The sequence below is a fragment of the Marinifilum caeruleilacunae genome, from assembly GCF_013141825.1.
GTDB lineage: Bacteria > Bacteroidota > Bacteroidia > Bacteroidales > Marinifilaceae > Marinifilum > Marinifilum caeruleilacunae.
Genome location: NZ_RZNH01000013.1, coordinates 1 through 57,671 on the forward strand (window position 1 = coordinate 1; position 57,671 = coordinate 57,671).

Genomic DNA, 57,671 nt, shown 5'->3' on the forward strand with positions numbered 1-57,671 from the left:
GGTCATTTCCCCTTCTTCAACTTGACGTACAACTGACAATTTAAAGGATAAATTATAATTTCGTTGGGTACGCCTTGCTACAGTCTTTCTCAATATTTTCATAAATAAGTCGATTTACTGTCAACTTATTTCAGGACGGGACAAAGCAAAAAATCTAGGGCGTGTAAGTTCAAATCACTTATTCTTGAAAACTATAAGTGCGGTGGGGTGATTTTCGAAGCAAGTTCGAAACTTCCCCTCCTTACTAATAGTTTACTGCGCCTAATTGCTCTGAACTTCCAATGCCCGAAGGGATACCAGAATTTTGTAATTTTAATTGTATCAATAATCTATTAAGCATACTATATATTTGTATTTCGCCACAAATTTTAATAATTTCGATCAACGAAAATCAACTACAAGAAATATGAAATTGATAAAGTTTCTTCTGATCATGTCTGCCTTTTTAATTATGGTGGCAGCTATTTTTAATCTTTTATATTCCGGTGCCGAAACGCCTGACAGAACAGGTGTATACATCGAACTGGTGGTAATGTTCATTTTAATGATTTCGATGGTGCTTTTGAGCAATGTCGAAAAGAAGATGAAACAGTTGGAAGACAAAAAGGATCAGGAGCTTGAGTAGCTCCTTTTTTTATGCACTAATGTGAAAACATGTTTAAGAAAACTAAAACTTTTTTGAAAGTGAATTCGTAAATAATGTTAACTCTTGTTAATATTCGAACCAGCTATTAAAGTTTTTGGTAAATTCGAAACACAAGCTCTAAAAAATAAAAACACAAGAACATATGCTTGAACAAACAAAAATCGTCTTAGCTAATGTTAGTTTCGACTTAGGTCTATTCAGAAAAGAATTGATCAAAGCAATAAAGTGGCTCAAACCGTCGGAAATCGCATCACTAAAACAGTGGTGTAAAGAGAATTTTTCAGGAAAGTACGACGAAATCGTATCGGAGGTAATACAACCTCAACTGTCTTTTTAATTGGTAAGTAAATTTTAAATAGAAGAGGACCCATTTAGGGTCCTCTTTTTTTTAGTTTACATCCCAGAACAATTTAGTAGCCAATTCATCACCACCTATTGCAGATGCAGCAGCATTGTAATTTGCAGCATTCACCAATGACTCATCGGTTGGATATAATAATCTGTTAGGATTAGGAACCTTATTTGAAGCAGCAACAGCTAAAGTTGGGAAATCCAATCTTTTTGCTTCTGTCCATCCTTCGTGCCCCTGGTTAAACGAAGCGATATACTTTTGCATACCAATCTTCTCTTTCCAATTTGCAGCATCATAAACAACACTTGGCTGAGCCAAATAAGTAGCTAAATCAGCAGCACCAACTCCCCAAAATTCGAAAGATGATGTAATTGCATTCACGTAGTGCGTATTGGCATCACCAGAAATAATTCCTCTTTGTACAGCTTCTGCAAGGAAGAATTCCACAGCTGTATAATCCATTAAAATACCTGGATAATCAGGCGTGTAGATTTTTGGGTTGGCATGACTAAAGTTGGCATAAGCATTACCTGCACCACCATAAACACCACCTACATAACCTGCAGCGATATTATCATCATAGTAGAAAGCAATTCTTGGATCTGCATATGATTTTAATACATTAATGAAGAAATCAGAAGCGATAAAATCCGAATTACGTGAATCGGTTACAAAGTAGTTGTACATTGGATTTACGTATGGCTCTGAACTTGAGAATGCAAAGGCTGCATTGTCTGCATTCGATTCAAAAACACCAGTTGCAACTGCACCTGTAACCAATGTAGATGCCAATGAAGCATTAACGTCGGCCAAACGCATACCCAATTTCAACTGCAATGAAGCACCAAACTTTTTCCAGGCTGCAATGTCGTCACCAAATAAGATGTCTGCATCAGCTCCAAAACCACTGGCACCAGCATCTAAACCTGAAATAGCAGATGTTAAACTATCCGCAATTGCAGAATAGATCGTTGCTGCATCCTCATAAGCAGGATTGGTTTTATGAATATCCAATGCATCACCGTAAGGAACATTACCAAAGTTGTCTACCAAATACTGCCATGAATAAACTTCCAGTATTTTTATCATTCCCAATTGATTCGCTTTCTCAGCTTCAGTAGCTTTAATAGCATCTAAAGCTCTAACACCTGCTTTAGCATCTTTCAATTCCATCAGAATTTCAGTATAAATGTTATCCCAAATACTCCCACCAACATCGCGGTTGGTTGGATCATATGACGACTCCTGTATATAAGTTGTTTGGGTAAAGTAGTTTGCCCAGAATCGATCCAGGTTTTGGTTGTAATCAGCGTCTGCCATTTGTCTGGCCAGGTTTTCCATAGCATATGAGAACAGATACTGTGGATCTACCTCAGAGGCATTCTTATTGTCGATGTTTCTTTTATGAATATCGTCTTCACACGATACTGCGATCATTGAAACAATTAGAACTATAAATAAATATATCTTTTTCATGTCTTGCTTGCTTTAAAATTTAACTTTTACATTAAATCCATATTCCTTCGTACTAGGTAGTGTGGCCATCTGTATCCCTTGTAAGTTCCCCGAACTTGAAGTGTATTCAGGATCTCCATATGGTAAATTCTTGTCGATAATCCATAAGTTTCTACCAAATAAACCTACTGTTGCATCAATAAGGCCAATCTTGCTAATTAAAGATTTAGGAAGTTGATAATTCACTGTAATCTCTCTTAATTTTACATATGATGCATCGTAAACCAATGCTTTATCAGGTAAATAACCATCAGTTTCACTTGAGCCACCATAGTAACCGTAAGGTGCCTGGTAATTATGAGCTTCTGCTCTGGTTGTGTTTTGTTGACCATCTTTAGTAACTCCATCTAATAAGATACCACCACCGTCTTTTACTCTATCACGTTTAGGATTTCCTAATTCGTTCAAACCCGCAGTTTCAGCATATATACCAGTAGCTCGACCAAATCCCATATCGTAAGAAACAATATCTCCACCTTTCTGGAAATCAATTAAGAAACCGAAGGAGAAATTCTTATAACGGAAATTGTTACTAACACCACCATTCCAATCTGGCTGGATATTACCAATTACTTTCTGGGTACTTTCGGTTCTTAGATATTTACCATCGGAACCAACAACTTTCTTACCGTTCTTATATTGAAAGTCTGTACCTGTAATTGTACCGTAAGCTTCACCAACACGTGCATTAATCGCCGTGCTCCACTGGTTATACATCAATAAGTTTTTAATGTCATCGTTCAAGCTAACGACCTTATTCTTGTTCTTAGCCCAGTTTACATTCACCTTCCATTCAAAATCTTTGTTTTTAACAGGCGAACCAAATAGGGCTAATTCAACCCCTTTATTGGTCATTTCACCTGCATTTACATACTTGTTGTTGTAACCTGTAGCAGTTGAAACCTGGGCTGCCATAATTTGATCGGTAGTACTCTTATCGTAGTACGATAAATCTAAACCAACTCTATTGTTGAGCATGTTCAATTCCAAGCCAATTTCGAATTCTTTGGTTGTTTCATTTTTAAGCTCAGGATTATTATAAGTATCCGGAATATAGAACATTGGAGCACTACCAAATGCAGTTGCCCCTGAATAGGTACTCAATATACTTAGAGGGGGAGCATCAAGAGCAACTTCTGCATAACCTACTCTAAACTTAGCATAGTTTAACCATGATAAATCCAAGAGTTCATTGAAAATGAAACTTGATGAAATGGCCCAGTAGTTGTACTTGTTATCATCTTCTGGAAGAGTTGAAGAATAGTCCCTTCTGAAAGATCCTTCGGTATACCACTTGTCCCACAAACCAATGGTTGCCTGGGCATAGTAGCCGTACTTAATCTGATCAATATCCGCTTCATAAGCCGGTTCCAATGCACTTGCCGAGTTGCTTAAAGAGTATAACCTTGGAACTACCAGTCCTCCGGTAGTAGACGAACGAGTACTTCTAATTTTCTTGTTCTTGATGTTAATACCTAGAAGTCCTCTTAAGGTCACATCCTCAGAAAAACGCTTGTCTCCGTTTAACATGAAATCGGTATTGTACTCTTCGAATGTACGCTCATATTTTCTGTACCTAGGCAAATACAAAGAACCAACAGCAATACGTTCTTCTTGCAGGTCTGTATAGGTATCAATCCCAAATCTTGCCAAAGCATTAAGGTGCTCATTAATTTCATAACTCAACTGGAATTTACCAAAGAATCTGTTTCTAACATCAGTTTCGTAGTTCTCATAAATCACCCAGTAAGGGTTATCGAAATAATGGGGAGATAGATTGCTAGAAGAGTTAGAATTCCAGGTGATATTTTCCTTGGTTGCCAGGTACGCTTTCTTTTGATCTTGTACATCAACGTTGGTTTGGAACCATTGCCTAAAAGATTGCATTACGTTACCTGCATTATAACCTGTACCGTAGCGACCTTTACCAGATACCCTTGTGTATGTTGCTTTTGCATCAACCTTGAATTTCTCAGTTAATTTATATGAAGCAGCAAAATCAATAATGTCTTTTTTGATTTTTGAGTTTTCAATGATACCTGAACGATCATCATTGGTATAAGCCAAACGGAAAGTTCCATATTCATTACCTCCGTCCAGGGCAAGGTTGGTAGTTGACACAACTCCTGTTTGGAAGAAAGAACCAGGTCCATTCTTAGGTGCTACCCAAGCAGTTTTTTTCTTATAAGTATCCAATTGAGGATAAATGGAATTCCATTGGTAGACCATCAAACCCGGATCATAAGCTCCACCAAAAGAAGCATCTTCTCCAAATGGCACAACCAAATCAAGCGTACCATCTCCATCAAAATCTTCATCGTAGAAAGCACCGGTCGAACCATAATATGCACCGTACCCAGCTCCATACTCTTTCTGATATTTAGGGAATGTATCTTTATCGTACTTGCTAATGGTTACACCCTGGCTAATGGTTACGCCAATGCCTTTTTTCTTAGAACCTTTTTTCGTGGTAATCAGAATTACTCCATTGGCAGCGTCAGATCCATAAAGAGCCGAGGCTGTTGCACCTTTCAATACAGAAATCGACTCGATTGATTCAGGATCAATATCAGAAGCAGCATTACCATAGTCATAACCACCTCCACCACTCTGTGTAGAATAGGTATTTGTATTGCTGTTACTAATAGGTACGCCATCTACAACGAATAGTGCCTGGTTGTTATTCATGAAAGAGTTCGATCCACGAATAAGGATGTTTACAGATCCACCAATTTGACCCGATTTTTTAATGTTAACGCCACTAACCTTACCAGATAGGGAACTGATAAAACTCGCATCTTTTGCCGTACTTACAGCGTCACCGCCTACTTCTTGTACGGCGTAACCAAGAGACTTTTTCTCCTTGGTAATACCAAGAGCGGTAACAACAACCTCATCTACACCTATAGATTCCGTTTCCATAACCACATTAATCACAGTTTGGTGACCAACTGAAATTTCCTTTGTAAGCATTCCCACACTGCTAAATACCAGTACATCCGATGGCGATGCTTGCAGGGTATAAGCTCCATCGATATCTGTACTTGCTCCAGTGGTGGTTCCTTTAATCACCACCGAAACTCCAGGCAATCCCATGCCATCTTCGGCGCTGCTTACTTTTCCCGAAATGTGCCGATTTTGGGCAATAGCACATTGTAATCCTATGAGCACAAGAATTACATTCATACAAATTAGTTTTTTCATACATTAAGATTTATGGTTAATAATAATGGCCATATGAGAATGAGTTTTCCCGTACAGCCATTCGCTTTTATGAGATCAAAAAAGGAGGAGAGGAAAATACCATTAACCACAATGCTTTACCTCTCCATCACTAACTAAAAAAATGAATTTACACTCTGCATGCAGATATAGGGGTACCTAACATGAAACAGTTGTTTTAAATTCCCTATGAGCTTGTTATCATTTTTTTTCTTTCTCAAAAAAATGATTACAATCCCCAATAAGCCCACCAAAGCCATGTATATCAGCGAGCTTATTTTGATGTATTAATTGTTTTTATGTGTATCGAATGTCAAGAAAATATCTCTCAAAAACACCTGCTATCGACATAAAGGGTGTCACAATCGACAAAACCAGTCATTTTATCGACTTGTATAAATTATGATATATATAAAAGTTGGAATTTAGACTAAAAATATCGTGTAGATCAAATCTTAGAGTGTAGTTTTCAACGAATACAAGCTCAACTGTCTTTTTAGCCAATCAGTAATTTTAAATAGCCTTGTTTCAAATAAAAATCATGTTCTTTATTGTTATTGGATTGTCCATTATTCACAAAACGGACGTGAGATCTCATGACCCGATGGCAATTCCATCAAAATTCCAATTAAAAATTAATATGTTTTAATATTTGGGATTAATTGCTAGTTTTATTGAACACTTATGTTACTTAACCAAAAATGCTTATCCCTAAATCAATATCGATGAATCTGAAATTTGTATTGCTTAGCTTGTTATTAGTCTTAGCACTTACTTCGTATGGAGAAAAAAAGAAGGATAGTCTTACCATAAAATCCCTAAGACTTTCAAATACTAGTCTGATTGATAATTTCTATTCGGATGAATATCTTATTAAAGGAATCGGAAAAATCCAAAACGATAGTCTGTATTCAGGAGTGAAAGACCTCTTAAAAGGCGTACAGTTAAAAGAGAAAAGCGAAAATTTCGATAGAATCTATGATTATCAGATGTTGGAATTTGTAGTTTACATGAACTTGTTTGTCTATTCGAAGTGTGAGAAGTCGGTAAGTGATCAATTGGCAATAATTATTAAATCAGCATTTCCTTCCAATTTATCAGCTCACACAAATCAGTTAAATCTTGATTTTTCTGATGTGAAAGACAAGGATATGATGCTTAGGCTTCATCTCTATCAATCAGTGATTAATCGAAACCAGAAGAAGACCGAAAAATACCTTCAGAAACTTGTAAAACGAATGCCCGATTCTAAAGCATTGCTGCTTTTGCAAATTCAAAGTTTGTATGATAGCGGAGAATTTGAGAAATGTGAAGCCTTATTAGACAAACTATTGATCAAGTATCCCAAATACGCTTATGGATACTTGATTCGGGGATCCATAAAATTGCAACAAAATAATGCAATGGAAGCAAGTGGCAATTACTATAAGGCATTAGAGCTGTATTCATCCATACCATTTGCCTGGAACGAATTGGGAAGAATTTATTTGACCCAGAAAAAATTTACAGAAAGCAAAAAGGCCTTTCGAAAAGCAATTAAATTGAATCCTGCTTATAAATGGGCTCATATTAATTTAGGAATGTGCCACTCCATGACCTATAAAGTAGATAGTGCGATTTATTATTATAATAACGCACTTGAATTAGATCCGACTGATGCCGAATGCTATTCCTTAAAAGGAGGTGTTTATTCTTTAAGATTTAATAATACCGAAGCAATTTACAATTACACCAAAGCAATACAATATAATCCTAAAAATGAATACTATCTGAAGGATAGAGGGAATGTGTATTTTAAAATGGATAGTTTTCAGTTGGCCATAAAGGATTTTGAAAAGGCAGCCAAAATCAATGACAAATACGATTATGTGTTTAGAAGGTTAGGCGATTGTTACAGAGAAACAGAGCAGTTGGATAAAGCGATTGAAAATTATAAAAAGGCAGTTTCTTTAAGTCCGAATAACGAAGATTTAATGAGTGAGTTGGGCGAAATTTTATATTGGAACAACCAATACAAAGAAGCAATAAAATATTTGGATAAAGCCATTGCAATTAATCCAAAGAATGCGATTTATTATGCTTCTCGTGGAAATGCATATGTAGGAATGGATAGTATCGATACTGCCATAAAAGATTTCTCAAGTGCAATAAAAATAAGTCCGGGTTATGCATTCGCTTATTCGAGAATTGGAGATTGCCACTCTATGCGGGAAAATTGGAAAGAAGCAATTATACAATACGACTTAGCCATTTCTTTAAGTCCAGAATATGAGTACTCCATTAGAAGTAAAGGAAGATGTCATCAGGAGTTAAATGAAAATGATAAAGCCATTGCAGAGTATAACAAGGCATTAAAACTAGATGCCAAAAATGTTTATAATTGGTTGGCCCGGGCACATTACTACATACAAATGGAAGAGTTCGAAGCTGCCAAAGATGATTTATTGGAGGCAATAAAATCCGATCCGGAAAACAGCAGTGCCTACGGAAATTTAGGATGGGCCTACTACTGCCTCGATCAGTTCGAAGAATGTGTAAAATGGTCGAAAGAGGCAATTGCTATGGATGATGATGCCTATTACGCCAAGTTCAATCATGCATTAGCATTACTTCGATTGGGAAAAACAGATGAGGCTTACGATTTGTACAGAAAGTATCATGATGAGGCAAAGAAAAAGAAGATGGAACATGATGGAGCCGTACAGGATTTAAAAGATTTAATTGAAAAGGAAATATTGGTGAAAGAGAGCACCTACATTATTCAGGAGATTCTTGGCAAGGCTATTTAATGGCTCAGGCTCTTTCAGCCCGATGCCTTTAAGCACCAGGTAGCCAACCAACCAATTGTGGAAAAGCAGGCCATTCATGAAATGTTTGTTGATCAATTTGCTGCATAAAATAAGAGGCTGCTCATTTTGTGAGTAGCCTCTTGTTTAAGAGATGTTTGTTGTGTTCTTTAACTATTAACCTTTGTCGGAGTATAAATGTCTTTTATTTCAGGTGTATTAGGATTTGAATTTATTTCAGATTGAGGATAAATGAATCGCTCGGGAAATTTACTGCCGGATTTAATAGGAACTCCAATATGATTATCGGTTCTTCTTAAATCGTTAAAAACTTCAATTTGCCCATGAAGTGAAATGTATTTTTCCTCTAGTATTTCACTTAATAAGTCTGCATCACTAGCAAAATCTGTATCTACATATTCACTATACTTCCCTGCAAATTTTTTATTCCAGTAAGCTCTCACTTCATTTAAGGCATCTAAGGCATTTGCTTTTGAACCACCTCGCCATTCGGATTCAGCCTCAATCAGTTTATTCTCGACCCAGGAGAAAACAGGAAAAGGACTGCTGTTTGACCATATTTTTCCAGTATTGGGGTCCCAACTGCCACTACTTCCTGCATAATAATACGCCAATCTTCCGGCTTCATCTGTTTTGGTGTCGCCTCTGTACTCAGTAGCAGAAGCATCCAAGAGTTTTGGTAAATAAGCATCACTAGCACCTAAATAACCGCCTCGATACCATGCGCAAAATGAAAAGTAGATATTAAATTTACCATCTATCCAATTACCTCCATCATCATGATTAATTAACCATTCAGCATCAGAAGAGGGTATCCCTAGCTTTGCATTTGCCAATGCATTTGGATAATCTTTTACATGGAGGTAAAATCTTGATTTTAGAGAATATGCTATTTCTTTCCAACGCATATTGGCACGTACAGTTTGGTCGACAGTTTCAGAACCATGAACAGCCTCTGTTACTGTTGCATTGCCAACATTCGCTATAGCTTCATCCAACAGGCTTTGCAATCCAGCATAAACCGCCAATTGATCATCAAAGCTTGGTTCTGGAAATTTGTCAACATTTCCAGCCTGAGTAAAGGGTACATCTCCCCAAAGTGATGTTGCCAAACCAATTAAATTTGCCTCTACAATTTGCGAAATACCTTTAAGATGAGGGTCATTGGCAAGTGTTGCTTTTTCTTGAATTAGTTTACATTGAGCAACACCATCGGCATAAAGCGTACTCCAAATATTAGAAAAGTCACCTGCTGTAATCAAATACTTCTCAAAAGAAAGGTATTGCCTATCAGCTCCTGTAAATTGATCACTAAATATATTTGAAATTCGCGCTAACTCACCTTCCGCAACCAGAGCATTAGCAAGCAATGGAGTGTTAATAATTAAATCCGCTGGTGCATCCTTAAAATTGTTAGGATCGTTCTCTTCTAAATCAGCAATCTTATCGCATGAACTGATTGCAAAAATGAATAGAAAGAAGAGTAATATTTTATAATTTTTCATACTGTCTAAATTTTACTAAAATCCAACTTTGATTGAGAATAGATAAGATTTTGTGCCAGGATTTGTAAAGTAATCCAAGCCACGACCATTGGAGGCTCCTGTTAGGTTTGTTTCAGGATCTACTCCTTTGAAATCCGACCATAATTTTAAATTACGGCCTGTAAGGGCTAGTTCAACCCTGTCAATTTTCAATTTGTTTAGTATCGATTTAGGAAGCTCATATGCCAATGTAACTTCTCTTAATCTGGTCCAAGATGCATCCTTTACAAATTGTTCTCCAACCGGACCAAAACCACCTCCAAGTGATTTATACCAACTCTCATCAAGAGCAACATTTCCTCCACCAAAGTTGTGAATGTTACCTCTGAATGCTGTTCCTTTCGTGATGGTTCCATTGGCATAGTTTTTAAGATCTGCCGAGGCTATTGATTCATTTGCGGTAATAGGTGATATCCCGAAATGTCTGAGCACTCCTTGAGTACCTGCCCACATATCTCCTCCTTGCGAAGTTTCGAATAGTACCTTTAAATTAAGTCCCTTATAGCTAAAGGTAGAACCGATGGCTCCTTTCCAATCCGGATTTGGATCACCCAGAATCCCTTCTTCTAACGCTTGTTTTGGAAATCCATTGGCATCTAGTTGTAAAGAACCGTCTTCATTTCGGGCAAATTTTCCACCCCAAAGAGTTCCTAATGCATGTCCTTCAACAGCTCTGGATGATGTTCCGGTAAAACCATTTAGAAATATTGAAGTAACACCCTGAAGATCTTCTACTTCGTTTTTGTTTTTTGTGAAGTTGACCAATACATCCCATTTGAATTTAGAATCCCTAAATACTTGTCCTGTTAAGTCAAACTCTAACCCCTTATTAGAAATTACCGCAGCATTTTCCAATTTGGATGAATAACCAGTTGAAGCAGGAACATCAACAGCAAATATTACATCTTTAGTTTTATTTGTGTAATAGGTTGTATTCAGACTTAAACGATCTTCGAAAAATCTCAAATCTGCACCTACCTCAAACTCTGTTTTTCTCTCCGGATTCAAATTAGGATTTCCTTGCATGGTACTTCTCTTCAGTCCACCGCCAAAATAAGAAGGATCCATATTTGGTCCCCAGCCACTCTCGACTTTACCTCCTACAAAATCAGTTACAGTTACATACAATGGAGGTGCCAAACCTACAGTACCATAAGCAGCCCTTAATTTACCAAACGAAAGAATACCACTATCGTTCATCACTTTTGTAAACTGCCATCCAACAGAGGCTGAAGGATAGAAAATTGCATCTTTAAAAGAATTTGATTTTTCCGCTCTTCCTGTTAATTCAACCAATATTTGGTCGTACAGTTCAAAATTAACAACAGCATATCCACCCAAAGTTTTTTGCTTTTTCTTATAGTTGTCTGGAGATTTATTATCTGTTGTAGCATTACTGAAGTCAAATATCTGATCATTAACGTTAATGAAATTACTCATGCTCCCATCTAAATAGCTCTGGTAATTTTCATTATACTGCAAACCAAGGATATATGACATTGAAATGTCATCATTCAGCTTATGTAATGAGCGTACAAAAAGATCTAAATTGTTTTCTTTTTGCCAGTCATCTTCTTCTTTATAATAGCCAGTTGCAACACTTGCTGCCGAATTTACAGGAAAGAATGTGATTCTTTTATCGAAAGCAAGATCCAATCCATATCGGAAAGTAAATTTTGTTTGAGGTGTAATATCCCATGTCAATTCAGGATTGATCATTACGCGGTCAACATCTGAGGTATTAACCTGTTCGTTAATGGTCCAGCCTGGATTGTTATACGTAGGAGGTGCATCACCCAAATATCTGCGATAAGATCTGTGTGAATTAAAAGTTGGAACACCATTGGCATCGTAGTATGTGCCTTTATATACGGTATTATCAAAATCGGGAGAGGTTCTTAGATATCCTAAATACAATCCATTTAAATTCGATCCATGCTGAATACGATTACTCTTTATACGAGAATAAAAGGTGTTGATTCTAAATTTAACTTTATCATTAATCATGGAAGAATAATTAACCCTCAAAGAAGTTCTTCTGTAGTCCGATTTACCTTTAATAATCCCATCCTGATCCCAATCTGCCAAACTTATATACAGGTTACTTTTTTCTCCTGCAACAGAAATACTTGCTCCTAAGTCTCTCGCAAAACCAGTTTGAAAAACCTGCTTTTTGTTGGTGTCATTGAATACATCTTTCGATTTTTTTTCTTTTATCGGATATATTTTTGTGCCATCAATACCTTCAAAATAGGCTCCGGTTTTATCGAGTAAATCTGCTCCACCAAGTCGAGACGAAATCTTGTCACCCCAACTTTCACCTCGGTTGGCTTCCCACTTGCCATTTCGGCCTTGTCCATATATGCTTTGCTTGGCATGCTCGCGGTTGATTTTATCCCAAGAGAAACTTGCTCTTAGGTCAACATGAACATGCTTGCCTCCTTTGACTTTACCTTTTTTTGTAGTTATTACCAAGACTCCATTAGCAGCCCTGGTTCCCCAAACCGCTGCGGCTGAAGCTCCTTTCATAACATCTACTGATGCAATATCATCTGGGTTAATATCATTCAAGCGTGATTGTTGAACAACGCCATCGGTGCTTCCTCTGTCGGGATTAGAAGAATTAATTGGCACACCATCTAAAATAATTAAAGGTTGAATATTGCCTGTAATGGTTCCCTGTCCTCTAATTTGTAAATAAGCTCCTGCTCCTGGATCTCCTGAGTTTCTGACAACAGTAAGGCCTGATGTTTTACCAGACAAACTCTGAATCACTCCTGATTCTCCTGTAGACTCCAAATTATCAGCATTAACCGAAGTAATTGCACCTGTTATTTTGTCTTTACTTTTAGTGATACCTAAAGCAGTCACTACCACTTCATCCATCCCAATAGATTCCGTTTCCATAACCACATTAATCACAGTTTGGTCACCAACTGTAATTTCTTGTGTAAGCATTCCCACACTGCTAAATACCAGTACATCCGATGGCGATGCTTGCAGGGAATAAGCTCCATCGATATCTGTGCTTGCTCCAATAGTGGTTCCTTTAATTACCACCGAAACTCCGGGCAATCCCAAGCCATCTTCGGCGCTGCTTACCTTTCCCGAAATGTGCCGATTTTGGGCAATTGCAAACTGTAATCCTAGTGATACAAGAATTACAGCAAGACAAATTAATTTTTTCATACAATAAGATTTATGGTTAATAATAATGGCCATATGAGAACGAGTTTTCCGATACAGCCATTCGTTTTTGTGAGATAAAAAAGGAGGAGAGGAAAATACCATTAACCACAATGCTTTACCTCTCCATCACTAACTAAAAAAGAATTTGCATTTAAGTATTTGGCTTAGGGATGATCCCTAACAGCTTGTTATCATCTGTTACTTCCCACTACAAAAATGACACAATACACCAAATCAACTTTTCATGCTTTTGAGTATCAACAAGCTTGTTGTAAGCCTGCCAAATGTTCTCCTGTGCATCGAATGTCAATAAAATATCTTGCAATAACACCTGCTATCGACATAAAGGCCTTGTGAATCGACAAAGCCTTATGTTTTATCGACTTAGTTTTGTTATGATCAATTATAAAATCAGGTTTTTAGCCGAAACATTGTAATTTCGAGAACAGGAAATCTGGAAGTTTGAACTAGAATGGACAGGCTTACAAGAATTAAATCTGCCAGTTGAATTTTCGGATCGCATAATCCATCAAGCACTTATATGCAGATTCTTGCAGCTTTTAATCTTGTAAACGAAAAAAATAAATTAACTTCGCAGCTGTAAAAATTAAGAAAGATGATAAAGTTTAAGCGTCATATTAAAGTGGATGACCAGGTATTCGAAACCTGGTTTGGTATGGATATCAAAAAGAAAGGCAGCAGGCCAAATGTGAGTATCTTTTATTATACCGATGATCCGAACGAAGAGTTGAGTGTTCATCAGTTAATTAAAGCCAACTTTACCAGCAAAGACGAAGCTGTAAAATACGGTACAAGATTCATGCGCCGCATGTACCAGGACATGATAAAACGTGAAGCTTCTTCCAGCGAAGAAAACCAGGAAAACGAGGAAGAGACAATATTGTAGAGTCGTTTTGACTTTAATGCATATGGCCCAATCGTTTGATTGGGCTTTTTTTTGTGCTTGATTTTCTTTTTTATAGGGAAAAGAAAGATTGCTATGAACTGCCAATGCCTAAAGAGGCCGTCACAAGACTATTCGAGTTTCATATACTTTATGCCTGAAAGGCATATTTAATTTAGCCCAGGATGAGGGAGTAAGCGACCGTTTGCCTGGGTTAGCATTATAAGTTTTTACTCGTTGCAACTGCTGGTTCTAATTGTTCTGTTATGTGTAATGCAACGTAGGGTATTTGCTCAAGCCGCAAGGGCTCTTACTTTTTCCATTGATGAAAAAGTAAGCAAAAAATCTAGGGCGTGTAAGTTCAAATCACTTATTCTTGAAAACCATAAGTGCGGTGGGGTGATTTTCGAAGCAAGTTCGAAACTTCCCCTCCTTACTAATAGTTTTCTGCGCCTAATTGCCTTGAACTTCCAATGCCCAGGTGGCTCTGCAAGCTTTTAAGTATTAATCCACTTTATATATATCATCTATGGAGAAAAGAAAGGATGCCAATAACTGCACAAGCCGCAAGGGCTCTTACTTTTTCACAGATAAATTCGACCTAAAATCCAGGCAAAAAAAGGCTTTCAATCGAAAGCCTTTTGGGAATATTTAGTCTAAAACAAATTCTGGTTTGGTTAATTCAAGCCTGTTTTTCACAGGGTTGGCATAAATCTCGAAGAAAATCTGGCGCAATCTCTCGGTATCTTCACTTCGATCTTCGATGGTAGCCATTTTCTTTTCCATGTGTTTCAGGAACAATTCTTTTTCCTCGATGGTATATTTGTCTAAGAACTCTTTGCTGCCGTTTACAATATCGTAAGCAATATAGTTATCGGGCCACAATTTGTAGTTCTTGTGAATTCTGTAGTCAATTAAATCAGCAAGAGCTTTGTATTTGTCTTTGCTCTCGTCCATTTCCTCAATGGTATCCAACATATGATCAATTGGCTTTCCAATATTGAAATGCACACGACCTTTTTCGTTAATCATACCACGAATCATACTTCTAAGGTCGTCCTTAGCAGTTTTCTGATATCCAGACTCGGTTTCTTTCAGGTGTACTTCAAGAGTTTTCATTGCATCGCACGGCTCATATTCGTAAGAAATGGCTACGGGTACAATTCTTAAATTTTTGAAGTGAGCACAAAATTCTCTTCCGCCACTCATTTGTAGCATTTTTAGAAGGCTCTGCTGGGTTCTGTCGTCACCATCTTTGGTTCGTCCTTCGCGCTGTGCAATCCAGATAGAGGATTTTTTAGTGTTTAGGGCAAAGTTGATGTAATTGGAAAGTTGCTTCGAGCTTTCCAGCATTTGGCGAACGGTAACATTTCGGTTTACAACAAAACTTTTGTTCAGCTTTACCAAATCGGCAATCCAAGGCTGAATTAGCAAGTTGCTACCAATGGCAATTTCGGTGGTTTCGAAACCATTGTGATGCAGCATTACATTTAATAATGCCGAGTCGAGTATAATATCACGATGATCAGAAATGAATAGATAGCTCTGTTTAGGATCTAAGTTTTCTAACCCGTCGATGGTGATTCCTTTGGTGGTATTGTCGATGATGTGCTGAGCCAATCGGATAATAAAATTACCCTGGAACTCTTTGATGCTTTTCACTTCGCTCAAAGCTTTTTCAATCATTTCTTTCGAGAAACCCGGAAAAAGTTGTTGTGCAAATTTAATAAACGCCTCTTCTTGTATAAGACGATTTATTACTTCAACTACCTCTGAATCGTTATACGGTCTTATGTCATCAAAATCTGATTCGCTGATCATTCTTTGGTTGAATTAGTTTTTAAGGAGTGGCAAAAATAAGCATTATATGTGTAAATCTATGAAAATGTATTGACTTTTTGGTTTAGTGCATTTTAAATCTATCTGAAATTCAAATATTTGGATTTTTCGATAACTGGTTAAGAGGCGTGATTATGATTGCGATACAAACTACATATTGTCTGGCTGGTAACTGACAAATCGGCACTAATATGAAATGATTATATATTGGCAAAGATTTTGATCCATTGCAAAGTGAATAAACAAAAAGAGAGAATATGAGTATTTGGATCATTTTTATAGGTTTTACCTTGTTGAGCTGGTTGGTGAGCCATCAGCTGAAGTCAAGATTTCAGAAATACTCTCAAATTCCAACTTCGAACGGAATGAGTGGGAGAGAGGTTGTTGAGCAAATGTTGAGAGATCATGGAATCACAGGAGTGAGAATTGGATCGGTGAGTGGTCAGTTGTCAGATCATTATAACCCTGCCGAAAAGACCATAAATTTAAGTCAGGAAGTATATCATGGCCGCAATGTAGCTGCTGCTGCAGTTGCTGCCCACGAAACAGGTCATGCCATTCAGCATGCACAAGCCTATTCGTGGTTGCAAATGCGATCGGCCCTGGTGCCGGTGGTGAGCTTTAGCTCGAAATGGGTACAGTGGATTTTATTGGCCGGAATTATCATGGTTAATTCCTTTCCACAGCTCCTGCTGGCAGGTATTGTAATGTTTGCTGCAACTACTTTGTTCAGTTTTATTACCCTGCCGGTTGAGATCGATGCCAGTAACCGAGCTCTAAAATGGTTAAAAACAACAGGTATTACCACCTACGAATCGCAAAAAAGTGCTGACGATGCACTCCGATGGGCAGCCTACACTTATATTGTTGCCGCATTGTCATCTTTGGCTACGCTAATGTATTATGTGATGATGTATATGGGCAGGAGAGAGTAATGGTTTGAAAAAATAAAAAGGGAAGGCTTCATTTTTGGTGAGGCCTTTTTTTTGTGTCTTTTCTCATTTAAGGAGAAGAGAAGGGAAGCTGTTTTACTTTTCGAGTTTTATATGCTTAATGCCTGAAAGGCATATTTATTTTAGCCCAGGATGAGGGAGAGTAAGCGACCGTCTGCCTGGGTTTGCGTTATAAATTTTTACTCGTTGCAACTGCTGGTTCTCATTGTTCTGTTATGTGATATGCAACGAGGGGTGTTTTGCTCAAGCCGCAGGGGCTCTTACTTTTTTCATGGATGAAAAAGGAAGTAAAATCCCGATAGCTATCGCGGACCAGGGCGTATTAGTTCAATTTATTTTATCTTCAGCTCAGATGAACGTTGATACTTTCGATGAGGATGTATTTTTTTAATCTTCTTTTTATTTGAGCAAAGAATTCTTTTCTTATTTTTATTCGTTCAAAATAATAAGATAAGACATGAGTAAATTTATAAAGTACGGTTTTGTAATCACTTTTATCTGGGTGGGGTTTATACTTGCCATTAGTTTTATGGAAGCCTGGGTGAAATTTCGAGCCGAATCTCTGGATACACCAACAGCCTTAGAAGTGGGCATGCATGTGTTTGGTGCATTGAATTTTGTTGAGCGAATTTTTACGGCCATTCTGCTCGTATATGTGTTTGTGTATTACACCGATAAAGTGGTTGTGGTAACAGGTATCACTATCTTTACATTTATAGTGGCGCAGTCGGGTTACCTGCTGCCGGAACTAAACGAACATGCCCAACTGATTATGCAGGGCATGCAGCCCGAAAAAAGTTCGGTTCACCTTATGTATGTGGTCATGGAAATAATTAAACTGCTTGCCTTATTTGTACTCGGATTCAGGCAGGTGAAAATCTACAAGAACTTGTAAGAACAGATCTAAAAGAAGATCGTCAAATCGCAGGAAGCTTAAGCGATTGATGATAAAAAAATAAAAACCCAGGGAAATGGTCAAAAGACAGTTTTCCCTGGGTTATTTTGTATTCTATTGTAATGGAACTATTTCACAAGCCTTCCTGAATGAATGTTTCCTATGAGGGAAACTGTCGACAGACTAAAGGGTGAAATGAGATGAGTAAACTCGTTTACTTTTTCTTCTCCTTGTGCATTCTGTTCCTACTTCTTGCTCATCTCCTTTTTGTCCTTCTCTTCAATATAATACCCTTCGCGGGATAAAAGGTGCTTCAGGTTCGCAATTCCATATACCACAACAGCTGTCACAATAGAAGAGTGTTCCTGGTATTCAGCAATGCTCATATTGTACAAATCTCTTTCGGTATGCCAAATTTCCCTGTAGCTAAAATCGTAGCCAAAATGGTCGGTTTTTCCGAACTCCATGGTAGGTACACCTGCTACAGCAAACGGACCACTATCTGTTCCCCAGGGAGTTTTTGGACGTTTTGTTGCCTGGCGTTTTTTCAATGTAAACGGAATGTCTGGGTTGATGCTTGAAAGAGGTTCGCAAATCTTTTCCATATCGTCCCACATGGCCTCTGTAACACTTAGGCTGGTGGTTGCCGTTGGACCGCTGTCGCGATTAAACATGTTGGCAATTTTATCCAGTTTATCCTGGTTGGTTTTGATCCAGTGTTTCGAACCCAACAGTCCGAACTCTTCGCCTGCCCATAGACAAACCAAGATGGTTCTTTTCGGTTTTCCTCCTGCTTTCATAATCAGGCGCGCAGCTTCCATGGCTGGAGTAACGCCCGAGCCATTGTCAACACCACCGGTTGCAATGTCGAAAGCATCCAAATGTCCGCCCATAATTACATACTCGTTCGGGTATTTGCTGCCTTTAATTACACCAATTACACTATGGTATTTCACCGGACCCATTCTAAAGTGATTGCGAATGTCGAACTCCAGTTCGAATCGCTGGCGTTCCTTTGCCATCTGGGCGATAATTTTGTACTGATGCTCGTTCAGTTTGATATCTGGAATTTCTGGAAGTGTCTCGAAAGTCATGTCCATTAGGTTCTTTCGGTCGTACATGGCAGCAATAGGAAGTTTAGCCGACTGAATAATTCCAAGAATTCCGGCATCTACCATTTGCTGATAGAACAATGCTGGCTCTTCTTTCATAGGAATCAGTTCCACTTGTTCTCCATGTCGATTTCTCCAGTTAATTCTTCTGATGCTATCGTTTTTCTTCTCAATTTTTGCATTCTCGGCAATGATTTCTGCCCTGCGCTCTTCCGCTTTTTGCGAGTAATCGATTGGCCATCCTTTGTTTTCGCCACCAATAAGTACCCAGGCACCTTTTAGTTTGCCTTTCATGCGATCGAACTGTCGCTGGGTTTTTGGTTCTAAAACAACATGTCCTTTTTGTACTCCTTTTGTTCCCGATGTGTACGAAGGAGTTGCAAAGTGTAGGTGCAGGTTATCGCCACCCAGCATTCTTCCGAACCAAGGACCGCGGTTAAAGCCTACCGGCAGACTTCCTACTTCATCCATGATCACCTCCATGCCCCATTCTTTGAATTTGCTGGCTGCCCATTCGGCCGAATTGTCATAAGCGTTTGAGCCTATCAATCTGCCACCAAAGCGGTTGCTCAGAATATCAAGATGATCCATACACTGGTTATCGGTTTTACCGATCTCAATAATTTTTTTGACCACAGGATCTTTTTGCCCAAAGGAAAGGTGGGTTGCCAAAAGAAAAAAGGCAATGAAAATGAGTTTTAGGTGTCGTTTCATAAAAGTGTGTTTTGATTGTTTCATTTAAGGTTGAATTGTGAGCACTAAAAATAGTGAAATCTGCCGAGCTAATTTGATTTCTGAATATGTTGAGTGGCAAGTCGGGAGGCTTGTAAAATGAGCATCTTTTTCTTGTTTTTAGACTTTCTGCTCTATAACATATCCTTAGAATGATTCTGTATTACATGTTGTGCAGCAGTTAATTTTTTCCAATGCACCATACAAATTGTGTTATTTTTAAATAAAGAGTTAAAAATATAACACGAAAATTGAGTTTTTTAACGAAAAAACGTTCGGATTTGATCTTGTTTAGAATGGTTATAAGCAATATTTCTCTACTGATATTTCCGTTTAGATTCAGTCTTAATATGAAGATTTGCAATCGTTTTCAAGAAATGAATATTCCTTTATCTTTGTGAATGAATTAACAAGTATGATTTCTGATTAGCCTTAAATTATTGAGGGATAAGGAAATCTTCAAAAAAATTATTTCGATGAACAAGATAATCTCAATTACGGACGCAGTATCGAAAATACAAGATGAAATGACCATCATGATTGGTGGGTTTCTTTCGGTAGGAACTGCAAATAATATGGTTGATCAGCTTGTTGATGCTGGTGTTAAAAATTTAACTATCATTTGTAATGATACTGCTTTTGCAGATAAAGGTCTTGGTAAATTGATTGCGAACAAACAAGTGAAAAAGGTGATTACCTCTCACATTGGAACCAATCCTGCTACCATCGAGCAAATGAATAATGGTGAAATCGAAGTAGAATTCAGTCCACAGGGAACACTTGCAGAGCGTGTTCGTTCTGGAGGAGCTGGTTTGGGTGGTGTATTAACGCCAACTGGATTGGGAACCATCGTGGCCGAAGGAAAAGATGTAATCACAGTTGATGGCAAAGAGTATCTTCTTGAAAAGCCATTGAGAGCTGATGTTGCATTGATCGGCGCAAGCGTGAGTGATGACCAGGGTAACCTGATTTATAAAGGAACTACACAGAATTTTAACCCATTGATGGCGACTGCTGCAGATCTTGTAATTGTGGAAGCACAGGAAATGGTGAAAGTAGGAGAGTTAAGCCCTGAGCAAATCAAAACTCCTTCAATTTTTGTGGATTATATCGTTAACAACTAAACTAATATAGACAAATGGAAAAGGCAATGATTAGAATGCGTATGAGCTCACACGATGCTCATTATGGTGGAAATCTTGTAGATGGAGCAAAAATGCTTCAGTTATTTGGTGATGTAGCAACTGAATTATTGATTCGTCGCGATGGTGACGAAGGATTGTTCGCTGGTTACGAAAATGTTGAGTTTTTGGCTCCTGTTTATGCAGGTGACTACATCGAAGCAGTAGGTGAAATTATCAAAGAAGGAAATTCGAGCCGTAAAATGTCTTTCGAAGCTCGTAAAGTAATCGTTCCAAGAACTGATATTTCTGAATCTGCAGCCGATTTTCTTGAAGAGCCTGTAGTAGTTTGTCGTGCTACCGGTACTTGTGTTACACCAAAAAATTGTCAACGTAAATAATATACTGCAATGGAAAAATTGATCATCACAGCTGCAATTTGCGGCGCCGAAGTAACAAAAGAGCATAATCCTAATGTTCCTTATACAGTTGAAGAATGTGTTCGTGAAGCAAAACTGGCTTACGAAGCAGGTGCAAGTATTATTCACCTTCATGTTCGTGAAGATGATGGTACTCCTACTCAAGACAAAGATCGTTTCAAGGCAGTTATGGATGCTATCCACAAAGAGTGTCCTGATGTAATTATTCAGCCTTCTACAGGTGGTGCAGTGGGAATGAGCAACGATGAAAGATTGCAGCCTACTGAATTGAACCCTGAAATGGCAACTTTAGATTGCGGAACTTTGAATTTTGGTGGTGACGAAATTTTCGAAAACACCGAGAATACAATCAAATACTTTGGTGAGAAGATGATCGAGAGAGGCATTAAGCCTGAATTGGAAGTGTTTGATAAGTCGATGATTGACATGGCTCTTCGTCTTCACAAGAAGGGATACATTCAGTCGCCAATGCACTTCGATTTTGTGATGGGTGTAAACGGAGGTATTTCTGGTACACTTCGCGATTTCTCATTCCTACGTGGTTCGATTCCTGCTGATGCTACTTATACTGTTGCAGGTATTGGTCGTTACGAATTCCCATTGGCAGTTGCTGCTATTATCGATGGTGGACATGTTCGTGTAGGATTCGAGGACAACACCATGATTGCAAAAGGCAAAATGGCTGAGTCGAATGGTGAATTGGTTGAGAAAGTAGTTCGTTTGGCTAATGAATTGGGCCGCGAAATTGCAAACCCAGCTGAGGCAAGAGAAATTTTAGGATTAAAACAAAAATAGAGGACAGTCTTTGTACTTGATACTAATATAGAAATGAACAAAGGAAATAAATACGGAACTCACAGAGTGCTTGAACCAAAAGGCACTCTTCCACAGCCAGCTCAGAAGTTGGATAATACAATGTCGATTTACGACAATGAATTGTTGATTGATGTTCAGACTTTGAATATCGACTCGGCAAGTTTTACTCAGATTAAAGGGGCTTGCGATGCCGACACTGCAAAAATGGAAGAAATGATTCTTTCAATTGTTGGCGAGAGAGGTAAAATGCAAAATCCGGTTACCGGATCGGGTGGAATGTTAATTGGTACCATTAAAGAAGTTGGACCAAACTTCCCAAACCAGGATTTGAAGGTAGGCGATAAGATTGCAACTTTGGTTTCTCTTTCATTAACTCCTTTGAAAATTAACAAGATCAAGAATATTAATGTTTCTAACGACCAGGTTGATGTAGATGCAGAAGCAATTTTATTCGAGAGCGGTTTGTATGCAGTTCTTCCTACTGATATTCCTGAAAAATTAGCTTTAGCAGCTCTAGACGTAGCTGGTGCTCCTGCGCAGGTTGATCGTTTGGTGAAAGAAGGCGACACGGTTTGTATCATCGGTGGTGGTGGTAAGTCGGGTGTGCTTTGTTGCTACCAGGCAATGGAAAAAGTGGGACCTAAAGGGAAAGTAATTGTTGTTGAATATTCTGAAGAGAATGCACAACGTATCAAAGACCTTGGTTTGGCTCACGAAGTATTGGTTGGCGATGCCACTGATGTAATGGATATATACACTCGCGTAACCGAAATTTCTGGTGAAGAAGGTTGCGACGTGGTAATTAATAATGTAAATGTTGCTTCTACCGAAATGTCATCAATCCTGATTACAAAAGACAGAGGTTGCGTTTATTTCTTCTCAATGGCTACATCATTTACCAAAGCAGCTTTAGGAGCTGAAGGTGTTGGTAAAGATGTTGACATGATTGTAGGTAACGGATATGCAATCGGGCATGCCGACCTAACTTTAGATATTGTAAGAAAATCAGAAGGTATTAGAGAGTTGTTCGAAAAATTATACGTGTAATGGCTAACAACAATAGAAGAAAAGATTTATTTCCAGAGGTAACCGATATTCAATGGAACGACTGGAAATGGCAGGTGAGAAACCGTATTGAGACTTTAGAACAACTAAAGAAATACATCCACCTAACAGCAGAAGAGGAAGAGGGTGTGAAGAAGTCATTGGAAACATTGCGTATGGCAATTACTCCTTATTATTTGACTTTGATCGATCCTGAAAACCCAAATTGCCCAGTTCGTAAGCAAGCAATTCCTACAGGAGCAGAAGTGCACAAAGCTGATGCTGATTTGTTGGATCCATTGCACGAGGATGAGGATTCACCGGTTCCAGGATTAACTCACCGTTATCCGGATCGTGTGTTGTTCCTGATTACTGATATGTGTTCGATGTACTGCCGTCACTGTACGCGTCGTCGTTTTGCAGGTCAGTCTGATGCTTCAACGCCACAGGATAATATTGAAAAAGCAATTGAATACATTGCAAACACTCCACAGGTACGCGACGTTGTACTTTCTGGTGGTGATGCTTTGTTGATTAGCGATGACAAACTAGAGTATATCATCAGTCGATTGAGAGATATTCCTCACGTTGAGATCATCCGTATTGGTAGCCGTACTCCTGTTGTATTGCCACAGCGTATTACCGACAATTTGGTGAACATGCTGAAGAAATACCATCCGGTTTGGTTAAACACTCACTTCAACCACTCAGATGAGATTACGCCTGAAGCGGAAGAAGCAGTTGCACGTTTGGCAAATGCCGGTGTACCATTGGGTAACCAGTCGGTATTGTTGAAAGGTGTTAACGACTGTGTACACATCATGAAGAAGTTGATGCACAATTTGGTGAAAAACCGAATTCGTCCATATTACATCTACCAGTGTGACCTTTCAATGGGATTAGAGCACTTCAGAACTCCAGTATCAAAAGGGATCGAGATTATCGAGAACCTTCGTGGTCATACTTCTGGTTTCGCTGTGCCAACTTTCGTTGTTGATGCTCCAGGTGGAGGTGGTAAAACGCCGGTTATGCCTCAGTATGTTGTTTCACAAAGCCCGGGTAAAGTGGTGTTGAGAAACTTCGAAGGTGTAATCACAACTTATACCGAGCCTACACATTACGATGATAACTGTACTTGCCCTGATTGTGCAATGCAAGAAAAACACGAAGGTGTTGCTTCATTGTTACATGGTGAGAAATTGGCAATCGAGCCTGATCACCTGGCAAGAAAAGAGAGAAATAAAAAGACGGATGCCCTTTCTTAAGGACATAGAAAAATACAATAGTCTTTCGATTGTTGGACTTGAAAAGAATACCGGTAAAACCGAGTGTTTAAATTACGTGCTGTCTCGATTAAGAGACAGCCGTAAACAAATTGCACTTACCTCTATCGGTATCGACGGTGAAAGCCGCGATCAGGTCAAACAAACACACAAACCTGAAATTGAACTGAGCGAAGGAATGATGTTCGTAACATCGGAAACGCATTACGCAAAACGCAGATTGTTTTCCGAAGTTCTTGATGTTTCGAAACAAAGTACCAGCCTTGGCCGATTGGTTACGGCAAAAACAATTCATTCCGGTAAGGTGATGTTATCAGGGCCTGCAAACAATGCAGAAATTGTCAGGCTAATTGCCGATTTAAAAACAAAAGGGGTAGACCTTACCATTGTAGACGGTGCGCTGTCTCGCAAAAGTTTAGGTTCGCCGGCAGTAACCGAAGCCATGATACTGGCAACGGGAGCAGCCTTATCGGCAAACATACCTCAACTGGTTTTCAAAACACAATATGTGTATGATCTGATTCACTTGAAAGAGATCGATTCAGATTTGAAGACCAAATTCAGAGGAATTGAGAATGGCATTTGGGCATTGGATAAAACAGGAGAAGTAAAGGATACAGGAATTGCTTCTGTACTGATGATCAAAAAAGAAAAGGACAAACTCTTCCAGTTTGGAACCGACTTTTTTGTGAGCGGAGCAATTACCGATCAGTTTCTTGACTTCCTGAAGAGTCAAAAGCAGGTAAATCAAATACGATTAATTATCAGAGACTTTACAAGAGTCTTTGCAAATCCTGAAACCTACTATGCTTTTGTAAAGAAGGGTGGAAAGATTCAGGTATTAGATAAAACCAACCTTGTGGCAATTACCATTAATCCGGTATCGCCCGATGGTTACAGGTTAAATTCAGATGAATTAAAACTGGCTTTGGAAACAAAATTGCAAGTGCCGGTTTACGATGTGATGAGGATCATTCAGGAAATGAGTGAATGAGTTAATGAGTTAATGAGTGAATGTGGTTTCAACAAGAGTTGGAAACGATCAGTGAAAATCATAAAAATCAGCGTCTAAAAAAAAGATGAAGTTTCGTAAGGCAATATCAGAAATAAAAGGATTACAATACCTGGCCGAAAGCCTGGATTTGCAATCGCCAATGGGAAAAAGATTCCTGTTGGAGTCTGACATGCTGTGCAATGAAACCAACCTGAATATTGAGTATGATTTGATCGATAAGTTGATTCAATCTGTTGAATCAAATGAGAAGACCATTTCCGATATTCAAAGCAAACTCTCACATCTTAGAGATATTGTTGGAAGCATTGCCAACCTTGATGCGAACCTGGTTTTGAACGATGTGGAATTGTTCGAGATCAAATCTTTTGCATTCCATTGTCATGGGATATTGAATCTGCAAAAGGAATTGAAGCATGAGTTGGTTCAACTTCCAAACTTATCGGCTTTGGTCGATCTTTTGGATCCTCAGAAAACAGGAATTCCATCTTTCTACATCTACGACGATTACTCGGAAGAACTAGCCGAGGCGAGAAGAAAGCTGAAAATTGCCAAATCAGAAAATGGTGAGTCTGAAGGCAAGTTGGAGGAACTCTTTGCCGTAGCAGAAGAGCTGGAATCAAAAGTAAGAGAAGAACTTTGCGATAAGGCAAGAGCTTTTGCCGGTGATTTAAGAATTGCATTGAACCGATTGGCACATCTCGATTTGTTAATCGCGAAAGCGAAACAAGCCATTCAACTGAATTTTAGCCGACCAGAATTGCTGAAAGAAAATACAAGATACAAAGCGATGTTTCATCCGATGATTAAGGATGAACTTCAGAAACAGCAGAAGAGATATCAGGAAATTGATATTGAACTGGAAAAATCGGTTTGTTTGATTACAGGTGCGAATATGGCGGGCAAAACAGTGGTGTTGAAAACATTGGCTCTTTGTCAGTACCTGTGTCAGTTTGGATTTTTTGTGCCAGCAGAAAAAGCCGGCATTAGTTTGGTGCATCGCATACTGCTTTCGGTAGGCGATGACCAATCGGAAATGAATGGCTTATCGTCTTTTGCATCAGAAATGATGAGTGTGAACCAAATGGTTGAGCTTTCTCAATCGCATGAAAATGTATTGGTTTTGGTTGACGAGTTGGCAAGAACCACAAACCCGGTAGAAGGTTTGGCAATTGTAAATGCTGTTGCCGATATTTTTTACCAAAACAATACGCGTAGTGTCATTACAACGCACTATAGCGGATTAGATTCCAAATTCAGAAAATTACGTGTTAAAGGTCTGGATAAGGATTTGGGTGATCAGAGAATCACCGGCAAGAATATAAACAGTTATATGGATTATTCGTTGGTGGAGGACAATACAGGGGAAGTACCTCACGAAGCGCTGCGAATTGCCTCTTTGTTGGGCATCAACAAAGAGATTGTAGAACGAGCGCAAAACCAATTGAATAAGAACGCTAGTAAGGAAGAAATTTTATAATGGATAAATTGAATATGCAAAGGAGTAAACTAGGTCTTGACTTTGAGAAAGTTGGACATGCCAAAGAGGTGTCGAAACGAATTGCTGATGATGTTCAGAAATTCGTAGACAACTACTCTACCGTTGCAGTAGAGCGTACTTTGTGTCGTCTATTGGGAATCGACGGAGTTGATAGCAACGAGGTACCACTTCCAAATGTGGTGGTTGATGCAATTAAAGACAAGGGTGTACTAAGTGAAGGGGTAATGTTCTTCATTGGTAACGCAATTCTTGAAACCGGATTGAACCCACAGCAAATCGCAGAGAAGATGGCTGCAGGTGAATTGGAGATTACAACACTTCCAATTCGTTCGATGGAGGAAATTCAGAACGCAATTCAACCATTTGTTGATGAAAACATCAATAAAATCAGAGAGCGCAAAGCGAAGAGAGACAATTACCTTGATACAATTGGCGAAGGCCCTAAGCCTTACCTATACGTAATTGTAGCAACTGGTAATATCTACGAAGATGTTGTTCAGGCAGAAGCTGCTGCTCGCCAGGGTGCTGATATTATTGCAGTAATCCGTACAACGGGTCAGTCCTTGCTAGACTATGTTCCTTATGGTGCAACTACCGAAGGTTTTGGTGGTACGGTTGCAACACAGGAGAACTTCCGTATCATGCGTACTGCTTTGGATAAAGTGGGAGAGGAAGAAGGTCGTTACATTCGTTTGTGTAACTACTGTTCTGGTTTGTGTATGCCTGAGATTGCTGCCATGGGTGCATTGGAAGGTTTGGACGTAATGTTGAACGATGCATTGTACGGAATTCTTTTCCGCGACATCAACATGCAACGTACCATTGTAGACCAATACTTCTCAAGACTATTGAACGGTTTTGCAGGTGTAATTATCAATACTGGTGAGGACAACTACCTAACTACTGCTGATGCTTTCGATGAGGCTCACACTGTTTTGGCTTCTGATTTTATCAACGAGCAATTGGCATTGGTAGCAGGTTTACCTGAAGAGCAAATGGGATTGGGTCATGCATTCGAAATGACTCCTGATTTGGAAAATGGTTTCCTATACGAGCTTGCACAAGCACAAATGATCAGAGAAATCTTCCCGAAAGCACCACTTAAATATATGCCTCCTACAAAATTTATGACGGGTAACATTTTCAAAGGAAATGTTCAGGATGCATTATTCAATCAAATTTCGATCTGGACAGGACAAGGAATTCAATTGCTGGGTATGTTAACCGAAGCAATTCACACACCTTTCATGTCAGACAGATACCTTTCAATCGAGAATGCCAAGTACATATTCAGCAACATGAAGAGCATTGGTGATGAAATGGAATTCAAAGAAGGTGGTATCATCCGTCAGAGAGCTGCTAAAGTTCTTGATGATGCAACTGAATTGGTTGAAAAAATCGAGAAAGAAGGATTATTTACCGCATTGGAAAAAGGAATTTTTGCTGATATCAAGCGTCCGAAAGATGGTGGTAAAGGTTTAGATGGAGTTGTGGAAAAAGGAAGCAACTACTTCAATCCATTTATTGAGATTTTGCATAAGAAATAAATTAATTAGTAAGTACAAAGTATCGAATGCAAATTTGATACGACTCAAATATAGGAGACAATAAAATGAGTGGAGGTCTTTATTCAACCGATTCCAACGATTTTGATAAAACCTTGGACCTTACCAAAATTAAGCCTTACGGCGATACAATGAACGATGGTAAGACCCAGGTAAGTTTTACACTTCCTGTAAAGAAAGGAGAAGAAGCCATTGAAGCTGCCAAGCAGATGATGAGAAAAATGGGCTTCGAGAATCCCCAGGTGGTAATGGTACAAGAGTTAATGGAAGGCTTTACTTTCTTTAACTGTTACGGAAACTGTACTCACACAGTAGATTATACAAGCATTCATGTGCCAAAGGTAGAATCGACTACCATGGACATGCATGAAACTGATGAGTTTGTAAAAGAAAATATTGGGCGTCCGATTCGCGTTGTAGGTGCTAGTACTGGTACCGATGCGCATACAGTAGGAATCGATGCCATTATGAATATGAAAGGTTTTGCTGGTCACTACGGACTGGAAAGATATGAAATGATGGAAGCCTTGAACATGGGTAGCCAGGTGCCAAACGAAGAGTTCATCGCGAAAGCAATCGAGATGGAAGCTGATGTTCTTTTGGTATCGCAAACGGTAACTCAAAAGGATGTTCATATCAAAAACCTTACTGAATTGGTGGAACTACTGGAAGCTGAAGGATTGCGTGAAAAGGTAATCTTGATCTGCGGTGGTCCGCGTATCTCTCACGAGCTTGCAAAAGAACTAGGTTACGATGCAGGTTTCGGAATGAACAAGTATGCTGATGATGTAGCATCTTATGCTGCTCAGGAATTAAGCAGAAGATTGAATGCATAATAACATGATTTTGCTTAAAAATATCAATCACAGATAATCAGATATTTTTAAACAAATTCGAGTTAGGATATAGTCAAACTGACCAATAACTAATAAAACATGGATAAAAAAGAAATCAGAGAGGTGATTGCTAAAAGAGCTGCTCTCGAATTAAACAACGGCGATGTGGTAAATCTTGGAATTGGTTTGCCTACAATTATCCCTAACTACGTTTCTTCTGATGTAAATGTAATTTTACAGTCGGAAAACGGAATGCTTGGTATGGGTGCTGCTCCTGCTGAAGGAGAAGAAGATCCTGATTTTGTAAATGCAGGAGGTGGATACATCACTTGTAAAGAAGGAGCTAGCAGTTTCGATAGTTCTGTTTCTTTTAGTATCATTAGAGGTGGTCATGTTGATGTTACCATTCTTGGTGCTCTTCAGGTTGATGAGCAGGGAAATCTTGCGAACTGGATCATTCCTGGAAAGAAAACTCCTGGTATGGGTGGAGCAATGGATTTGATTGTTGGTGCAAAGCGTGTAATCCTTGCAATGGAACACACCGCTCGTGGCAACCACAAAATCATGAAAGAATGTAACCTTCCTCTTACTGCTGCCGGTCAGGTTGATATGATTATTACTGAAATGGGTGTAATGGATATTGTTCCGGAAGGAATCGTTCTGAAAGAGTACAATCCATTATTCACATTGGAGCAAATTCAGGAAGCAACTGATGCGAAACTGATTATTGCTGAAGATTTAATTGAAATGCGTAAAAACTAAACTTATGAGCAAAGTATATATTGTTGCAGCCAAGCGTACTGCAATCGGGAAATTTTTAGGAACATTAACTCCTGTTAAAGCAGCTGATTTAGCAGCTACAGTAATCAAAAACATTGTTGAAGAAACTGGTGTTGAAGCAACAAAACTAGATGAAGTTATCGTAGGGAACATTCTTTCTGCTGGTCAGGGACAGGGTGTAGCTCGTCAGGCTTCTATCAAAGCGGGTATTCCACAGGAAGTTCCTGCTTATGGTATCAACATGATTTGTGGTTCGGGTATGAAAACCATTAACCTTGCTTATGCAAACATCAAGTCGGGCGAAGCAAACATGATTATTGCCGGTGGTACTGAATCAATGTCAGGTTCTGGTTTTGTAATGTCGGGTCAGGTTCGTGGCGGACACAAAATGATGGATTTAAAAGCGGTTGATCACATGGTATTTGATGGTTTAACAGATGCTTTTGAAGGCTACCACATGGGTATTACTGCTGAAAATATTGCTGATAAATACAGCTTAACTCGCCAGGAGCAGGATGCTTTCGCATTTGGTTCTCAGCAAAAAGCTGCTGCAGCACAGGATGCTGGTAACTTCAAGAACGAGATTGTTCCTGTTGAGATCAAAACAAGAAAAGAAACCATTACTTTCGAAGCTGATGAGTTCATCAACAGAAGAACCAACGAAGAAAAACTAGGTGGATTGCGTCCTGCATTTAAGAAAGAAGGAACAGTAACTGCTGGTAATGCATCAGGAATTAACGATGGTGCTGCTTTCGTATTGGTTGCATCGGAAGAAGCTGTGAAAGAGTACGGATTTACTCCTTTGGCAGAAATTGTAGCTACCGGTCAGGGTGGTGTTGATCCTGCAATTATGGGTATGGGTCCAGTTCCTGCCATTGCAAATGTATTGAAGAAAGCAGATATGAAATTGGAGCAAATGGAATTGCTTGAGTTGAATGAAGCTTTTGCTGCTCAATCATTAGGAGTTGTGAAACAATTGTGCGAAGACCATAATGTTAACATGGATTTCTTTAAAGAGAGATGTAATGTAAACGGTGGAGCCATCGCTTTGGGTCACCCAATTGGTGCTTCTGGAACACGTATCACAGTAAGTTTGATTCACGAAATGAAACGTACCGGAAAAGATTTCGGTTTGGCTTCACTTTGTATTGGTGGTGGTATGGGTACTGCAATTATTTTGAAGAATATCAAGTAGCAAGTACATAGTATCGGGCAGCAGGAAAGACTCCAAAGCTTTTCTCCTGCCTGATCATTAATAAATATAAAAAGTAAACGATACGCAGTATCAAGTACAAGAGAAAGTGTTGACGGATCTGGTGAGGAACTAAAATGTAATCCCCTATTTAAATTTTTGATTAGACTGTAAAATGAAGTCCGAATTTATTCGGGCAAGGGGTAGTTTTTGTGCTTTTTTTAGATTTTGACACTGATATTTCTTGATACTCTATACTCAAATCTTGATACTATTATCTAAAGAAAATGGATTTTAGCTTAACAAAAGAACAAGTGTTGTTTCAGCAAATGATTAAAGATTTTGCTGAGAGAGAAGTAAAGCCTTTGGCTGCTGAGGTAGATGAACAGGAACGTTTCCCTATCGAAACAGTAGAGAAAATGGCTAAGATTGGAATTATGGGGATTCCAATTCCAAAGCAATATGGTGGTGCTGGTGGTAACAATGTAATGTACTCAATGGCAGTTGAAGAATTGTCGGCGGTATGTGCAACTACAGGTGTAATTGTTTCGGCTCACACTTCCTTGTGTGCGGCTCCTATTATGGAGAATGGTACCGAAGCTCAAAAGCAAAAATATCTTCCTAAACTTGCTTCTGGTGAGTGGATTGGTGCTTTTGGTTTAACCGAGCCTAACGCAGGTACCGATGCAGCCGGTCAGCAAACCACTGCAGTCGAAGATGGTGATAACTATATCATCAACGGTAGTAAAATCTTTATTACCAATGCCGAATTTGCTCACGTTTACGTGATTTTCGCAATGACTGATAAGTCGAAAGGTACTCGTGGTATTACTGCTTTCATCGTGGAAAAAGGAACACCAGGTTTCTCTATTGGTAAGAAAGAGAAGAAAATGGGTATCCGTGGTTCTGCAACTTGTGAGCTGATTTTCGAAAATGTTGTTCTTCCTAAAGAGAACATGTTAGGAAAACTGAACAAAGGTTTCGGTATTGCCATGAAAACCCTAGATGGTGGACGTATTGGTATTGCTGCACAAGCTTTGGGTATTGCACAGGGAGCAATCAACGAAACAGTACGCTATGTGAAAGAGAGAAAGCAGTTCGGTCGTCCGATTTCTGGTTTCCAGAACACACAGTTCCAGTTGGCAGATATGAATACCAAAACTGAAGCTTCTCGTATGTTGGTTCGCAAAGCAGCTAACAAGAAAGATCAGAAAGTTCCTTATTCGGTTGATGCTGCAATGTGTAAACTTTATGCTGCTGAAACAGCAATGGAAGTAACCAACAAAGCGGTTCAGCTTCATGGTGGATACGGTTATACAAGAGAATATCCTGTTGAGCGTATGATGCGTGATGCGAAGATCACAGAGATCTACGAAGGAACTTCAGAAGTTCAGAGAATGGTGATTTCAGCGAATATGCTGAAGTAAGGATGTAATGGTTTTTTGAACTGTTAAATTTTTACTCAAAACACCCCTCTGTCCTGTCGGACATCTCCCCTAAAAGGGGAGACAGATGCAATTAGCAGAAGAACTGTTAAATAGAAAGTTTTTCCCTTTTAGGGAAAGTGCCGAAGGCGAAAGGGTGTAAAGGAATAATTGAATAGCGAAAAAGATTTTACTGCTAGTCATAAAAAACTAAAAGAAATGAATATAGTTGTCTGTATTAAGCAGGTACCGGATACAACCGAAATTAAAATAGATCCAAAAACGGGTACTTTGATCCGTGATGGTGTGCCAAGTATTATGAACCCTGATGATAAGAGTGGTTTGGAAATGGCACTGCAATTAAAAGATGAACAAGGAGCACATGTAACTGTAATTACCATGGGGCCACCTCAGGCTGATTTGATTCTTCGTGAGGCTTACGCTATGGGAGTTGATCGTGCCATTCATCTAACCGACAGAAAATTTGCCGGAGCAGATACTTTGGCTACCTCTCATGCATTGGCTGGAGCATTAAGAAAGATCGATTTCGATTTGTTGATTACAGGTCGTCAGGCTATCGATGGAGATACTGCACAAGTAGGTCCTCAGATTGCTGAACACCTTGATTTACCTCAGGTATCATACCTTGAAGATTTAAAATTTGATGGAGACAAAACCTTCACCATGAAACGTCATATCGAAGAAGGATACCAGATGTTACAGGTAGAAGCTCCATGCGTTGTAACTGTACTTTCATCGGCTAATAGCCCGCGTTATATGAGCGTTGGAGGTATTGTTGATGCTTACCAAAAAGAAGTTGAGGTTTGGGGATTCAACGAAATTGAAGTTGATGAGAAAGATCTTGGTTTAAAAGGTTCGCCAACAAGTGTGCACAAAGCATTTGCACGTGGTTTAAAACCAGCAGGTGAATTGTACGAGGTAGAAACAGATGAGGCAGTAGGAATCATCATCAAGAAATTAAAAGAGAAATTCATTCTAAACTAGATTCAATTACGAATTACGAATTAGCAATTACGAGAAGGTAGGAGAAATAATGAATGACAGTTCATTTGATACTCTACTTGATTAAATTGCTATGAAATAAGCGTAATTCGTAATTAGTCATTCGTAATTAATTACTATGAACTTAGAGGAATACAAAGGGATATACGTTTTTATCGAGCAGCGCGAAGGCGAGATACAAAATGTAGCTTTAGAGTTGTTAGGACAGGCTAGAAAATTAGCTGATGAGTTGAACGACAAAGTGTATGCAATGTTATTGGGACACAATATTGCCGACCAGGCACAGAGCCTTATTGCTCGTGGTGCCGATGAAGTAATTGTTGTGGATGCTCCTGAGTTGGCAGAGTATACAACAGAACCATATACACAGGCAATTTGCCAGATTATTGAAGACAGAAAACCAGATTCGATGTTGATTGGTGCAACGACTTTAGGTCGCGATTTGGGACCAAGAGTATCGGCTCGCGCAGCAACTGGTTTAACTGCCGATTGTACCAAAATCGAAGTTGGTAAGAACAATGAGTTGTTAATGACTCGTCCTGCATTTGGTGGAAACCTTATGGCAACTATCGTATGTAAGAACCACCGTCCACAAATGGGTACTGTTCGTCCGGGTGTACTATTCGCAATGGATGCTGACGAAAGTCGTACTGGAGAAGTGGTAAACTACGAGGTAAAATTCAATAGCGCGAAGTTTAAAGTGAAGTTGCTTGAAACTGTGAAAGAAGATACTGATTTGATCGATATTACCGAAGCAAGAATTTTGGTTTCAGGTGGTCGTGGTATTGGTAACCAAGAAGGTTTCGAAGCAATGGACGGATTGGCAGATGTATTGGATGCAGAAGTTTCGGCTTCTCGTGCAATGGTTGATGCTGGTTATATTGGACACGAACGCCAGGTGGGTCAGACAGGTAAAACTGTTCGTCCTGACTTGTATTTCGCTTTTGGTATTTCTGGTGCCATTCAGCACGTTGCAGGTATGGAAGAGTCCGATTTAATTATTGCCGTAAACAAAGACAAAGACGCTCCAATTTTCCAGGTAGCAGATTTGGGTATCGTTGGTGATGCCAAACAAATCATTAAAAAGCTTACCCAGCAATTGGAAAAATAAGATACGGGGATTAACCACTAACTGGTAAAAAGACTTGTTCGATTTATTTCGGGCAGGTCTTTTTTATATTTAAATATTCTTGCAATTCCTTTAGTAATTTCCGGAAGTGGATCTTTTATGATATATCTCCAGGTTGAAGTTTTTAGTTTGTTTAGGCTTCTGGCTTGTAAAGCTGATTTGGCAAGATAGAAATGGGTTTTCTGATATCCCTTGAACTGAATTGGCTTGTTCTGGCCAAGTTGAAGTAGTAACAAAGGGAAATTGACTCCTGCATATAAGGAACCAATCAGGGTACTCCACATCCTTGGATTAAAATCGATCAGGAAATAGGAGTCTTTCTCTTTCAGGTAAATAAAATCGAGGTGAGCAATGCCACTCCAATTCAATTTTTTAACTATGGCCCTGGTTTCATCCAACAGTTTCTGATCTTCCAGGAATTCTATTCCGGTAGCAAAAGAATACGTTTCACGAACCAAGCCCTTTTGTATGGTATAGGCCAGGATTTCACCATTATCAGCTATGAAACTGATATCGATATCTTCCCCATTTAGCTTTTCCTGTATTAGGTAATCATCAGTTATAAAATCTTTTTTACTGATATATGCCTCATATTCCTCTCGGGATTGACATTCGATAATGCGCTTGCCATTGCCATCCAGTTTCGGCTTTAATAGAAGCGGGAAATCGAACAGTTCAATATTGTGTCTACTTATCGATTTGGTTTTCGGACTTGGAAAGGAGTGCTTTTCCAAATAGTCGGCAAGCAGCAGTTTATTGCTTACCCTATCAAATGAGTTTTTCTCGGGCATTGGAGGAAAAACCGAACCATTAAATAGTGCCTTGTACTTTGTTATGAATTGATAGTTAGATTGCTTTACCGGCAAGATAAGATCGATATCCCATTTTTTTCCAAAGCACTTATTTCTTTCACAATCTCTTTGGGTTCCGATGAGTTTAGATATTGATATTTTGATACATATCTTGAATAAGGGATGGTATTGAAGTAAGATTTCTTTTCGGGAGAAACCACAAAGATATGAACAGCCTGTTCATAAGTCAGGCAACGAATGGTGTCCAGTATATTCGGACCTCCACAATCATCTATCAGTAATACATTAGTGGTCATGCTATGAGTTAAGTTAATAAAAGTCACCGAATTGCACAAAATCCATTTCGAAAATCAGACTTGATAATGTAAAGGGAAGGATAGTTTTCAATTCAACTCCATTTATTTATAATGAACTTGGACACTGGCGGTATCTTTATCCAAATAAAGATGGATTATGCAGGTATGACAATCCTAAATCTGATATTTAGATTGTTGCTAACAACACACCAGTAAGTTAAATTCAGACTCAGGAATGTGGGAAATAATAGCAGATGAAAGAAAAATGCAGTTATGAGAATACTTTATAAATAATTCAAACATGTTTATGATATGAAAAGCCTTGCCAAAAATAGGAAGAGCGTAATGAAAATTTGGGAATCATTTCATAAAAAAGAATACCATTCCCGGAATGTTAGATAAAAAGATGGAATGTTTAAAAATAAAGCAGCAGGCTTATTAAAAAAGCGGAATGCTCAGATAAAATAGCGGAAAGGTGAATAAATTATTAGAATGTTACTCCTAAAAACTGTAAAATACAAACTCTGGAAAAAATAGCTAATGGCAAATTAGAAAAGAATATTAGCTTAGTTCCGAACCTTTTATCAATCGTTTAATATTGGCTATATGTCGAACAAATATTAATAGCGCACAAGCCATAAAGTAAAGAATAGTGTACTGATTATATCCCAAAAAGTAAGCCGATAGCGGCAGACATACAGCAATGGCCATAGATCCTAGCGATACAAACTTAAATCCTTTTTTCACAATAAAATAGATGGCCACCGATATCAATACTGGTAGGGGAGAAATTAAGACAGAAGCACCCAAAGTCGTATTAACACCTTTTCCACCCTTAAACTTCAAAACAAAACTAAAGTTGTGACCCAGGATTGTGGCCAAGGCAACAAAGTATATCAATAATGGAGAAATATTGAGGAGTTGATAGCGAAGAATCAACATGACCAGGAATACAGGTAGCAAACCTTTAGCCATATCGGTAATTTGGGTGTAAATGGATATTTTACTGCCAGCAATTCTTTTTACATTGGTAGAGCCGATATTTCCACTGCCAAAATTACGAATGTCTTTGCCTGTGGCAATTTTGGTATATACATATCCTGCAGGAAATGAGCCTACAAGATATGCTATCAGAATCAATACGTAGTCCCAAATGAATAGTGTCATTCAAGTTGTTTTAAGATGTTTTTGGCTTGTTCAATATGTTCTTCTGCTCGAAATTGTGAATTAAAGATATGAACAATTTTTCCCGATTTGTCTACAATATAGGTAACTCTTCCGGGTAAAAGGCCAAAAAAGTTGGTGGGCACACCAAATTGCTTGCGTACAGTATTGTTTACATCGCAAAGCAGGTTAAAGTTCAGCCTGTGCTTTTCTGCAAATTCCTTGTGGCTCTCAACCGACTGACCACTTACTCCAAAAACTTCGGCATTTAAATCGTTAAAGTCTTCGCACTGATCGCGGAAACTACACGCCTGTTTGGTACAACCCGGTGTATCATCCTTAGGATAGAAATAGATCACCAGATTTTGTTTGCCCACATAATCCTTGATGTTAATGAGTTCTCCATCCTGGTTCTGAAGTTGGAATGCAGGTATTTGATCGCCAATTTGTAATTCTTTTGATTTGTCTGCCATTGCTGATATGGGAAATAGAAATGTGAATATTAAAATTACTGCCTTAAGCTTCAGTTTCCAAAAAATTAAACCGAAGGTTTCAGGAACTTGTATGTGTATTTGATCTTGTAACATGATAAGTGAATTTGAATTATTGCACTTGCTTTTTCGGGAACCAGGGGAAAAAGGCACTGGTTCTTTCTACATATTCTTTATAGGCAGGTTTATCGCTGGTAAGCGTTCTTTCCAGCATGGCCACGCCCGAAATTTTAACAATCAGGTAGGTCATTAGGAAGGCACCAGCTACAAACCAGTATTGTTGTGCTGCCACTGCAAATAGTGCATAGCTCCACCAAACAGCAGCATCGCCAAAATAGTTGGGATGCCTGGTATATTTCCAGAATCCGCTCGAAAGCACTTCATCTTTATTACGCTTCTGACTTTTAAATTTACTCAGTTGATAATCGCCACCAGCTTCGAAGCTAATACCAATAATCCAAAGAGCTATTGCGGCAAAGTCAATTGCATTTAGAGGTGTATTTTCTTCTGCCATAAATACCCCAAATAAAGGAGAGGCTATTAGTAACATGAGAACGCCTTGTAAAAGAAAAACCTGGAAATAGCTGAACCACCAATAACGATGGGCTCCATAGTCTTTCCTGAATTTCTGATACCTGAAATCTTCTGGTTTGCCAACATTTCGTATGAATAAATGGATGCTAAGACGCATTCCCCAAATGGCAACCAGGGCCGATAATAAAATTTGACGCAGGGATAAACTTTCTGCCATAAACGACAGATAGCCTGCGATTACCACAAAGCCGAAGCCCCAGAAAATATCAACTATACTGGCATTGGTAATGTAAACACTGTACATCCAAAGCAGAGTAACCAATATTATTATAAGTATGCTTGCACCGAAATATAATTCCATAATTCCTAATTCATTTGTTCATGTGTAAAACAAGTAAAGGATCAAAAATGTTCTCATTTTATTTCGATGCCTGTGTTTTTTCCAGATCACCCTTACAGGAAAACTTATTCAAATTGAAGGGCAACCGCCACAGTTCCCTCACCAGCATTCATTCCGATTACCGGCGAAATGTTAATTACTTCGATTGGGGCTTGTCCAAAGAGGTCGTGTAAGCGGTCTCCATATTTTTGCGCTACAGCCGCATTATTGGCATGCAGAATGATATAGTTCCAGACCTTCTTTCCCTTTTTCAGATGAAGAACATGCTTAATCACCTTATTAATATTGGCTTTTTGACCAATGGCTTGTCCGAATAGTTTCGATTCGCCCATTTCGTTTAATGATACGATAGGATTGATACGCAAAAACATGGCAAACTTACCAACAGCAGGAGGAACGCGACCTCCTTTAATCATGGCTGTAAGACTTTTTACGCTTACAAATATTTTGGTATTGTTTAGCCACGAATCTACATGGCTAAGTATTGTATTTACCTCTTCTCCTTTTTCAATTGCTTTTGCGATACGCAATACTGCCAATCCAAGGCCGCCAGATACATTTCGTGAATTGATAACATGTATGGGAATATTTAACTCTTTCTGAACCCTCTCGGCTGCTTTTTGTGCACTACGGAAAGTGCCACTGAACTTCTCAGACAAATGTATGGAGATAATGGCATCGTAATTTTGAGCCATCTGCGAATAAGTATTCACAAAGCTATACTCATTAATTTGCGAGGTTTTTGGAAAATGTTCCGATCTCTCTAAAAGTTCATAAAACTCTTTTGACTTTAGTGTAACACCATCTAGGTACTGACTGTCTCCGAACGAGAGGTGTAAAGGCATCACATTAATTTGATAATTATCGATGATTTCCTGTGGCAGGTCGCAAGTTGAATCGGTAACAATACCAATTTTCCATTTTTGGTTTTTACTGATTTCGCTTTGGCGAATCATATCATCGACCTTAGGAGCGGTAATGGTAGCAAAATTTTCGAGCTGATGAAAGAGTTCTGACGGATCGTTGGTGTGCACATGAATTCGACAGCTGCTCTTACCCCCGTTAATAACGATAGAATCGCCATGCTGATACAAAATACTCTTGATTTCTGCCAGGCTGTGGGTAGAATTCTTTAAAATTGCCTCTGTACAGTACCTGTAGTTTAAATCTTCTAGATGATCGATGGCTTCGCTTGCCGATGGAATAAGATTGGGTGCCTTTATCCGATCGATAATACCATGGTTTACAAAATCCATTACTCCTTCTATGAAAACTACAAATCCCTTGGCACCGGCATCAACAATATTGTGCTTTTTAAGTACTGCCAATTGGTCGGTTGTTTTTTTAAGAGATGTTTCCAATACCTGCATCGAGTCGTTCAGAACCTCTTTGAATTCTTCCAATTGCTTTCGTTTGGAGTAGAGAAATTCCGACCAATCTTTCATTACGGTAAGCATGGTGCCTTCAACCGGCGTTCCAATCGATTCATAAATATAGGGAATGGAAGACTGCACACTCTCTACAAACTCCAGAAAACTGATGCTCTTTTTCTCTGATGTTTCACAGCTTAATCCGAATAGGAACTGAGCCATGATAATTCCCGAATTTCCCCTGGCACCTACCTGGGCAGCTTCGGCAATCTGATCGACCATAAGCTTATAGGAAACATTGGGCGATATGCGATCCATAACCGATCGCATGGTAGAAGCCATATTACTTCCTGTATCTTTATCGGCTACCGGATATACATTGATACGGTTCAATTCATTTAAATTCTTAATCAATTTATTGGCACCTGCCAAAAAAGCGAAATAGAGGTATCGACCATCGATATTTTGTGTCGGATTCATAAACGTTTTCTTAAGATTGTCTTTAAGGTACTTATATTATTGCAGTTTGAAAACTTCTTTTCTAAAAACACTTGTTATCAGCAAAAAGTTTAAGGCAAAATTTACATCTGACTATTCCATACCAGGCAAACATATCCTAAAAAGAGAAACACAGATTTAAAATAAAAAAGAAAGGAACCTGCCACCAACAGACAGATTCCTTTCGAGCTAACTTAAATGTACTTCTACTACGCTATTGCTTAATAATTTTAAAGCTTACGATTTCGCCTTGGTTTAAAAAGTGAATAAAGTACAGACCGGCCGAGTACGAACTTAAGTCAATTGTGGTTATAGGGTGTAAGTTTTGCTGAATTAATAATTGACCACTTGCATTGAATAATTTCAATTGAATATTGGTCCTGTAATCGAAGTTTTGACTCAAATCTATTACTACTTTTCCTTTTGTAGGATTAGGGTATATACTGATGTTTTCTTTGATTAAATCTTCGATACCTACCAATATCACTTCAACATTTTCCGAACGTGCCGACTTACAGCCATACTGGTTCCAAACCTCAACCGAATAATTTCCACTTTGCTCAGGTGTAAATTCCTGGGAAGTATAGCCACTTAAAATATCATCGTTTAAGTACCATTGATATTCTTCTTCGTAAGTCGATGCAAGAATGCCATCCTCATAACTTACCACTGGTTGCTGTGGCAGGTCATAAAAAGTAACGGTAACTGCATCACTAGCTTCACATCCATTGTTATCTACTACCCTTAACTGATACTCACCCGTAGCAGTTACCGTTATCTGGCTCGACCCTTCTGTGTTGTTCCAGAAATATTTATTGTGGTTGTCTTCAACTGATAAAATTACTTCTTCGCCATTACAGGCTGTCTGATCTTCGCCCAAATCAACTATTGGAGCTGCAAAGAAGGAAAGATTTGCAAGATCTGTAGCTTCACATCCATTGGCATCTATCACACGAAGTGTATAATCGCCTTCGGCATCTGCAATTAGCTCATTGCTTCCTTCCACATCGTTCCAGAAATACTGTACAAATTCATCGGTCACACTAAATGTGTGTTCATTGCCCTGGCAGATCTGAATATCGGCACCCAAATCGACAGTTGGAGCTGTAAAGAATGAGAGATTCACTACATCGGTGGCTTCACATCCATTGGCATCTACTACGCGAAGGGTATAATCGCCTTCGGTATCTGCAATTAGCTCATTGCTTCCTTCTACATCGTTCCAGAAATACTGTGCAAAATCATCGGTCACACTAAATGTGTGTTCATTGCCTTGGCAGATCTGAATATCGGCACCCAAATCAACAGTTGGAGCAGTAAAGAATGAAAGATTCACTACATCGGTGGCCTCACATCCATTGGCATCTACTACGCGAAGGGTATAATCGCCTTCGGCATCTGCAATCAGCTCATTGCTTCCTTCCACATCGTTCCAGAAGTACTGTGCGAATTCATCGGCTACACTAAATGTGTGTTCATTGCCTTGGCAGATCTGAATATCAACACCCAAATCGACTGTTGGAGCAGTAAAGAATGAAAGATTTACTACATCGGTGGCTTCACATCCATTGACATCTACTACACGAAGGGTGTAATCTCCGGCAATGCCGCTTGTAAATTCATTTGTACCGCTTGCATCGTTCCAAAAGTATTGCTCGTAATTGTCAGCAACACTAAAGGTATGCTCACTGCCTTCGCAAATCTGAATATCGGCACCTAAATCGAGGCTTGGAATTGCATGTATGCTGATAAAATCTGTCATTGTTGAAACATCCGATAAGGAATATGTTTCGTTAGTAGTGGTTAACGAAACGGTATAGGAACCGGGTGTATCATATGTGTGATTTGGATTTTCTTCTGTACTTGTATGGCCATCGCCGAAGTCCCAAAGGTAGCTTTCACCATCGCTCGAATTGTTGGTGAATTGTACACTCATCGGTCCACAATTCTCAGTTTTGTCTGCTGTAAATTCAGCCTTTACCACAGCAATTCTGTTAATGGTTTGACTTAACGGAACAGTCCATTTGCCCTGGTCATCCATAAACTGGTAAGTAATGCTTTGGTCAGCCCCTGGAGGGATGGATAAAACATCAACCTGCTCGTTAAGAGAGAATTTTTCTGCGTCAGGATCGATGTTTACGATTTTTGCATTGGCGATATCGTCGTTGAACCAATACCTGTATTGATTCAGTTTGGCGGCAATCTGTTTCGGACGCTTTACAAATTGCTTACTCACCACTATAGACCAAATATGGCTTTCGTCCATTACGCGGGTATGAATTGTGTGTAGTCCATCCGATAAATCAGATAGATCAATCAGTTCATTCATGTCCAATCGATCGCTCGATGCGATATTGATACTTACAGCATTTTCAAGATCATTATCGAACCAGTACTGAACTTTTGTAAGCTGATGAGCCTGGGTATTTTCTTCCCGCTTAACGAATTGTTCTGATACTACTGAACTCCACATATTCGATTCAGCCTTAATTCGATAGCTTAAAAGGTGAACTCCATCGCTTAAACCGCTTACATCGATCAATTCTGAATGATTCAATTGATCTGTAGCAGCAAAGCTATTGGTTACTGCATTGTCAATATCATTGTCGAACCAATATTGTATTGTATTCAGCTGTTGAGCACTTGCAATGGCTTCGCGTTTAATAAACTGTTTTGAAACTACCGAGCTCCAGCTATTCGATTCAGCTTTAATTCTATAGCTCAAAAGGTGAACTCCATCACTCAAATCTGCTAAATCAATTAGTTCGGAATGATTTAGTTGATTGCTTGCAGCAAAGGTATTGGTCACTGCATTTTCAATGTCATTGTCGATCCAATACTGGATGGTATTCAATTGCTGAGCACTTGTACTTGCTTCACGTATAATAAACTGTTTGGAAACTACCGAAGACCAATTCTTGCTTTCATCCTGTATTCTATAGCTAATTAGATGCAATCCATTGCTTAGCGCAGATAAATCGATAAGTTCGCTATGATCCAATTGATCTGTAGGCGCAAAATTGCTTGTAACAGCATTGGCAATATCATTATCAAACCAATATTCTATTTTAGAGAGTTGATGAGATGATGTATTCGCCGTCCTTTTTACAAATTGCTTTTCAACTACACTGCTCCAGGCATTATTTTCATCTTTGAATCGAATGGCTATGCTATGCAAACCATCGTTCAGCGCATTGATGTCCAATAACTCGCTGATATTTACCTGGCTTGTTGCAGAAGACAATACCACAAGTTGACGATTGGCAATGTCTTCATCCATCCAATATTCATATTCGCTAATCTGATTCTGGGCCATCAGTGGCAGAGTGACGAGCCACAGAATGCAGAGATATAGTATTTTTCTCATGCTAATTTCCTTTATTGTATACCATGTTCTCATATCTATTTATAAGGTATCTTTCGATGTTTCTATACATCGATAGTAAAGGAATTAACGGTCTTGAGCCTGTACGCCAAGTTCTACGCTTAGCTTGCCATCGGCATCATTTTCGCTTGCAATGTTCACCTTAAAAAAGTGTGGGTTAGAAGGTACTGCAGATGCTTTGTATGGAATTGATGATCCGTAAATACCAATATTTGTACCATCGGAAGCTGCACCAACACCTGGCGAACTTGCTTTCAGATGATAATCGTTCGCAAAATGAAATTTGTACTCCTGATCGGTTTCAAGATGCTCAAAAATGCTTGTGATGTCCTGATCGAAGATGTTATTCGTATCATCAACGTCCATATAAGTTGCATAATTTACTCGGAATAAATTGTTTGTGAAAGTACAAGTGTTAGGAATACTGGCGTATTGATCCAGAATCACATTAGAGTTAATATTCATGCCTTCACAATTGTAGAAAATATGTCCTGCTGTTGAATTTCCAGAATTCTTAACCAGAAGTACACAAAATTGTACTGTTGAGCTATTTCTAAAATACCTGATGTTTCCCTGTACAATAGAATTTTCGATTAGAATATTGGTTGCGATACCAGTGGTAGATGAATTGACTCCACCAATAAGAACACATTCGGAGATCGTAAATCCGTCGATAGTACCATCTAATGAAACCAGTCCTCCAATTCGTGATCTGATTAGTTTGACCTCATTAATTGTTTGACTACTTGTATTTACAGAGCTACTGATATAAACTCCTTCTACCTTAGTTTGGTCGCAACCTGTTTTAAAATTGATTGAACCATTAATTTTAGTCATACCCGAAGCCGCTGTGGAATCCTGGTAATGTCCTGTTCCAATAATGGTAAGTTTTTTATCAATGGTAAGACTTTCATTATAGGTAAAACCAGGAATGTAGATGGTATCGTTGGCAACCGCTGCTGTAATTGCATCGGAAATAGTAGTGTGCAGACTTGGAGTTCCTGCATGTTGGAGTAATACTTTTTGCTGAGCTTGTGAAGCAAAGGTAAATGCTACTAAAATAAGGGTTAAGAGTAGAGTTTTTTTCATGTTTATGCTTTTATTGGATTTTACAATTTGTATCTAAAATAGAATGATAGCAGCAGAGGGAATAATGAAAAATAACAAGTGGGAGAATTCGATAATAACTGGGAAAAAATAATTAATAATGAGTAATGAATAATGTGTAATGAGGAGGTTTATTGAAGTTTTCGAAACTTTATAAATTAAAGCTTGTGGATTTTGGTTTTTTAGCATGCTTAAAACAAGAAGTTGAGCTTCAGATCGGATTCGATATATCACAAATTCAACATTTGATTATTATTCATTACTCATTATTAATTATTCATTGAGTAATACCACTTGTTACGCTATTTGCTCACTTGTTATCTCGTAAATCAGATTTCGGGATAGATTTCTTATCTTGAGCTTGAAATTCCCAAACCCATCTGTTCACACTTAAATGAGACACTTTTGCTTTGTATTGATATTAACCTGTATAAACCTCGTGGTAATGGGGCAGCAGCGCCCGTATATCAATTACACAACACACGATGGCTTACCACAAATACAGGTAATGGCAGTGCATCAGGACAAGACGGGTTACATTTGGGCTGGAACCAAATCGGGACTGGTTAAATTCAATGGTGAGAGGTTTGAACATTTCCTTCCTAAAAAAAGAATCTACAATATCTATAGCGATAACTACAGTCGGGTGTATGTGCAAACCTACAACGAGCTGTATCGATACGACGGTCAGCAGATAAAACTCATGGCAAAGTTCAGGTATCAATCGGCCATTCGACTGGCAAATGATCTTGAATATTGGGTGCTATCGCCAGATGCTTTGGTGCATTACAAAGATACAATCGCATTACATACATATCAGTACAAGAAAGACCTGCCTGGTATAATGAATTCCATTGCCTGGAACAAAAAGGATGGAAAGTTATACCTGGGTGTCAAGAATCAGAAAAAGATCTTGAGTATCGATAATGGTAAAGTAGAAACGGTAAACTACCAAACAAAAGCCGATGAAATTGCTGTAAACTCTTTGGGTGATCAATTGGTATTTATTGAGCACTATGGCAGTAATTTGAAATGGATCAATCCACAAACGAAAGAAGAGTATTTTACCATTTACAAATCGAATAATGTGGTAGATAGTATCTCAGTAAAATCTTTACCGGTAAAAAAGCATATCCATTTTAACGATTACTCTTACTACCTTATCGATAGCCTAACAAATACAGGCAAAAAGGTGAAACTCGATTTTATTAAAGCACCTTATCCGGTGATTTTTGATGAGGATGATAACATATGGTCAGGATCGGATAACGGATTGTACCAGGTGTTTAACGGTCCGGTAAAAAACTATCCACGCAGCTTTATGAATGATGTTTGGACACTCATTAAAGGTCGCAACAAGGAAATATACGGTGCTGTTTATAAAGAAGCCCTTTACAAATACGACCTGGAAAACGAGCAAAAAACAGAGATTATTGCCCCGGGCCAGTTTGGCAGGAAAGAGACAGATTATTACTATGGTTCATCTATGGATGCGAAAGGTAATCTCTATTTTCCTACCCATTACGGATTGGTAAAGTATGATTACAGGAAGGCCAAAAAATTTGATACCGGCATTTCCTTAATCAGTAAATACGATAGCATTTCGAACCAGGTTGTTTTTGGGCAAATGCATGGTTTTGGCTTTATCGACGAGAACGAGAAGATAAGCTACGTGCAGGATAGTACCAAACAATTTGTGACTTCTCATCCAGCAGCACTTGAGTTCGATGCTGAAGGAAATATCTGGATTGGAACCAAAGCCAGCCTGTGCAAATGGGACCGTAAAAAGAAGGCATTTAGCCAGGCCATATCATGTCCGTCGAGAGCGGCTACTGTAATTCAACGCGACTTTCGAAATAACATTTGGTTGGGCGGAAAAGATGGCCTTTGGTTGTTCGATGAGCAAAGCCGCGATTGCAAAAGGGTTGATAAAGGCATTATTAATTCGAATATTACTGGCATTATTATTCCCAATCAGCACTATTTAATTGTTGGCACCTCCCTGGAGATTTACGTGATGGATCTGAAAGCTTATTATGAGACAGGTGAAATTAGAATGCGTCTCTTCAATTTCCGAAATGGCTTTTTATCGGAAGAAGTGTGTCAAAATGGTTTCATGCTGGATGGAAACCGATTATTTATTCCTTCTACAACAAGTACATCGGTACTCGATTTAGAGAAAATTGATTTCAATCCTGAATTTTACAATGTCAGAATTACCAGTTTAAACGATCTTGGAATTCAGTATGTTGATTCGGTGAATCGATCGGAGATCATCCTGGAAAAAGGAAAGAACGAATTGGATTTTGGCTTCGAAACAGTAGGTTTTGGATTGCCAACAAAACCTGTGTTTCGTTACAAACTAAGTGGTGTAGATAAGGATTGGAGCGAATGGACTACCAAAACCTATGCAAACTACAGGAATTTATCATCGGGAGAATATCGTTTCCAGGTTATGGCCCGTGCAGGTGGAAATCCGAATATTATCAGTTATAAAGAAGACTCAATAAAAGTTAAGGTTTCTAACCCTTTCTACAAAGAGCCGCGTTTTTATCAGCATAGCTTTTTCGGTTTTGTGTTTTTGGTACTGATTTTAGGCTTTTTTGTGCACTCACGTTTCCATATCAAACTGAAGATGATCGATCGTGAACGAAAAATCAAGCTGCTCGAAATTGCTACACTGCAGGCACAGTTAAATCCACACTTTATCTTCAATATTCTTTCCTCGGTACAGAACTTAATTAGTTTGCACAAGCAGGAAAAAGCCAATGAATATCTCATTAAGTTTTCACGTTTGATCCGTTCCTATATGGAAGCTTCTATCAAATCTTCGAAAGTGCTTTTGGGAACTTCTGTAAGTAGCGAGATTAGTGTAAAAGAAGAGATCGATCTGCTCAAAATGTATATCGAACTGGAACAAGTAAAACATGGGAATGAGAAGTTCGATTTTTCCATCGAAATTAGTTCTGATTCCATTCTGAACCGAAGCATTCCTCCAATGATTCTGCAACCTTTGGTCGAAAATGCAATTAAACATGGTTTGGAACCCAAAGAGGAAAAAGGTTTCCTTAGCATTCAATTTTCGGAGCATGAAGATTCGGTTGAATGTATCATTCTGGATGATGGTATAGGCCGTGAGCGATCGAACGAACTAAAAAGAGACTCCATAAAACTCTATCAATCGAGAGGATTGGAAATGATCAACAAAAAGATAGAGATATTAAATGACCTGGATTACCAGATTAGTATAGATTACCGTGATTCGGCAGAGGGGACAGAGGTAAGAGTAAAATTTACAAACGAATAGGATTATGCAAGAAGTATACAGCGCATTGGTAGTTGAGGATGTAAAAGATACATCAAACTATATCCGACAGAGAATAGAAAAACTGTGTCCTGCCATTAAGGAGATTCAGCAGGCTTTTAGTATTGATGAGGCCTACGATAAAATCAGGAATGAGCATTTCGATATCATTTTTCTGGATATTCAATTGCCAAAAGGAACAGGTTTCGATCTCTTACGAAGATTATCGGATGAAGGAAAAATAGACTTTGAGATCATCTTTATTACCGGCGAAAGTGCAAAGGAGTTTACCTTGCGAGCCATTAAATATTCTGCTCTCGATTTTTTGTACAAACCCTTAGATGATGCAGACCTGATTCATGCGGTGAATAAGGCAACCGATAAATTGAAAACCCAGTATTTCAACCGACAAATAAAATTGTTGCTCGATCGTGTTGGTGGCGATAATCTGGGTAAAACCAATAAGATTGCCCTGCATCTGCACAATGGCATTGTTGAGTTTGTAAATGTCGACGAAATAAAATACCTCGAAGCCGATGGTGTGGTTGCCTATGTTTATTTGAGCAATGGCGACAGGCTTACCACAACTCGCAATTTGGGATATTACAAAGAGATGCTGATGATGGATTATAACTTTTACCCAATCAGCAATAGCTTGTTAATTAACCAGGAATATATTTTAAGGTACAACCACAAGGAGTTGCAACTTACCTTAAACGATGGCACTGTTCTTTTTGCATCCAAACGATTTGGCAAAAGCTTTAAGGATACTTTTGCAAATCAGAATCAGAACAGGCCAAAGGTTTTTAAGAGTATTGCCCAGATTTGGCGACGAATTCTGGATTAGTTGGGCTTTTCCACAGCATCTTTAATGGATACGCCATCTATCATTACATCTTTTAGCGTGGCTAGGCCATTCTTAAGATTTACCAAAGCATAAGTTTGAGATAATGTATCAGATGTTGATTTACGATAAAGGTCTTCTGCCGCTTTGGCTTTCGATTCCTCCATGTAAAAACGATTAAAGGGGTACTGAAGTCGAATCTCAATTCTGCTGATGTTATTATTCTCGTCGAAAGTGGTTTTCACACTTCGAATTGTAGCCTTACAATAATGCTTATGTTCTTCGGGAGCTGTTTTTGTGGCATAGCTAATTGTGGCAAAACCCTTTTCATTTTCATCAATGTGTACAAAAACTTCCTCTCCCTTGGTCCATTTTTCGTAAGGAGCTACGCCAATCGAGTTTTCTTTAAAGCGAAGCACTACATATTTTCCCCGAAACGGATCGTTGGGATCAACAGGTGCAGTCTGAAATTTGAATTCTTTACCATTGGCAAGAACATCTTCCTGCTCGTAAATACTTTTTACAGGAACAGCCAATTGAATAACTGCAATAAGTATAAATGCTATGAATAGGAACTTTTTATGCATGGTGTTTTCTCTTTTTTAGTAATTGATAATTGGCGATAAAGAATCCAAACCCAATCGATAGAAATAGAATTCCCCTTAGCACAAAACTTAAATCGGTATCGAAAAATCGACAAATAATTAATGCGGTAATAATGACTAAACCCGAATTTAAAATGCCTAAATTCTGTTCGCGGTTTCCCGATACAATGGTTACTATACCAAAAGCAAATACCAATAAATTTACCAGGATATAAGCAAAAGAAGTGTGAGAAGCCGTAATGTATATCAGTAACAAAACAAAGAAAAGGCTCTCACTAAATCCAGCTTTGCTTTTTGTCCAATTGATTTTTGCCAGAATGAGTGCAATTGTTGTTAATAGAATGGTAGCATAAACTTCCGTTGATTGTAAAAGCGTCGGGAACTCATAAGAATTTCTTCTGATATCAATCCAAACGGCATCGAAGCTAAGTATTAACAAGACAATGATACTTCCTAACCAGGCAATAATTTTGAAACCATTGCTGGCAGGAGTAAGTTGACTGAAAGAGACCTGTTTTCCAATTGATGCAAACACCCCAAACAAACTCATATAAGCCAGGAACATGATCTCCTCATGGTTTTTGGAAAATGCTCTCAGGCAAATGGTAATCGATAAAGGAATTAACCAGCTATGAATGGCAACACTATTGCCAGCAGGATTTTCTTTTTTCTGAATTAGATAAAAAAGAATGCTGGCAGCTATGAATAAAATATACCAGTAAGGTATTGTATTAGGATATTCCCAGTAACCAATATTCAAAGCATAAAATAAACTGCCCACAATAAATAAAATAGACCCAACCGAAGATCTCATTAGGAAAGGAATTGGCAGGTACAAAATCATCCAGATAAAAAGAAAGGAACCCAACTGGCCAGGAATGTTGTAAATCTGACTAATTAATGAAATGCATGAGCCTATGGCAAAAAACAGGAATGCAGAACTTGCTTCTCTCCAGCTTTGAGAGGTTTGCTTTCTAAGAAGGGTAAATCCGCAAGCAAACTGTCCAATCACAAGAGGCAATATTGCAAAAGTGGCCTTAATCGACCTTGGAAACTGATCCCAGTTGTGAGCAATAATCAAAATAATGCCTAAGCCAACCATAATTGCACCCAAAGTACCGAATATGGATAAAAGTCTATTCTGAGTGGGTTGTTTTTGATTTGCGTAATAAGTAAGAATGTCATCTGCAGTACTCTGTGAAATGACCTTTGCTTCCACAAGTTTGGGAATCTCTTTTTGAATACTCATAAATATCGTGCTTGGATTTCATTATAAATCTAATAATATTATGAGTTAAATTGAACAGATTAAATAAAAAACCGAAAATCGCAGCGCCCCTATGCTTTGCAATTCTCGGTTTTATTTCGCCTGTTTCGTAAAATAGAAGAGAAGGGAGAAACAGGCTCTTCCAAACAGAATTTGGAAGGGGGTATGTGAATGTTGTTTGTGTTAAAACGAGGACAAAGCTCAATTCATTTGAGGTGAAATGAGAAGTATTGAGCTCTGCCTCATATATTGTTAATCGTAATTATGATTTCCCGAAAGCACAATTAAAAATTCGATGTGCTTTACGGGATATCATGACTACACAGACTAATTCTTAATTTCTTCCAGCAAGTGCTTAACAGCTTCTTCCAACTGCTGATCTTTACCGGTAATTACCATTTCGTAATCGTTACGAACTTTAATATCTGGTTCAACCTGCTGGTTTTCGATATAATTTCCTTTCATGTCTTTCACACCAACCATCGGCATGCCAAAGTACAAGCTTCTGTCTTGCAGTGTTTCCCACCAAACAGCAGTCATGGTTCCCGGAACAGGCATACCAATTAGTTTACCAATTTTAAGAGTTTGGTAAGCGTAAGGGAAAGCACAGGCATCCGAATAGTTTCCTTCTCCAATTAGCACGGCCGAAGGCTTTTTCCATTTAAACATTGGCTCTGTACCAAAGTCTTGTCCGCGAGGCGATAAGGTTGAGTAAATTTCACCACTTAATAAGGTAACAAGGTCGTCGTGAAGCCAGCCACCACCATTAAATCTTGTATCCACGATAATGGCATCGCAGGTACCGTATTTACCTAACATTTCAGAATATATCTTTCTGTAACTTGGCGAGTTCATGCCTTTAACATGCACGTAACCAATCTTACCATCCGAAAGGCGTTTTACTTCTTCCTGTCTACTCTTCACCCAACGTTCGTACAATAAAGTATTAATGCTTGAAACTGGTTTAACAACTTCTTCCCAGCGTTCTTTTGTATACGGACTGTATAGGCTCAATAATACCTTTTTGCCTGCCTTATGGTTAAGCATTGGGTAATGACTCTTGTCGTTGCTGATTGTTTCACCATCAATCTTTTCGATAATTACACCAGCTTTAATTTTTGAATCTGCCTGGTTCAAAGGACCTTTTTCAAGAATTTCAGCAATTCTTAGTCCATCACCTTCGTAGTTCCAATCGTAGAATGCACCTAGCTTGGCAGTTCTATCCGCATTTTTTGCTCTGTGACGATATCCCGAACCTGTGTGCGATGCGTTTAACTCACCCAACAATTCGCTCAACATTTCAGCAAAGTCGTAGTTGTTGTTGATATGAGGTAAAAACTTTTTGTATTCAGCCTTGTAAAAATCCCAGTCAAGCTGATGCATTTCAGGATCGTAGAATTTTTTCTTCATGGTTGTCCAAACATGCTCAAACATGTATTCTCTTTCCTTTGCTTTGTCAAGATACATTTCTGCAGCATAGCTAATGTTTTTGCGCTTGTTCGATGCAACATCAACTTTAATAATGCTTCTTCCCGACATTAGGAACAGGTTCTTGGCATCCTTATCGAACTGCATGGCACCACCGCCACCTTTTAAATCCAATACTTTTTTGGTCGATTTCTTTTCCAAATCGTTCACCCAAAGGTCATAACCATCTTCAAATTTGCTTAGGTAGAACAACTTCTTTCCATCAGGAGTTAAGATTGCATCCGACAGGTTCGAAGGATTAATGGTCAAACAAATCTGGCGATCTTCCATACCAGTGAATTCAATATTCAATGGTTTATCTTCATCCTTCTTGTCTTTTTTATCCTTTTTATCTTTCTTCTTGTCTTTCTTTTCTTCTTCGTCCTCTTTCTTGTTTGCTTTCTTCGCTTTCTCTTCCTCTTTTACCAATTCTCTTTCTTCTTTCGATAATTTAAAATCATCCAAAGCCTTTTGGTTGAAGAACTGAACGTACACATCTCCTTGAGAACCCCAGCTACCGTGAGAACGATATCCGCGACGGTCGGTAAACCAAATCATGGCATTTCCCTTTAAAGACCATTTGGCATTTGAGTCATTGTAACCACTCTCTGTCAGGTTAATCATTTTGCCATTTCCTTGAGCATCTACTAATGCTACATCAGACATAAAAATGGTGTGAGGATAAAAATCAACAAGGAACCATTTTCCGTCATTCGACCAATCGTAATGCTGATCGCCATCGGAATAAGAATAGTTGTATTCTTTACCTAAAATTTTACGAACTTCCTTTGTTTTAAGATTGATCACTTTAAGGATTACTCTTTCTTCAAGGAAGGCAACCTCTTTACCATCAGGAGAAAATTTAGGTTGGAATGTTGCTTCAGGTGTTTCTAAAACTACCTCTTCTTTTAATGAAGTGGCATTTGAGAATTGAGTTTCGCCTTCGCGTACCAATTTGGTTTGATATAAGTTCCAGCTTCCTTTTCGTTCCGAAGCGTATAGTAATGCTTTTCCATCAGGGCTAAAGCTAACCGAACGTTCTTGTTCTGGTGTGTTGGTAATTCTTTTTGTAGTTCCGTATTCTACCGAAGTAACAAATACTTCTCCACGTACAATAAATGCAACTTCTTTTCCATTTGGCGATACAGCCATTTCACCTGCACCACTGCTTAATCTTTCAAAACTTACCGCATTTTCTTTGTTGTCAACAGCCAAAGTAACCTGAAGTTTTACCGGATCTTTCCCTTTTTCCTGGGTGTAAATTTCACCATTGTACGAGTAACAAAGTTTATCATCGTTCGAAATGCTTAAGAATCGAACCGGGTGTTTGTCGAAGTTTGAAACCTGGCTAAGTTTAGATTTATCAGCAACAGGAGCTTTCCAAACATTAAAACTTCCCGATTTTTCCGATAGATAGTATATTTCACTATTGTCAGCACTAAATACAGGATATAAATCTTCTCCCTCAAAAGTAGAGAACATGCTGTGCTTTTTGTTTTTAGTATCGTACAACCAAATGTCTCTGGTTACTGCCGATGTATGGTGCTTTCTCCAGTGGTCTTCATAACCCTTGCTATCGCGATAAAGGATGTATTCCATATTATTGCTGTAGCGGGCATCAAGAGCCGGAGTGGTTAACACCTGTGAAATTTTTCCTCCTTCGCTAGGAACACTGTACAATTCCGAAAGCGCACCAGAAGGGAACATCACATTCTTGGTGTCATCGCTAATCAAAGCAGAAAATAAGATGTGTTTTCCATCAGGTGTAAAGGAAGATGGTGATTCTCCTCCCGAATAAAAAGTTAACCTTTCAGGAGTTCCGCCTTTTGCACCAACTTTAAAGATGTCAAAATTCCCAAATCGATCGGAAGCAAAAGCAATGCTCGATCCGTCAGGCGACCATACTGGTTTGTAATCGTATGCTTTATTGGTAGTAAGTGGATATGCTACACCACCTTCAGACGAAACAGTGAATAAATCGCCACCATATTCGAATACAATGGTTTCACCATTTGGAGAGATTGCCGGATACCTTAACCATAAAGGGGCATCCATTGCTAGTAAACTTTTTGCGAGTGCAATTAAAAATGTAGTAAGGAAAAAAAGTTTTTTAATCATAACGAATTGGTCTAGTATGAAAAAATCTAATTTGTGATTTGATTATTTTTTGACTAGTCATTCATATCAGATACTATACCAAAATGCGTAAGGTTAACATTATTAGATTGTTTGATTCATTTTTTCACTGATTTAAAAAAAAAGTTGTTCGAATGTGAACAAAATCATGTTCGTTATCGTACTGTAGTAATTGAATCGGATCAACTTTAAATAAGAGGTTTAAGCTTGATTTTTAAAGAATTTCCGTTTTCTTTGTTTTGTACTATATCGCTAAAAATCAATTAGAATTGTATGTTAAATTTTCGGATACAAGAACAATCTGTTATCGCATCTTTAGAAGGAACACGCAGAATTAATGGTATGATTTCGGAAATGGTGAAGAGTGAAATCATTGATTTTATTGAGAAATCTGGAAAGCAAGTTGTGCTGGACCTGAATGGTGTTAGTTTCGTCGACACCCAGGGTTTTTCTGCATTAAAGGCAATTGCAGAGTTGGCTAAAGCCAATGAACGACTGTTTTCTTTAGCCAATTGCTCGGATGATGTGCTCGAGCTGGTGGAACTTGTAGAGATGAGAGAATCCTTCTCTATTGGTAAGAACTAGAAATTCTTACACTTCGTTAAATTCTTTTGGATACTCAATGGTTCCTTCAACTGTTGAGAGTGAGTCTTTGACCAATTCCAGAGCCATAAAACTATTTTCAGGAACATCGAATGGAGCTGAAATTTGGTAGCTGCCAGCAGTTTTGAAACCAAATTTGGGATAAAACCCTTCGTGTCCCAAAACGATTACCGATTCATGTCCTAGTTTCTTAGCTTTTGCCAGGCCTTTTTGTACCAGTTGGCTGCCTATTCCCAGGCCTTGTAATTCGGGAATTACCGACATAGGCGCAAGAGCCAGAGTTTTAAAAGTTTTTTCTTTGCTTTTAATGTTTACCGGAAAGAATAAAATGTGCCCTACAATTTCGTTTCCCAAACAGGCAACCAGCGATAACTCTTTGATAAAGCTTTTATTCTTTCGCAGCTTCTCAATTAATAATCCTTCATTTTCCTGACCAAAGGCCATATCATTTATCATTGAGATGATGGGGTAATCATTTTTGTTTTCTGGTCGGATGGAAACTTTCATAGGTCTTATTAATTAAAATAATTGTGGAAAAAAGAAAAGAGCCATGCTTTAGACATGGCTCAATGTTTTATACTGATTCTCCTCTTAGTGTAGCTTGTGTGCAATCGGTCACTTTTACCTGTACCAAATCGCCAACCTGATAATCTTTGCGAGGGAAAACGATTACCTTATTTTGAGAGCTTCTTCCGAATAATTCCTGGTCGGATTTCTTCGAAACACCTTCAACCAACACCTCAAATACCTGTCCGATATCTCTTTGGTTGCTTTCCAGCGATAACTGATTCTGAAGTTCGATCATCTGGGTTAGACGTTCGCTTTTCACCTCTTCAGGAATGTTATCGTCCAGGTTTTTATAGGCAAATGTTCCTGGTCTTTCCGAATATTTGAACATGAAGGCCAAATCGTATTTTGCCCATTTCATCAAGTCTAAAGTTTGTTTGAAATCTTCTTCGCTTTCGTTGTGAAAACCACAGAAAATATCGGTAGAAATACCACAGTTAGGCACAATTTCACGAATGGCTTCAATTCTGTTCATGTACCACTCGCGAGTATATTTTCTACGCATATCTTTTAAGACAGAATCGCTTCCCGACTGCACTGGCAGGTGAATGTGCTTGCAGATGTTTGGATATTTAGCGATTACTCGTAGCGTATCATCACTCATATCTTTAGGATGCGAGGTGGCAAAACGAATTCTCATGTTTGGTTCAGCCTTGGCAACCATTTCCAATAGCTCTGGGAAGCTGATTTCAGAAACTGAGTTTTTAAATTTGAATGAGTTTACATTTTGTCCCAATAAGGTAACTTCTTTGTAGCCTTTTTCGGCCAAATCTCTCACCTCTTTAATAATGCTTTCCGGATTACGGCTTCTTTCTCTACCTCTTGTATATGGTACAATACAGTAAGTGCAGAAATTGTTACATCCTCGCATAATGGAAACAAATCCTGAAATGGCAGTTTCATCTATTCTCGACGGGCAAATGTCTTTGTAGGTTTCTGTAAGCGATAATTCAATATTAATGGCTTTTTCACCCTTTTCGGCTTTCTGAACAAGCATTGGTAAATCCATATAAGCATCAGGTCCTACAACGATGTTAACGTTTTTCTCCTGTTCGAAAAGTTTATCGCCTAATCGTTCTGCCATACAGCCAATTACACCAACCAAGAGTTTCGGATTCTTTTTCTTTAGTTCAGAAAAACCCTGAACACGTCCTCTCACTCTTTGTTCTGCATTTTCGCGAACAGAACATGTATTTACTAAAATAACATCTGCTTCTTCTCTTGTTTTGGTTATCTCAAACCCATCGTGTTGCATAATGGCTGCAACTACTTCACTATCTGCCACATTCATTTGGCAGCCGTAAGTCTCCAAAAACAATTTCTTGCTCATTTCGCTCATTCTGATATCCTCAGTTTAAAATTTCGGGCAAAGTTACATTATCTCAATGGATTGGCAAGGAAGAGAATGGTCATTTAGAATTGTTATAAAAACTTTAACAATTCAAACTAAGGATAAAAATAGATCGATAGAGTTAAATGATAAATTCGTAAATTTAATTGTTAAGCTTTATTTTTTGAGCACACTCAGGTTTCAATGATTAAGATCGTTTTTGGGGAGAAAATAGTGTTTGTTGCTAAATAATTTTGTGTATTTTTATCCCGCAAATTCAGCTTTTTGAAAAGCCTTGATTTTGAGTGAGTTTAGAAATGAATTCTCTCCCTGTTGCCAATTTTGTTTATGTAATATTGAAATTGGGAACTGTTTTTGTATCACAGATAAATGAAAAACTTAACAAGATGAAACGTATTTTGGTTCCTGTAGATTTTTCCGGTGATTCGCTCAAGGCTCTCAAGTTTGCGCTAAACTTGGCAAACAATCTCGGTACTGATTTGAGAATGATTCATGTGAAAAAATCAAAGAAATTTGAAATTCCTTTTCACTTTAATGAATTAGAGGATCAAATTGTGCATACCGTTCAAGATTATTTTGAAAAGCTGATAGAAC

The 57,671-nt window shown here is 38.6% G+C and carries 42 protein-coding genes (1 of these 42 running past the window's edge); 23 read left to right on the top strand and 19 right to left on the bottom strand.

Going from position 1 to position 57,671, the window contains the following annotated elements; all coding sequences use genetic code 11:
* Nucleotides 1-406 precede the first annotated feature (406 nt).
* Nucleotides 407-625, top strand: a complete 219-nt coding sequence (locus ELS83_RS09445; RefSeq protein WP_171595313.1) for a hypothetical protein — start codon at nt 407-409, stop codon at nt 623-625.
* 409 nt (nt 626-1,034) lie between these two features.
* On the opposite strand, the gene ELS83_RS09450 is transcribed toward ELS83_RS09445, so the two are convergent.
* Nucleotides 1,035-2,474 (bottom strand): SusD/RagB family nutrient-binding outer membrane lipoprotein, encoded by a 1,440-nt coding sequence (locus tag ELS83_RS09450; protein ID WP_171595314.1) that lies wholly within the window; start codon nt 2,472-2,474, stop codon nt 1,035-1,037.
* 12 nt (nt 2,475-2,486) lie between these two features.
* Complete coding sequence (locus tag ELS83_RS09455) at nt 2,487-5,717, bottom strand: SusC/RagA family TonB-linked outer membrane protein (RefSeq protein WP_171595315.1); 3,231 nt, start codon at nt 5,715-5,717, stop codon at nt 2,487-2,489.
* Nucleotides 5,718-6,460: 743 nt separating this feature from the next.
* Here ELS83_RS09455 and ELS83_RS09460 point away from each other — a divergent pair.
* Entirely contained in the window at nt 6,461-8,524 is a 2,064-nt protein-coding gene (locus ELS83_RS09460; RefSeq protein ID WP_171595316.1) for a tetratricopeptide repeat protein, read from the top strand.
* 167 nt (nt 8,525-8,691) lie between these two features.
* Here ELS83_RS09460 and ELS83_RS09465 read toward each other — a convergent pair whose 3' ends face one another.
* Both ELS83_RS09465 and ELS83_RS09470 read right to left on the bottom strand, forming a co-directional pair.
* Nucleotides 8,692-10,047, bottom strand: coding sequence for a SusD/RagB family nutrient-binding outer membrane lipoprotein (locus ELS83_RS09465; RefSeq protein ID WP_171595317.1), 1,356 nt, complete (start codon nt 10,045-10,047; stop codon nt 8,692-8,694).
* A 15-nt stretch (nt 10,048-10,062) separates the two neighbouring features.
* The gene (locus ELS83_RS09470; protein WP_171595318.1) at nt 10,063-13,275 is read right to left on the bottom strand and encodes a SusC/RagA family TonB-linked outer membrane protein; all 3,213 of its coding nucleotides are present in this window, start codon (nt 13,273-13,275) and stop codon (nt 10,063-10,065) included.
* Nucleotides 13,276-13,891: 616 nt separating this feature from the next.
* On the opposite strand from ELS83_RS09470, the gene ELS83_RS09475 reads away from it, so the two are divergent.
* Nucleotides 13,892-14,182, top strand: coding sequence for a hypothetical protein (locus ELS83_RS09475; RefSeq protein WP_171595319.1), 291 nt, complete (start codon nt 13,892-13,894; stop codon nt 14,180-14,182).
* Between the two features lie 648 nt (nt 14,183-14,830).
* Here ELS83_RS09475 and ELS83_RS09480 read toward each other — a convergent pair.
* Nucleotides 14,831-16,000, bottom strand: coding sequence for a 1-acyl-sn-glycerol-3-phosphate acyltransferase (locus tag ELS83_RS09480; RefSeq protein ID WP_171595320.1), 1,170 nt, complete (start codon nt 15,998-16,000; stop codon nt 14,831-14,833).
* 275 nt (nt 16,001-16,275) lie between these two features.
* On the opposite strand from ELS83_RS09480, the gene ELS83_RS09485 reads away from it, so the two are divergent.
* Together ELS83_RS09485 and ELS83_RS09490 are read left to right on the top strand one after the other, a co-directional pair.
* Nucleotides 16,276-16,953, top strand: a complete 678-nt coding sequence (locus tag ELS83_RS09485; protein WP_171595321.1) for a zinc metallopeptidase — start codon at nt 16,276-16,278, stop codon at nt 16,951-16,953.
* 475 nt (nt 16,954-17,428) lie between these two features.
* Entirely contained in the window at nt 17,429-17,866 is a 438-nt protein-coding gene (locus tag ELS83_RS09490) for a hypothetical protein (protein WP_171595322.1), read from the top strand.
* Between the two features lie 245 nt (nt 17,867-18,111).
* Here ELS83_RS09490 and ELS83_RS09495 read toward each other — a convergent pair whose 3' ends face one another.
* Nucleotides 18,112-19,692 carry a M20/M25/M40 family metallo-hydrolase gene (locus ELS83_RS09495; RefSeq protein ID WP_171595323.1) on the bottom strand — a complete coding sequence of 527 codons (1,581 nt, stop codon included), beginning with the start codon at nt 19,690-19,692 and terminating at the stop codon, nt 18,112-18,114.
* Nucleotides 19,693-20,186: 494 nt separating this feature from the next.
* Between ELS83_RS09495 and ELS83_RS09500 the strand changes: the two genes are divergently transcribed.
* The 14 genes from ELS83_RS09500 (at nt 20,187) to ELS83_RS09565 (ending at nt 34,858) form a co-directional block, all read left to right on the top strand.
* Nucleotides 20,187-20,834 carry a CoA transferase subunit A gene (locus ELS83_RS09500; RefSeq protein WP_171595324.1) on the top strand — a complete coding sequence of 216 codons (648 nt, stop codon included), beginning with the start codon at nt 20,187-20,189 and terminating at the stop codon, nt 20,832-20,834.
* A gap of 14 nt (nt 20,835-20,848) precedes the next feature.
* Complete coding sequence (kal, locus tag ELS83_RS09505; RefSeq protein ID WP_171595325.1) at nt 20,849-21,232, top strand: 3-aminobutyryl-CoA ammonia lyase; 384 nt, start codon at nt 20,849-20,851, stop codon at nt 21,230-21,232.
* Nucleotides 21,233-21,241: 9 nt separating this feature from the next.
* Nucleotides 21,242-22,066, top strand: a complete 825-nt coding sequence (kce, locus tag ELS83_RS09510) for a 3-keto-5-aminohexanoate cleavage enzyme (RefSeq protein ID WP_171595326.1) — start codon at nt 21,242-21,244, stop codon at nt 22,064-22,066.
* A gap of 33 nt (nt 22,067-22,099) precedes the next feature.
* Nucleotides 22,100-23,134, top strand: coding sequence for an L-erythro-3,5-diaminohexanoate dehydrogenase (kdd, locus tag ELS83_RS09515; protein ID WP_171595327.1), 1,035 nt, complete (start codon nt 22,100-22,102; stop codon nt 23,132-23,134).
* A complete protein-coding gene (gene kamA, locus ELS83_RS09520) occupies nt 23,134-24,396 on the top strand; it encodes a lysine 2,3-aminomutase (protein ID WP_171595328.1) in 1,263 nt (420 codons plus the stop codon). Before kdd ends, kamA begins: the two co-directional genes overlap by 1 nt.
* Nucleotides 24,383-25,408: a lysine 5,6-aminomutase reactivase subunit KamB gene (gene kamB, locus ELS83_RS09525; RefSeq protein ID WP_171595329.1), complete on the top strand. Its 1,026-nt coding sequence runs from the start codon at nt 24,383-24,385 to the stop codon at nt 25,406-25,408. The genes kamA and kamB overlap by 14 nt, the downstream gene beginning before the upstream one ends.
* A gap of 85 nt (nt 25,409-25,493) precedes the next feature.
* Nucleotides 25,494-26,906, top strand: coding sequence for a lysine 5,6-aminomutase reactivase ATPase KamC (kamC, locus tag ELS83_RS09530; RefSeq protein WP_171595330.1), 1,413 nt, complete (start codon nt 25,494-25,496; stop codon nt 26,904-26,906).
* The gene (gene kamD / locus ELS83_RS09535; protein WP_216616448.1) at nt 26,906-28,474 is read left to right on the top strand and encodes a lysine 5,6-aminomutase subunit alpha; all 1,569 of its coding nucleotides are present in this window, start codon (nt 26,906-26,908) and stop codon (nt 28,472-28,474) included. The genes kamC and kamD overlap by 1 nt, the downstream gene beginning before the upstream one ends.
* A 65-nt stretch (nt 28,475-28,539) precedes the next feature.
* Complete coding sequence (kamE, locus tag ELS83_RS09540; protein ID WP_171595331.1) at nt 28,540-29,328, top strand: lysine 5,6-aminomutase subunit beta; 789 nt, start codon at nt 28,540-28,542, stop codon at nt 29,326-29,328.
* A 99-nt stretch (nt 29,329-29,427) separates the two neighbouring features.
* Nucleotides 29,428-30,090, top strand: coding sequence for a 3-oxoacid CoA-transferase subunit B (locus ELS83_RS09545; protein ID WP_171595332.1), 663 nt, complete (start codon nt 29,428-29,430; stop codon nt 30,088-30,090).
* A 4-nt stretch (nt 30,091-30,094) separates the two neighbouring features.
* Entirely contained in the window at nt 30,095-31,303 is a 1,209-nt protein-coding gene (locus ELS83_RS09550) for an acetyl-CoA C-acetyltransferase (protein ID WP_171595333.1), read from the top strand.
* Nucleotides 31,304-31,587: 284 nt separating this feature from the next.
* Nucleotides 31,588-32,727, top strand: a complete 1,140-nt coding sequence (locus tag ELS83_RS09555) for an acyl-CoA dehydrogenase (RefSeq protein ID WP_171595334.1) — start codon at nt 31,588-31,590, stop codon at nt 32,725-32,727.
* Between the two features lie 216 nt (nt 32,728-32,943).
* The gene (locus ELS83_RS09560; RefSeq protein WP_171595335.1) at nt 32,944-33,729 is read left to right on the top strand and encodes an electron transfer flavoprotein subunit beta/FixA family protein; all 786 of its coding nucleotides are present in this window, start codon (nt 32,944-32,946) and stop codon (nt 33,727-33,729) included.
* Between the two features lie 136 nt (nt 33,730-33,865).
* Complete coding sequence (locus tag ELS83_RS09565) at nt 33,866-34,858, top strand: electron transfer flavoprotein subunit alpha/FixB family protein (protein WP_171595336.1); 993 nt, start codon at nt 33,866-33,868, stop codon at nt 34,856-34,858.
* 17 nt (nt 34,859-34,875) lie between these two features.
* Here ELS83_RS09565 and ELS83_RS09570 read toward each other — a convergent pair whose 3' ends face one another.
* From ELS83_RS09570 to ELS83_RS09605, 8 genes are all read right to left on the bottom strand, one after another.
* Entirely contained in the window at nt 34,876-35,667 is a 792-nt protein-coding gene (locus ELS83_RS09570) for an ATP-grasp domain-containing protein (protein WP_171595337.1), read from the bottom strand.
* A gap of 65 nt (nt 35,668-35,732) precedes the next feature.
* Nucleotides 35,733-35,984: a hypothetical protein gene (locus tag ELS83_RS09575; RefSeq protein WP_171595338.1), complete on the bottom strand. Its 252-nt coding sequence runs from the start codon at nt 35,982-35,984 to the stop codon at nt 35,733-35,735.
* A 561-nt stretch (nt 35,985-36,545) separates the two neighbouring features.
* Nucleotides 36,546-37,151 (bottom strand): glycerol-3-phosphate 1-O-acyltransferase PlsY, encoded by a 606-nt coding sequence (plsY, locus tag ELS83_RS09580; RefSeq protein WP_171595339.1) that lies wholly within the window; start codon nt 37,149-37,151, stop codon nt 36,546-36,548.
* Entirely contained in the window at nt 37,148-37,735 is a 588-nt protein-coding gene (locus ELS83_RS09585; RefSeq protein ID WP_216616457.1) for a peroxiredoxin, read from the bottom strand. Before ELS83_RS09585 ends, plsY begins: the two co-directional genes overlap by 4 nt.
* Nucleotides 37,736-37,751: 16 nt before the next feature.
* Nucleotides 37,752-38,534, bottom strand: a complete 783-nt coding sequence (locus ELS83_RS09590; protein WP_171595340.1) for a DUF1295 domain-containing protein — start codon at nt 38,532-38,534, stop codon at nt 37,752-37,754.
* Nucleotides 38,535-38,638: 104 nt separating this feature from the next.
* Complete coding sequence (locus ELS83_RS09595) at nt 38,639-40,423, bottom strand: DegV family protein (protein ID WP_171595341.1); 1,785 nt, start codon at nt 40,421-40,423, stop codon at nt 38,639-38,641.
* A gap of 232 nt (nt 40,424-40,655) precedes the next feature.
* Complete coding sequence (locus tag ELS83_RS22440) at nt 40,656-43,808, bottom strand: PKD domain-containing protein (RefSeq protein WP_283242724.1); 3,153 nt, start codon at nt 43,806-43,808, stop codon at nt 40,656-40,658.
* 84 nt (nt 43,809-43,892) lie between these two features.
* On the bottom strand, nt 43,893-44,915 hold the full coding sequence (locus ELS83_RS09605) for a right-handed parallel beta-helix repeat-containing protein (protein ID WP_171595343.1): 1,023 nt from the start codon (nt 44,913-44,915) through the stop codon (nt 43,893-43,895).
* 463 nt (nt 44,916-45,378) lie between these two features.
* Between ELS83_RS09605 and ELS83_RS09610 the strand changes: the two genes are divergently transcribed.
* Nucleotides 45,379-48,240, top strand: a complete 2,862-nt coding sequence (locus ELS83_RS09610; protein ID WP_171595344.1) for a sensor histidine kinase — start codon at nt 45,379-45,381, stop codon at nt 48,238-48,240.
* 4 nt (nt 48,241-48,244) lie between these two features.
* On the top strand, nt 48,245-49,084 hold the full coding sequence (locus ELS83_RS09615; RefSeq protein ID WP_171595345.1) for a LytR/AlgR family response regulator transcription factor: 840 nt from the start codon (nt 48,245-48,247) through the stop codon (nt 49,082-49,084).
* On the opposite strand, the gene ELS83_RS09620 is transcribed toward ELS83_RS09615, so the two are convergent.
* The 3 genes from ELS83_RS09620 to ELS83_RS09630 form a co-directional block, all read right to left on the bottom strand.
* A complete protein-coding gene (locus ELS83_RS09620) occupies nt 49,081-49,668 on the bottom strand; it encodes a GDYXXLXY domain-containing protein (protein WP_171595346.1) in 588 nt (195 codons plus the stop codon). The two genes, ELS83_RS09615 and ELS83_RS09620, sit on opposite strands and share 4 nt — an antisense overlap.
* On the bottom strand, nt 49,661-50,935 hold the full coding sequence (locus ELS83_RS09625) for a DUF2157 domain-containing protein (protein WP_171595347.1): 1,275 nt from the start codon (nt 50,933-50,935) through the stop codon (nt 49,661-49,663). The genes ELS83_RS09620 and ELS83_RS09625 overlap by 8 nt, the downstream gene beginning before the upstream one ends.
* Before the next feature lie 345 nt (nt 50,936-51,280).
* Entirely contained in the window at nt 51,281-54,538 is a 3,258-nt protein-coding gene (locus ELS83_RS09630) for a S41 family peptidase (protein WP_216616459.1), read from the bottom strand.
* 291 nt (nt 54,539-54,829) lie between these two features.
* Here ELS83_RS09630 and ELS83_RS09635 point away from each other — a divergent pair, with 291 nt between their 5' ends.
* The gene (locus ELS83_RS09635; protein ID WP_171595348.1) at nt 54,830-55,141 is read left to right on the top strand and encodes an STAS domain-containing protein; all 312 of its coding nucleotides are present in this window, start codon (nt 54,830-54,832) and stop codon (nt 55,139-55,141) included.
* A 6-nt stretch (nt 55,142-55,147) separates the two neighbouring features.
* Here ELS83_RS09635 and ELS83_RS09640 read toward each other — a convergent pair whose 3' ends face one another.
* Nucleotides 55,148-55,666: a GNAT family N-acetyltransferase gene (locus tag ELS83_RS09640; RefSeq protein ID WP_171595349.1), complete on the bottom strand. Its 519-nt coding sequence runs from the start codon at nt 55,664-55,666 to the stop codon at nt 55,148-55,150.
* Nucleotides 55,667-55,733: 67 nt separating this feature from the next.
* Entirely contained in the window at nt 55,734-57,056 is a 1,323-nt protein-coding gene (gene miaB / locus ELS83_RS09645) for a tRNA (N6-isopentenyl adenosine(37)-C2)-methylthiotransferase MiaB (protein ID WP_171595350.1), read from the bottom strand.
* A 407-nt stretch (nt 57,057-57,463) separates the two neighbouring features.
* On the opposite strand from miaB, the gene ELS83_RS09650 reads away from it, so the two are divergent.
* Nucleotides 57,464-57,671, top strand: partial view of a universal stress protein gene (locus ELS83_RS09650; RefSeq protein WP_171595351.1) — the 5' portion only. Its footprint extends 629 nt past the window's final position; 208 of the gene's 837 nt are visible here — the first part of the coding sequence; it begins with the start codon at nt 57,464-57,466; its stop codon lies off the right edge, out of view.

Bases quoted from the DNA above. Each gene is read 5' to 3' on its own strand.
- ELS83_RS09590 (WP_171595340.1), bottom strand. From the start codon at position 38,534: ATGGAATTATATTTCGGTGCAAGCATACTTATAATAATATTGGTTACT.
- kamE (WP_171595331.1), top strand. From the start codon at position 28,540: ATGAGTGGAGGTCTTTATTCAACCGATTCCAACGATTTTGATAAAACC.
- ELS83_RS09575 (WP_171595338.1), bottom strand. From the start codon at position 35,984: ATGACCACTAATGTATTACTGATAGATGATTGTGGAGGTCCGAATATA.
- ELS83_RS09640 (WP_171595349.1), bottom strand. From the start codon at position 55,666: ATGAAAGTTTCCATCCGACCAGAAAACAAAAATGATTACCCCATCATC.
- ELS83_RS09490 (WP_171595322.1), top strand. From the start codon at position 17,429: ATGAGTAAATTTATAAAGTACGGTTTTGTAATCACTTTTATCTGGGTG.
- ELS83_RS09485 (WP_171595321.1), top strand. From the start codon at position 16,276: ATGAGTATTTGGATCATTTTTATAGGTTTTACCTTGTTGAGCTGGTTG.
- ELS83_RS09495 (WP_171595323.1), bottom strand. From the start codon at position 19,692: ATGAAACGACACCTAAAACTCATTTTCATTGCCTTTTTTCTTTTGGCA.
- ELS83_RS09570 (WP_171595337.1), bottom strand. From the start codon at position 35,667: ATGCCCGAGAAAAACTCATTTGATAGGGTAAGCAATAAACTGCTGCTT.
- ELS83_RS09615 (WP_171595345.1), top strand. From the start codon at position 48,245: ATGCAAGAAGTATACAGCGCATTGGTAGTTGAGGATGTAAAAGATACA.
- ELS83_RS09605 (WP_171595343.1), bottom strand. From the start codon at position 44,915: ATGAAAAAAACTCTACTCTTAACCCTTATTTTAGTAGCATTTACCTTT.
- ELS83_RS09460 (WP_171595316.1), top strand. From the start codon at position 6,461: ATGAATCTGAAATTTGTATTGCTTAGCTTGTTATTAGTCTTAGCACTT.
- ELS83_RS09470 (WP_171595318.1), bottom strand. From the start codon at position 13,275: ATGAAAAAATTAATTTGTCTTGCTGTAATTCTTGTATCACTAGGATTA.
- kamD (WP_216616448.1), top strand. From the start codon at position 26,906: ATGGATAAATTGAATATGCAAAGGAGTAAACTAGGTCTTGACTTTGAG.
- ELS83_RS09480 (WP_171595320.1), bottom strand. From the start codon at position 16,000: ATGATCAGCGAATCAGATTTTGATGACATAAGACCGTATAACGATTCA.
- ELS83_RS09545 (WP_171595332.1), top strand. From the start codon at position 29,428: ATGGATAAAAAAGAAATCAGAGAGGTGATTGCTAAAAGAGCTGCTCTC.
- kdd (WP_171595327.1), top strand. From the start codon at position 22,100: ATGAACAAAGGAAATAAATACGGAACTCACAGAGTGCTTGAACCAAAA.
- kamB (WP_171595329.1), top strand. From the start codon at position 24,383: ATGCCCTTTCTTAAGGACATAGAAAAATACAATAGTCTTTCGATTGTT.
- ELS83_RS09620 (WP_171595346.1), bottom strand. From the start codon at position 49,668: ATGCATAAAAAGTTCCTATTCATAGCATTTATACTTATTGCAGTTATT.
- ELS83_RS09585 (WP_216616457.1), bottom strand. From the start codon at position 37,735: ATGTTACAAGATCAAATACACATACAAGTTCCTGAAACCTTCGGTTTA.
- ELS83_RS09465 (WP_171595317.1), bottom strand. From the start codon at position 10,047: ATGAAAAATTATAAAATATTACTCTTCTTTCTATTCATTTTTGCAATC.
- ELS83_RS09595 (WP_171595341.1), bottom strand. From the start codon at position 40,423: ATGAATCCGACACAAAATATCGATGGTCGATACCTCTATTTCGCTTTT.
- ELS83_RS09445 (WP_171595313.1), top strand. From the start codon at position 407: ATGAAATTGATAAAGTTTCTTCTGATCATGTCTGCCTTTTTAATTATG.
- kamA (WP_171595328.1), top strand. From the start codon at position 23,134: ATGGCTAACAACAATAGAAGAAAAGATTTATTTCCAGAGGTAACCGAT.
- kce (WP_171595326.1), top strand. From the start codon at position 21,242: ATGGAAAAATTGATCATCACAGCTGCAATTTGCGGCGCCGAAGTAACA.
- ELS83_RS09555 (WP_171595334.1), top strand. From the start codon at position 31,588: ATGGATTTTAGCTTAACAAAAGAACAAGTGTTGTTTCAGCAAATGATT.
- ELS83_RS09560 (WP_171595335.1), top strand. From the start codon at position 32,944: ATGAATATAGTTGTCTGTATTAAGCAGGTACCGGATACAACCGAAATT.
- kal (WP_171595325.1), top strand. From the start codon at position 20,849: ATGGAAAAGGCAATGATTAGAATGCGTATGAGCTCACACGATGCTCAT.
- ELS83_RS09625 (WP_171595347.1), bottom strand. From the start codon at position 50,935: ATGAGTATTCAAAAAGAGATTCCCAAACTTGTGGAAGCAAAGGTCATT.
- ELS83_RS09610 (WP_171595344.1), top strand. From the start codon at position 45,379: ATGGGGCAGCAGCGCCCGTATATCAATTACACAACACACGATGGCTTA.
- ELS83_RS09550 (WP_171595333.1), top strand. From the start codon at position 30,095: ATGAGCAAAGTATATATTGTTGCAGCCAAGCGTACTGCAATCGGGAAA.
- ELS83_RS09635 (WP_171595348.1), top strand. From the start codon at position 54,830: ATGTTAAATTTTCGGATACAAGAACAATCTGTTATCGCATCTTTAGAA.
- ELS83_RS22440 (WP_283242724.1), bottom strand. From the start codon at position 43,808: ATGAGAAAAATACTATATCTCTGCATTCTGTGGCTCGTCACTCTGCCA.
- ELS83_RS09455 (WP_171595315.1), bottom strand. From the start codon at position 5,717: ATGAAAAAACTAATTTGTATGAATGTAATTCTTGTGCTCATAGGATTA.
- miaB (WP_171595350.1), bottom strand. From the start codon at position 57,056: ATGAGCAAGAAATTGTTTTTGGAGACTTACGGCTGCCAAATGAATGTG.
- plsY (WP_171595339.1), bottom strand. From the start codon at position 37,151: ATGACACTATTCATTTGGGACTACGTATTGATTCTGATAGCATATCTT.
- ELS83_RS09475 (WP_171595319.1), top strand. From the start codon at position 13,892: ATGATAAAGTTTAAGCGTCATATTAAAGTGGATGACCAGGTATTCGAA.
- ELS83_RS09450 (WP_171595314.1), bottom strand. From the start codon at position 2,474: ATGAAAAAGATATATTTATTTATAGTTCTAATTGTTTCAATGATCGCA.
- ELS83_RS09565 (WP_171595336.1), top strand. From the start codon at position 33,866: ATGAACTTAGAGGAATACAAAGGGATATACGTTTTTATCGAGCAGCGC.
- ELS83_RS09500 (WP_171595324.1), top strand. From the start codon at position 20,187: ATGAACAAGATAATCTCAATTACGGACGCAGTATCGAAAATACAAGAT.
- kamC (WP_171595330.1), top strand. From the start codon at position 25,494: ATGAAGTTTCGTAAGGCAATATCAGAAATAAAAGGATTACAATACCTG.
- ELS83_RS09630 (WP_216616459.1), bottom strand. From the start codon at position 54,538: ATGATTAAAAAACTTTTTTTCCTTACTACATTTTTAATTGCACTCGCA.